The sequence below is a fragment of the Acidobacterium sp. FHG110202_01 genome (assembly GCF_059115305.1).
The window spans coordinates 112,224-169,346 of the sequence record NZ_JBZYWJ010000010.1; the positions used below are offsets into that span (position 1 = coordinate 112,224).

Here is a 57,123-nt window from a genome sequence, read left to right on the forward strand (position 1 = left end):
ATTGAGGCGGCCTTCGCTATCCTGCTTGCCGACAAGAATGTGAAGGCCATCTTCATCAATATTTTTGGCGGCATCCTGCGCGTGGATGTGCTGGCAACGGCTGTGGTCGCAGCGGCGAAGAAGCTGAATGTGACGCTGCCTATTGTTCTTCGCCTGGAAGGAACGAATGTGGACGAGGGCAGGAAAATTCTCCAGGAATCAGGTCTGAAGTTTTCTGTTGGCGCAACGATGAAAGATGCAGCCGAGCTGGTGGTTGCTGCTGCAAGCGGTAAGTAGTGAGTTGTTAGTTGTCAGTCCCCAGTAGAGCTCGGAGACCTAAGTACATATGGGGAAGTCATTTCGAGACCTTGTGGTATGGCAAAGAGCAATGGATTTAACGACGTGTGTTTATCAGGCAAGCGCTGCGTTTCCCAAGTCAGAAATGTACGGTTTGACATTACAGATACGGCGGGCAGCTGTTTCCGTAGCGAGCAATATTGCGGAAGGTGCTGGAAGAAGCAGCAAGAAAGAATTTAGGCAATTTCTTAGCATGGCAAGAGGATCAAATTGTGAACTGCAAACGCAATTAGCGATCGCTTCCAGGCTCCAATTGGCGAGTCCTGAAAAGATTGCAAGAGCAGAATTGCTTTCGAGTGAAGTAGGCAGATTGTTGAATGGACTGATGAGGTCACTCTTGCAATCCGCTGGAAACTAACAACTAAGGACTAAGGACTAAAAGCTAATGGCTGTTTTAGTAGACAAGAACACTCGCCTCATTGTGCAGGGCATCACCGGCAAGGAAGGCACTTTCCATGCCAAGGGCTGCGCTGAATACGGAACGAAGGTTGTTGGCGGCGTGACTCCCGGCAAGGGTGGAACCATTCACGAAGGCTGGCCGGTGTTTGACACGGTCGAGAAGGCTGTTGCCGAGACGGGCGCGAATGCGACGGTGATTTTTGTGCCGCCACCGTTTGCAGCCGATGCGATTCTCGAAGCCAACGACGCGGGCATTCCTCTGATCATCTGCATCACGGAAGGCATTCCGGTGAACGACATGGTCAAGGTCTGGAGCGTGCTCAAGAATTCGAAGTCGAGGCTCATCGGGCCGAATTGCCCTGGAGTGATCTCGCCCGGCAAGGCCAAGATCGGCATTATGCCCGGGCGTATCCACAAGGAGGGCAATGTCGGCATCGTCTCGCGCTCGGGCACGCTGACTTACGAAGCTGTTTATCAGCTGACGCAGCGCGGCATTGGCCAGTCGACGGCGATCGGCATTGGCGGCGACCCGATTATCGGCACAACGCACGTCGATGCGCTGAAGCTGCTCAACGAAGACCCTGAGACGGAAGCGATTATCCTGATCGGCGAAATCGGCGGAACGGCGGAAGAGACGGCGGCTGAGTATGTGAAGCAGCACATCAAGAAGCCGGTCGTGGGTTTTATTGCCGGTCAGACGGCTCCTCCGGGACGCCGCATGGGCCATGCAGGCGCGATCATCTCCGGCGGGCAGGGAACTGCGGCTGAGAAGATGAAGGCGCTCAAGGCTGCTGGGATTCATGTAGTGGAGAGTCCGGCTGCTATTGGGGAGACTGTAGCCAAGGTGATTGGGAAGGCTTAGGTTTGACTAAAAAGAGCGGCGCAAATTTTGCGCCGCTCTTTAATCTCCAAATTCGGAAGCTACTGTCTTGGCAGCCGCGCCTCCAGCACAGCCAGCCGTTCACGAATGTCGATTGCAAAATCCAGCTTCTGGCCAAAGGAGCGGATGATCTCATGGGTTCGCTCATCTCTAAGCTGTATCTCGCTATGGAGTCCATCTACCGATTCCTGGAGCTTCTCATCCCGCAATTGTGTTTCCTTATTGCCGGAATGAATCTCTGCCCTTAAATTTTCATCCCGCAACTGCATCTCTTTCTGCAAGCTTTCATTCCTGACCTGCATTTCCGTGCGTAGCGAATCCACCGACACACGCACCGCTTTCAGCTCAGGAACGAGCAGGTCCTGAACGACTTCCCGGAATGAATCCACAATGGTTTTGGCTTGAATGCTCATCTTCTGGCGTTGATCATACTTTACCTGCATAACAGACGAGTAGTGACGAAAATAACAAAGGCAGGCTTGTAGCCTGCCCTTTATTGTTTAGAAAGAGATTGCTTACTCGGTGGTCGGTCCGGGGGTGGCCTTGGCCGTTACGGTCTTCTGTGTGTCGACCTTTTCAGCTGCCTGTTCGAGCGTTGTTGCCTGCGGCATGTAGCCCAGCGCCTGGGTGATCATTGGATCCCATGAGGCTTTTACCTTCAGGCCTTCTGCCTGGCCGAACTGGGTGGTGAAGATGTTGTATTTGATCATCATCTTCGTCCAGTCGAGCACGGCATTGAATTCCTGATCGGTGAAGGTGATGTCCTGTGTGCCGAGGTATTGCTTGAAGTCAGCCAGAACGTTGTCATCCACCTGGAAATCGCGGCCGACGGAGCGGTTCGCCAGGTAGTGCTTGGCGAAGTTGAAGAAGGAATAGTGCTCGGGCGACATCAGCACTTCCTGGAAGTGTGTGGACTTCGGCGTCTCGATTTTGTAATCAGGCGTAATGCCACCGCCGCCGTAGACGGTGCGTCCGGAGTCAGTCAGCTTGACTTCGCGGTCTTTGTTGTCCTGCGGCTGGTCGTGGTTGAAGTAGTAATCGTAGAGCGAAACGCCGCTGTAGTTGCGCTGGATGAGGCGTCCGCTGGGCGTGTAGTAGTGATAAGTGGTGAGTGCGAGGCCGGTGTTGTCTGAGAGCTGATAAACAGTCTGGACAAGGCCCTTGCCGAAGGTGGTCTCACCTACGATGATGGCGCGGTCGTGGTCCTGCAGTGCGCCGCTGACAATCTCGGCGGCTGATGCCGTTCCCTTGTTGACCAGGACGATGACGGGATAGGTCCTGCCGCCGTTGCCGTGCATGGCGTGATACGTCTGCTCGGGGAAGGCGCGTCCGCGCTGCGAAACGATGACCTGGCCCTTCTTGAGGAACTTGTCGCAGGTAGAGACGGCTTCCGTCAGCAGACCGCCTGGGTTGCCGCGCAGGTCAAGCAGCAGGCCCTTCATGTTGGGGCCGAAACTGTCGAGCGCATCGGCGACCTCGCGTCCTGTAGTTTCCTGGAACTGCGTGATATGGATGTAGCCGATGCCGGGGCGAATCTCTTCCTTGAGGTCGATGCTGGGGTGCGGGATCTCGTCGCGGACCAGATCGAAGGTTAACGGAGCGGCTGCGCCCTCACGCGAGACGGTGAGCTTGACATGCGTGCCTTTGGGGCCTTTCAGCATGTTGGCCACGTCTTCAGAACTCATCGTGTCGGTCTTCTTGTCGTCGACGGAGATGATGACGTCGCCGGGCCGCACGCCTGCCTTGTAGGAGGGCGTGCCTTCATAGGGGTAGAGGACGACGACCTTCTGTACTCCGCTGACAAGCTGCGGCTGGATGGTCATGCCCACGCCGTAATACTTGCCGTGCTGGTCCTCTTTCATCTTGGCGTAGGCTTTGGGGTCGTAGAAATTCGAGTGCGGGTCGAGCGTTCGCAGCATCTCGGGGATGGCCCCGTCATAGATGGCCCGGTCCTGCTTATCGCCATCGAGCGGCTCGGCGTAATTCTGCGCGACCACGTCGTAGACGCTGGCAAAGGTCTTCAGGCTGTCGCGGAACTGCGACTCATCGTTGCTGGACTGTGCGCCGACTTTCTGGCTGACGACGATTCCGGCAAGTCCGCAGGCGGAAAAGAAAACTGTGAGCGCGAAAATGGTACGGCGAGTGCGGGAAGGCATGTGACGAGGACCCTCAAGGCATCCTTGTGGAAAGTATAACAGCGCGGGTAAAAACGCGCGGCCCACGCGATGAAGCGGTTTTATTTCCTCATGAGGCGAGGATTGGCGATGGCATAGGCCCCTTTATGGCTGATGAAGAGCCGGTCGAAGATATTGGTGGGCAGCGTGCCGTCGATATCCACTTTATCGCGGAGCCCTTCGCAGGAAGCGAGCCCAAGACGGGGAAGCGTGTCGCTGCCTATTTTGATTGTCACGAAGTCAATACGGCAGCGACTATTGCCATGAAGGGTTTGGAGGTTGCCAGCAGGCGTTGCGCGGCCCTGATACGGCAGCGGCTTTGATGCATAGAGCATCGCGTAGTTACTTCCGCTGTCGATCAGGAAATGCATGAATTTGCTTTCGTTGGGCAGCTTCAAGCTGAGCACCAGCCTGTCAACTGTCGGTTGATCATAGCGCATGCCGATAAAAGAAAGCGGCAGAAGATCGCCGCTCAGAGACCGGGCCAGAGCGGATGAGGCGTCCAGGGTCAGAGTCTTTGCATGATTGTCGATGAGGAGGTCGAAATGTTTAAGGAAGTCTTCGCCCAGAACTCCCTGGATGGAATCTCCCATCCTGCTCATCTGGTCAGCGTCGATACCCTCGATTTCAAGGTTATTGACATGCAGACCGGCGACGGCTACGCTTTCGGCCACCACCTGGTGCAGGTAAGTTACTCCAGTTGTCATATTGGCGGGAACCAGTGTGTTGGATGAGATCTTCAGGGTCTCCAGAATGTCGTTCTGGACCAGAGTGCGGTTGGATCCTGTATCAAGAATGAGGGAGTACGGGCCGGATCCGTTGATGAATACTGGAACGACCGGGAAACCCCAGCTGTTGAATTTGAGGGTGGCGACAGATTGAGCGCCGGCGAGCGCAGGAAGCAACAGGCAGATTGTCCATAGAAGGTATGACCGCATCACGACCCCCCGAATGCGGTCGAGAGTGCTCCGGTTCAGGCCTGTAAGTCATTGTTTTCAAAGCAGGTTTTTGTGAGGTTTTTCTGAGGGCTGTGACAGCTATGTCAAGCTACCGGTTCCTCGAATTCGAGCTGAATGAGGCGGATTTCTGCCTCAGCCGCAGGGGCCAGCGCGTCGCACTGGAGCCCAAGGCCCTGCGCGTGCTCACGCTGCTGGTGAACCGCGCCGGGCACCTGGTGGACAAGCAGGAGCTGCTGGAATCCGTCTGGCCCGACACTTTTGTTGAAGAGAACACACTCACGCGGACGATCGGCATCCTGAGACGGGAACTGGGCGACAGCAGCCGGGATTCCCGGGTGATTGAAACTGTACCGACGCGAGGCTACCGGTTCATTGCGCCGGTTGAGATTGTGGGAGAAGTCGTACCTGCCCCGACAACGTCACCGCAATCAGCACGAAAAGAGGTACAGACGGCAGGTACTCGCCGCCGCTCAAAACTAATCCCATTTCTTTTTGCTGGATTCGTATTGGTGATCGGCATTTCTATCGCAGTGTTTCTATCGGGAAGCAGGACCAGGCACGAAGCATCGAGACATCCGGCGGTCGAGCAGCGAGTCACATCCAACTCGCCCGAGGCTCCGGTGGAATATGCGGTTGTTTCACCGGATGGCAAATATGTTGCCTACTCTGACCCAGGCGGGCTATATCTGCGCGTGATTGCCAGCGGGGAAACGCGCCGCTGGGACCTGCCGAAGGATTTCATTGCTCATCCCAACAGCTGGTTTCCGGACGGCACGCATCTCCTGGTGACACGGCTGGAAGGAATGCCGCAAAAAGCCAGCCTGTGGAAGCTTTCGCTGCTGGGCGGCGCTCCGCGAAAGCTCGTCGATGATGCAGCAGCAGGGAAAGTTTCTCCGGATGGGATGAAAATTGCTTTCCTGGATTTCCATTTTCCCGCCTGGGGACGTGAACTCTGGGTTGTGAATGCAGATGGTTCCAATCCCCACAAGATAGCCGAGGCCGGCCAACGTGCAGACCCCAGCTACTCGAGCCGGATGCTGCCGCCGGCCTGGTCGCCGAACAGCAGACGGATTGCCTGTATTGAGCGCTATGGATTTGCTGACCTTTCTCCAGCCACAGGACTTTCCTCCCTATGGACGCGCGATGCGGAGGGAAGAGATCTTCAGGTGATTCTTAAAGACAGCTGGCTGGGGCCGGGACTCTCCTGGGCACCAGACGGGCGCATTCTATTTGCTACCCGGGCAAACCCGGCGAGTGAACGCGACAATGAGGATATGCGCTCGATTCGCATGGACGAACGCACCGGGAAAGCAGCTGGACCGCCGGAAGTCGTAACTACTGGCGCGGGGACAATCGGAGGCATAAGCGCGACCTCGGACGGGAAGAGGCTTGTGCTGTGGAGAACGAGCTCCCATGAGCAGGCATTTATCTCTGAATTTGACGCCAATACGCGGAAGTGGAAAACTCCCACTCGCTTCACATTAGACGCGAACGGCAATCAAGCTACGGCCTGGCTGCCTGACAGCAAGACGGTCCTGTTCGTTTCCAACCGGAATGGAACATGGACTCTCTTTAAGCAGGCGATCGATGAAACTACAGCGGATGTTCTGGTCGAAGGGCACAGCATATTTCTTCCACGATTAAGTGCCGATGGCCGGCAGGTGCTTTACCGATCGCAAGCTGATCCGGCAGACCCCTCTGTTCCTGAATCCCTGATGCGATTGCCGGTCGCCGGAGGCCCGCCTCAGCTAGTGGTACGAGATGTGGGGCTTGGGAATGACCAGTGCGCACGTCAGCCCTCGACATTGTGCATTTTTGACAAAGCGCAGGGAGATGACCTCATTATTTTTGTTTCCTTCGACCCCGAGCGCGGAATCGGGCGAGAACTTCTGAGAAGCAGTGGCGGGCGTCGTAATTGGAGCCTTTCTCCAGATGGCAGAACGCTTGCAGATTTTCCTGATAGCCGTCATAGCATCCGGTTTTTTGCCGTTGAGAACGGAGTCGCCAGGGAAGAAAAGACCATCACGCTGAATGACTGGCTGATTCCTTCCGGCGACTGGACCGCAGACGGTAAGGGCCTCCTGGTTCCGAGCGTTACTCCGACAGGAACGCCTGTCATTCTGGAGGTGAATCGAGCTGGGAAGGCGGCGGTTGTTCTGGAAGGGACCGCGAATACCTTATTTGAGTATTTGGTTCAGTCGCCCGATGGACGCCACGGGATTGTTGGAGCAGTGGTGCCCGGCGACAATAACGCCTGGATGATCGACAATTTCTAAAACCTATTCGTACACCCTGTAGGGATTTACTACAGCCGCCTGTCAGCGGGCATAGCTGTATATGCCGCACAGGCTCGTGGAGTTCGAAATGGAGTCCACGGTGAAGGTCGGGGGCTTCTGTCCGGAAAAGAAAGCCAGATTCAAGGTGCGGCCATCCACGTAGGTCGCCATCCACTCGGTATCTTCTGAGCCGCACAAGGTGTTCTTGTGCTGGAGCTTCTTTGCAGCAGGAATGCTCAGTTTGTAGAGGTGGCCCTTGGCACCGGAGTTGCTGTCAGCATCGAAGACTGCGCTTACCTCGGCCGGCGCGAGATCGCGCGCGCGGACGATGGGGAAACTGTAGAAGTTATTGATGAGCAGCTTTGTGTCCGACATGGCCACATCGCCTGTAACCGACTGCGCTGTGGAACTCTGCGCGCGCCAGTATCCCATTTCCTGCGCTTTGACCGCCGCGGAACAGACGAGCAGCACTCCCGCGATCACGCATATGAGTTGTTGTTTCTTCATTCTTTATAGGATGACATTCGCGGGACGTCTGGGCAAATGGCGTGCCAACCAAAAGGCCATGCGGGCGGTCCAATCAGGTATCTGCTCCGCGCGTATTCCGAATTGGCTTTCATCCGCGTAGAGTGTTTAGAATGTTGGGAAGCGCAATCCGACAGTTTAAGAAGCAATACCCTGAAATCGCGGCATGCGCTGAATCGAGACGTACAACCATGACTTACCGACCCTTACCGCTCTCAGCCGCGCTCGTAGCGGGCATCGCATTCCTGGCAGTTCCATCGTTCGCCCAGACCTCGGCTAAACCGGCCGGCGCGCAGCAGACACCGGCGCAGGAGTCGCCCTACCAGGGCACCGTGGTCGAGGAAATCGTTGCGCGCATCAATGACCAGGTCATCAGCAAATCGGACTATGAGCGCGCCGAGCAGGAACTGGAAGCGCAGGGGCGTCAGCAGGGGTGGTCGCAGCAACAGCTGTATGAGCAGAAGCATACTCTGCTGCGCGACCTGATTGACCAGCAGCTGCTGCTTTCGAAGGGCAAGGAACTGGGCATCACGGGCGAGGCCGAAACTGTCAAGCGCCTGGACGAAATCCGCAAGCAGAACCATCTGGACAGCATGGAAGACCTGCAGAAGGCGGCCGAGTCGCAGGGTGTCTCTTATGAGGACTTCAAGCAGCACATCCGTGAAGGCATTGTTTCTTCGCTGGTGATTCGCGACCAGGTGAGCCGGCACCTTTCGCTCAGCCAGGCTGATGTGCAGAAGTATTATGACGATCACAAGTCGGATTTCGACAGCCCCGAATCGGTGCACCTGAGCGAGATCCTGATTCCTACGGCAAACCCGGACGATGCGGCGCAGGTAGAAGCTGCGCAGAAGAAGGCTGATGATGCTGCCGCCAAGCTGAAGTCAGGTTCTGATTTTGCTGAAGTGGCAAAGGCCGATTCCGGTGGGCCGACTGCGGCGCAAGGCGGTGAACTGGGCGAATTCAAGCGCGGGCAGCTGGCCAAGGTTTTGGAAGACTCGACCTTTGATCTGAAGCCAGGCGAATATACGCAGCCCATCCGCACCAAGCAGGGTTTCGTCATCCTCAAGGTTACTGGACATACTGCCGGCGGAGTGCAGGCCCTGAAGGACGTAGAGCCGCAGGTAGAAGACGCGCTCTACGGCGCAAAGATGGGTCCCGAACTGCGCAAATATCTCACGAAATTGCGCGAAGACGGCTACATCGAGATCAAAAACGGCTATGAGGATTCCGGTGCCAGCCCCAATGAAGTCCGGCCGGTCTATAGCGCTTATGTTCCGCCCTCAGGAAAGAAAAAGCATGTGGAGCGGACGCGCTTCCGCCAGAAGAGCGTGAAGGCGAAGCCTGCGACTGAGACTGCGGGAGCACCCGCTGCTCCTGCTGCGCCGGCGGGCACTCCGTCGCTTGCGGATGCTCCGGGAGCGAGGACGGCGAAGACTGAGACGGGAACCGCTGCGCCGGCGAATGCCGAGACGGCTGCGGCTGGCCAGACTGCTCAGCCAGCGCCCGCTCCGACTAATGCCAATACGAATCAGACTGCCAGCACTGCGGGTGTAGAGAAGCCGGGCAAGAAGGAAAAGATCCGCTTTGGCCAGGCTCCTCGCGAAACGCTGCCGTATTCGCCGACGAAGAATGAAGACGCCGGCGCCAATACACAGGTGGCCTCGAACAATAACAATAATGCTCCGCAGAACATGCAGGTGGTAGGACCAGACGGAACGGTGACCGGCCAGCAGGAAGAAGAGAAAAAGGAGAAGACTCGCTTTGCCGCTCGCGCTAAGCTGCCGAAGGACAAGAAGGCGAAGGATAAGAGCGATCCTTTTGCTCCTTCTCCTGAGACTCAGGATGAGGTGGCGACGCGGCAGGCGCAGCAGGCTCCTCTGGGCCTGAATGGCGATACGTCGAAGCCGAAGAAGGAAAAGCCCACGGAGAAGACGCGGCTTTCTGACAAGGCCAAAGAGAAGACGGCTGACCAGCAGCAACAGCCGAATGCTCCTGCACAGCCAACCAACCCGCCGTCACAGCAGTAACGGGCGGCGCTATGAAGGAACTGTTCGTTCAGGACCTGGCCAGATTTGAGAACCAGGTCATCACCGGCTATTTTGCAGTTGCGGCGAAGCAGGTGCGCTCGAGAAAAGACGGCGCGCTCTACTTCGCCGTCTCACTTTGCGACCAGACCGGCCAGATCGAATGCCGCATGTGGGAAACGGATGAGGCGGGCGATTTTGCATCCGGCGATGTGGTGAAGGTGCAGGGCCAGGTCAGCCGCTACCAGGACAAGCTCCAGATCAACATCGATAAAATCCGCAAGGCCGATGAGCAGAGGGACCCTGGGAAATATGATCTCGGAGATTTTGTTCCCAAGACCTCGCGCAACATTGACGAGCTCTGGGCGGAGCTGAACAGCTACATTGCCGGCTTTACCAATCCGCACCTGTATGCGCTGGCGCACGCGTTTCTTGATGATCGGGAGATTGCCGCAGCGTTGAAGGCTGCTCCGGCGGCCAAGAGCATGCATCATGCATGGATCGGCGGCCTGCTGGAGCACATCGTCTCGCTGATGGGCATTGCCGATCTTGCGGCGCGGCATTACACAGAGATCAACCGCGACCTGCTCCTGGTTGGAGTCCTGCTGCATGACATTGGCAAACTGCATGAGCTGCGCTGGGGCACGAGCTTCGATTACACGCTCGAAGGCCAGCTTGTCGGCCACATCACCATCGGCATCCGCATGATCGAGCAGAAGCTTGCTGCTTTGCCTGATTTTCCTGAGCCTCTGCGCCTGCTGGTGGAGCACATCGTGCTGAGTCATCACGGCAGGTACGAGTTCGGCTCGCCCAAGCTGCCCATGATTCCCGAAGCTGTGATGCTGCATTATCTCGACGATCTCGACGCCAAGATGCAGACCATGCGCAGCGAATTTGCGCGCGCCGAAGCACTTGGCCGCGAGCCCGGACAGATGACAGAATGGGTGCGCGCCATGGAGCGCCCGCTGCTGAACACCGGACCGTATCTGAACCAGAATCAGACAGAGAAGCAGCCGGAGCCAGAACCCGCGCCAGTGGAGGAGACCGATGCACTACCTGCTCAAGACGGAACCGGAAAGCTATTCCTTTAGCGATCTCGAACGCGATGGAGAGACGGTGTGGGATGGTGTGAGCAATCCTGTGGCGCTCAAGTACCTGCGCGGCATGAAGCCTGGCGAGAATCTGGTGATCTACCACACGGGCGATGAGCGCACCGCTGTTGGTACGGCGAAGGTAGTTTCGGTCGATCCTGACAATCCTAAAGCGCCGGTTGTCCGCATCAAGGTGGAAAAAGCAGTGAAAACGCCGCGGACACTCGCTGACATCAAAGCTCACGACCTCTTTGCGGATTCGCCGCTGGTGCGGCAGGGACGGCTTTCGGTTGTTCCGCTGAATGACGCGCAGTATGCGTGGCTGACTAGGGAGTGAGCCTCTGAATAAGTACTAAGAAAGGATTGCACCACAGAGAGCATGGAGAACACAGAGACTTACGGGGCTCTGCGGCCTCTGTGATCTCTGTGGTGAAAGATTTGTTCTGCATACCTCAGCAGAACTTCGCGTACCCTGCATCCGTTCACTTGCTGCGCTACAATCATAATTGGCATCGTACGCAAATGTTACGTTTTTCTACTGCAGGTGAGTCGCACGGCGAGAGTCTTATTGCCCTGGTTTCCGGGCTTCCAGCCGGCATTGAAGTCGACCAGAATTTTATCAACCGCGAGCTATGGCGCCGCCAGCAGGGCTATGGCCGCGGCGGACGCATGCGCATTGAGCAGGACACAGCGCATATTCTCTCTGGAGTACGCCACGGCAAGACGATCGGTTCGCCTGTTGCAATGGAGATTGAAAATCGCGACTGGAAGAATTGGATCGATGTGCTGCCGGTAGAGACCGGTGATCCGTCGAAGCACAAGGCTGTTGCTTCGCCGCGGCCTGGACATGCTGATCTTGCAGGCGCGCTGAAATACGATTTTCCTGATGCACGGTACATCCTTGAACGCGCTTCGGCGCGCGAGTCTACGGCGCGTGTAGCTGCCGGAGCGCTGGCGAAGCTGCTGCTTCGTTCGTTGGGGATGGATGTTGCCAGCCACGTTATCCGTGTAGGGCACGCGGAGCTTGAGCGCGATGGCGTGTGGGAAGAGATCGCAGCCCTGCGCGAGAAAGATGAAGTGCTGCTTGCATGCGTTGATGCGGAAGCTGAAGCGCGCATGAAGGAAGAGGTCGATAAGGTTTTGCGCACGGGCGATACTGTCGGCGGCGTCTTTGAAGTTGTGATTCATGGCGCACCTGCCGGCATTGGCACGCACACCAACTGGGATGAGCGTCTGGACGGCATTCTGGCGCAGGCCGTGATGTCCTTGCAGGCGGTCAAGGCTGTCGAAATCGGCCGCGGTGTTACTGCGGCTGAATCGTTCGGCACAGAGGTGCACGATGCTATCGGCTACGCAAGCGAACCGCAAAATGGCGCGAAGACCCGCTTCACCCGCGATCACAACAACGCCGGCGGACTTGAAGGCGGCATCTCGAACGGCGAAGACATTATCGTGCGCGGATATCTGAAGCCGATTTCCACCCTTCGTCGTCCATTGCAATCCGTGCGCTTCGACACGCGCGAAGTTACGAAGGCGGCTTATGAACGCAGCGATGTTTGCGTTGTTCCGGCTGCCGGCGTTGCTGCTGAGGCGATGGTAGCGCTGGCGTTTGGACGGCTGGTGCTCGAAAAATTCGGGGGCGATTCACTGCGCGAGCTGAAACGTAACTATGATAGTTACATAGAGCAGATTCGCGCTTACTAACAGAAGAATGATTCGAGAAATCGTCAAATATCCAGACCCGATCCTGCAGCGTCCCACTGAGCCCGTTGCCGAGTTCAACGATGAGCTCCGCGCGCTGGTCGACGATATGTTCGAGTCGATGTATGCTGCGCAGGGAATAGGGCTGGCCGCGCCGCAGATCGGCGACCCCAGGCGGGTTACTATTATCGACCTGAGCTTCCAGAAAGACCCCAAGGAAAAAATCGTCCTCATCAATCCGGAGATCATCCTCAAGGAAGGCAAGCAGTACGAAGAAGAGGGCTGCCTGAGCCTGCCGGAAATACGCGAGAAGGTCTCGCGTGCAGCGAAGGTGACGGTGCGCGCGCAGGATGTCGAAGGCAAGTGGTTCGAGATCGACGGCGAAGAGCTTCTGGCCCGCGCCATGCAGCACGAGATCGACCACCTTGACGGTATTCTCTTCATTTTCCGCGTCAGTGCGCTCAAGCGCGACCTGCTTCTGCGCAAGATCCGCAAGATGCAGCGCGCCGGCGAATGGTAGGCTGCCATGCGCCTTGTATTCTGCGGCACGCCACAATTCGCTGTTCCAACTCTCAAGACTCTGTTGCGCGCTGGGCATGATATTCGCCTTGTGGTTACTCAGCCGGATCGCCCTCAGGGGCGGGGCATGCAGCTGGTGGCGCCTCCGGTAAAGCAGGCGGCCATCGAGGCCGGTCTCCAAGTCACGCAGCCGGAGAAGATCAAGAACAATGTGGAGTTCCGCGCGCAGCTGGAAGCAATTGCGCCGGAGGCCATCATCGTCGTTGCCTATGGCCGCATCATTCCGAAGTGGATGCTCGATCTGCCGTATCATGGCAACCTGAATCTGCATGCTTCGCTGCTCCCGAAGTATCGCGGTGCGGCGCCGATCCAGTGGGCCATTGCGAACGGAGAACCGGTCACGGGCGCGACCACGATGCGCATTGACGAAGGCCTGGACACTGGCGACATGCTGATGCAGCGCGAGATGCCTCTCGCTCCAGATCAAACGGCAGAGGATGTTTTTCCGTTGCTGGCCGAGATGGGAGCAGCTCTGATGGCGGAGACGCTCGAAGGGCTTGCTGCAGGTAACATCACTCCGAAGAAACAGGATGATGCCAAGGCTACGCTCGCTCCGATTCTGAAACGCGAAGACGGTCTGATCGATTTCCATCGCACCGCGATGGAGACCTACAACCGCTGGCGCGGCTTCCAGCCATGGCCTGGCATTTACACGCAGTTTCGCGGGAAGAAACTTGTATTTCACCGAATGATGCCAATGGAACTGCGCGGCGAAGAGAGTATTCCCGGCCAGGTGCACATCGATCGCGCGCGACTGTTTGTTGATTGCGGCGGCGACACGCGCCTTGAGCTTCTGGAAGTCCAGCCTGAAGGCAAGAAGCGCATGGCTGCGGCAGATTTTCTGCACGGGTATCAGCTGAAGGACGGCAACAAGCTGGGATGAAGAATGTTGCTCCAGCCCGCGCTCGCGCCTTTGAGATTCTGCTTGCTATTGAGCGCGACGCGGGGAGGAGCGATGAGCTTCTGCATCAGCCGTCAGTGGATCGGCTCTCTGCGCCAGATCGCAATCTTGCAACGAATCTTGTCATGGGCACGTTGCGTTGGCAGATTGCGCTTGATGTGCGCATTGCTTCGTTCCTAACAAGACCTAAGGCGCAGATCGATCCGGCAGTACGCGTGGCGCTGCGCCTGGGAGCGTTTCAGCTGCTCTATCTTGATCGCGTTCCTGCCTACGCCGCGATTGGTGAGAGCGTTGAGCTGGCGAAAAGCGCTGGCAATCGCTTCGCGGCAGGCATGGTGAATGCGGTATTGCGGAAAATCGCTGCGCAGGCAAAAGATACGAATACAGTTACAAATTCTTCAAAAGCAGCGCATCCGCAGTGGCTGGTCGAGCGCTGGGTAAGAAACTTCGGTGCGGAGTATGCAGAAGCGATCTGCGAGTATGACCAGCAGCCCGCGCCTGTCCATGTTCGATTGCTGGCATCTGATGCCGAACAGGAACTGCTGCGAGAGGGGATCGAACTGGCTCCGGGGAGTTTTCTCGCGAATGTCCGCCGCATTGTGAACGGCAATGTTTCGTCGACAAAGGCATTCGGGAATGGTCATGTCAGGATTCAGGATGAGGGTTCGCAGCTTGTCGCCGAGCTTGCTGGGGTAGGGAGAAAAATCCTTGATGCCTGCGCTGCTCCCGGAGGAAAGACGGCGATCCTTGCGGAACGCAATCCGGAGGCTGACATTACGGCGTGTGATATCGGCAAACGGCGCCTGGACGAGATGCAAGATCTGTTCCGAGGCCAGACATACATGGCTCGCGTGAAATATGTAACTGCAGATGTGGCAAATATGAAACTGCAGCCGGAGTTTGACCTGATTCTGTGTGATGCGCCTTGCAGCGGTACCGGAACGCTGGCGCGCAATCCGGAGATTTGCCATCGGCTGACAGAAGAGGAAATAAAGAGGCAGCAAGAGCGTCAGGTCAGAATTCTGTCAGCCTTGATGCGTGGCGTGAAAAGCGGCGGGCGTCTGCTTTATTCGACCTGCTCACTCGAACCTGAGGAAAACGAAGCGGTCGTGCGCCAGTGCCTGGATGACAACCGTGAATTCAGGAAGACTTCGATCGAGGAAGAAATCAACAGGCTCGATCGGGACGGCATTCCACAGCCGGGTGCTTCAGAACGACTATCCAAGACTGCAGTTGTGAATGGCTGCCTGCGTACTATTCCCGGCGTCCATGCCTGCGATGGCTTCTTTGCGGCGTTGCTGGTGAAGTACGCTTAGCGAACCACGGTGAGCTGGATAGGGATGTTCGCGTCCACGTAATGTCCGGCGGCTGGGTTCTGTGCAATGACGCTGCCTGCTGGTACTGGTGCTGCAGGAGCTTGCGCTGATCCTGCAGGAGGTATAGCCGGTATGCTGGCCGGCACTTCAATGGTCGGGGCGAGCTTCAGTCCGGCGCGCGTGATTGCTGACGATGCGACGGAGATCAGCTGGCCGGTCAGATCCGGCATCACGATCCCTTTGGCGTCTGCGGACTGACCATCCGCAACCAGCAAGCTGAGACTGGGGCGCTCCACACCTTCGGCATCCGGTGCAGGATTCTGCGCGATCACGCTGTCAACCTGAGCACCGGGATAAGACATGTGCGCAACATTGCCGAGGTCGAGCCCCGCACGACGCATCTCGATGGTCGCTGCGCGCTCCTGCTGGCCAATTACATTTGGAATGGGGATGCGCTGCGGGCCAAGGCTCTCGGTCACGCGCACATGCCACTCGCGGCGGACTGTTGTGCCCGGCGCAGGCGACTGCGTGAGCACGCGTCCTTCAGGCATCTCTGCGCTGTAGAAACGGTTGTCCACGGTGAGGTTGAGGTCGAGAGACGCAGCCTTGCGCGTAGCGTCGGCGGCGCCGAGGCCACGGAAGTCGGGGACTGAAACTTCTGCGCCGTGAATGGCAAAATGCATGGTCGTGATCGCTGAGAGCAGCGCGACGACACATAGCAGCAGGACCACCAGCGCGAGCCGGAAGAAACTGATCATGCGGCAGGCTCTCCGTCGGCATACTCGATCAGGAATTCAATGGTGGCGCTTTTTTCCAGCATCTTGGAAACAGAGCAGTACTTATTTTTTGAAAGCGCGACGGCATCTTCCATCGCTTTCTTTGAGACCTTGCCGCCGACGCGATACACCAGTTTGATGTGCGTGAAGACGCGCGGGGCCTCCGCCGCCTGCTGCGCTTCCGCAGAGACAACCAGGCTGGTAAAGGGCTCGCGCTTCTTCTGCAGGATGCTGACGACATCGACAGACGTGCAGCCGCAGAGCGCGGTCAACACGGCTTCCATTGGGCTGGGACCTGTGGTGTGCGCCGCGTCGGCGTCGAAGCGGATGGTGTGGCCGCTCTCCGAGTGGCCGTCAAACTGCATTTCCTGTTTCCATTCTGCGCGTGCAATCATTTTCTCTTTTCCTCAATAGTGTTGATTATCAGAAGCTGGCTCGGGATGGATCAAAACGCGGTGCACTTCAGGGCACTCGATTTTGAAGCGATCTTCGAGCGCGGTGATGACCTCGTGCACCTGCTGCATGTCCATTTCGTCGGGCAGTGTGCAATGGCATGAGACCTGAATCTTATCGCCAATGCGCCCGACGAGGACTTCGTGGATGTCGATGATTTCGGGAATCTGCGAGGCAGCGTGGCGCAGGCACTCTTCGAGGATGCGGTCGCTGGCAACGATTTCTGTTTGTTCAATGGTGGCGGGCTCGCTCTCAATGTGTGTCAGAACGTGTTCCACCTGCGGCAGCTCCCGGCGGATCTCGTCTTCAATGCGGCGGACAAATTGATGCGCTTCGCGCAGCATCATCTTCTCGGCAACTTCAATGTGCTGTTCGACGCGGAGCTTTCCGTCGACGGATTGAATGCTGACGTCATGCAGGACGACGTTGTTGCGGGCCGCGACTGCACGAACCTTGTCGAAGATACTTTCCGCTATCCCCGGACGCGGCACAGTATGGATGACGACGTCGGCGTCAGGCAGCACGCGCCGTACTGCTGCTGTCGCATCTTTCACCAGCTGCTCGGTTCGCTGGAAAGTCAGCTGGCGTGAGAGCGAGAGCGTGAAATCAGCAAAATAGGAATTACCGGAGCGCCGCATGCGCGCGCTGTCTACGGATAGAACTCCGTCGGTGTGGCGCAGTTCGTAGAGCACATGCCGGCGCGTTTCGGGAGGGATCGAGTCTACCAGCTCGGCCACGGTGCGGCGGGCGAGCTTCACGCAGAAGTAAAGGATCATCAGCGAGACGCAGATGGCGGCAATTGCATCGGCCAGGCGCAGCCAGGGAATCCCGAGGTGCGCACCGAGCCATGAGGCTGCGAGTCCTATAAAGACGGCGACGCTTGACCAGATATCGGAAGAGAAGTGCAGCGCATCCGCCTCAAGCGCCTGGCTGCCATGCTTGTTTGCCACAGCCATCAGCTGCCGCGAGCGCCAGAAATCGACGGCGATGGAAATTGCCAGCACCAGCAAGGGCCAGAAGGAGTAGCGAATTGCAACGGAGTGGAAGAAGATGCGGCTGACGGCTTCATAGGTGATCCACAGGCTCGAGGACAGCATCAGAAACGTTTCGACAAATGCCGATACGTTTTCGATCTTGCCGTGGCCGTAGGGATGGTTTTCATCTGCGGGCCTGTCGGACACGCGGACGGAGAGAAATGTCAGGCCAGCTCCGATGAGGTCGATGCCCGAATGCGCTGCGTCGGAGAGCATGCCGAGGCTGCCGGTGAGGACTCCTGCAACCAGCTTAAGCAGCGTCATGGCGGTGGCCGCGAGCATGGACACAACAGCCACGGAGCGCTTTTCTGCGCCGGCTTGTTGGCTGGACTGGATGGTCGCTGCCTGCATCGTCAGTCTAGGTTTTCACACCGTGGTAGAGGCCTGCAATGCCCATGCTGTAGGGCTTCCAATCGGCCTTACTGAAGCCGATTTCACGCATGAGCGCCAGCATCTCCTGCGGCGGAGGGAAGCGGTGCACTGAGGCGGGCAGATACGCGTATGCTCCGGAGACGCCGGAGATGCGCGATCCGATGGCGGGAAGCACGCGGCGGAAATAGAAGGCATAGAACTTTCCCAGCAGGCCTCCCGGCTCGCTGAAATCGAGAATGCCGAGCTGCCCGCCGGGCTTGAGCACGCGGTGGAATTCTTCGAGGCCGGTGCGGTAGTTTGCCAGGTTGCGAAATCCGAATGCTGTGGTGATGAGATCGATGGAAGCTGAAGGCAATGGCAGGTGGAGGGCATCGGCTTCCAGTACGACTGCATTGTTGCCGGCGAGTTTTGCTTTGCCGCGGACCAGCATCTGGTGCGAGAAATCCGCGGCAAGCACAGGCCGCGCGCTTGTTGGTCGGTGCCGCAGCAGAGCCATGGTCATGTCCCCTGTTCCGCAGCAGATATCGAGGACGGTTGCTTCCGGGCGCGCGAGAACGGATTGAAATACTTTTGCAGTGCGGCGCCACCACAAGCGGTCAATGTTCAGCGAAAGCACATGGTTCAGCAGATCATAGCGCGGCGCGACGCTGTCGAACATCTCGCGCACAGCGCGCGCGGCGCTCGATGCGTCGGTTGTTCCGGCGGGCTGGGCGCCTAGCGTCTGCATCTATAACTCGCGGACCTGCTGGAGCATCCATCCAGATGCGGATAAAAGCTCAGTGTCGGTTACATTTTCGACGACCTGCGCATCACCAATGCCTGCGGGAAGAACGAAACGGCGAATGCCGGCACGGTTTTTCTTGTCGCGTCCGGCGGCTTCGAGCAATTTTTCTGCTGTGGTTTTGAAAGCGGGCAGCGGACCGTAGGCGAGAATCGTTTGCTGCATGCGGTCAGCCTGTTGCGCAGTTATGGTTTTGCGCACGAGGGCCAGGTGCAATGCGGCTAACATTCCCCAGGCAATGGCTTCGCCGTGCAGAAGCTTGCGATAGTGGGTTGCTGCTTCGATGGCGTGTCCGATGGTGTGGCCGAAATTCAGGATCATGCGCAGTCCTGACTCACGCTCGTCGATGCCGACGACGTCAGCCTTCATGCGAATCGAAGCAGAGATGACGTATTCGAGCGCCCTGGTATCACGTTTCAGAACGGATGCCGCGCTGCGTTCCATGAAGCGGAAGAGGCGGGCGTCACGGATGATGCCGGCCTTGATGCTCTCGAATAACCCGGCGCGCAGCTCGCGGTCTGGCAGGGTCTGCAGCAGGTCAATGTCAGCGAAGACGGCGAGCGGATGATGGAAGCTGCCGATGAGGTTCTTGCCTGAGGCGAGATTTACCCCTGTCTTTCCGCCGATGGATGAATCCACCTGCGCGAGCAGCGTCGAAGGAATTTGAATGAAGTCGATGCCGCGCATGTAGATGGCGGCGAGGAAGCCGCCGAGGTCGCCGACAATGCCTCCGCCAAAGGCAATGAGGAGCGCACTGCGGTCGGCGCCTGCGGAGGCAAGCTCAACCGCGAGCCTCTCTACCTGTGCTAGCCGCTTGTTTGGCTCACCGGGCGGCAGGAAGAGCACGATGGGCTGATTTTCTTTCGGAAATGATGCAAGAAAACGCTTTGCCCAAAGACCCCATATTTCAGGCGAGGTCAGGACGAAGATACGTTTTTGTTCCGGCAGTCTTCGATAGAGATTGGCGAACAGACCGCTGCCGACATAGACGGGATATTGAGCCGATGCTGTTTTGACTTGAATCGTGCGCACGCTTCTTTCATCGTATCGCAGGCGTCTGCATCTTTTCGGCCAGCCGCGAGTCTAAAAATAGTTGCGTGATAGCCTCAAACGTTATGGCAGATTTTGTAGTAGTAGGCGCGGGCATCGCGGGCCTGCGCGCCGCTATCGGGCTCTCTGAATCGGGCCGCGTTCTTGTTATTACCAAAGAGCAGCTTGGCGAATCGAATACGCAGTATGCGCAGGGTGGCATTGCTGTGGCCATGAGCGGAGATGAAGATGTTGCGCTGCATCTGGAAGACACGGTAAATGCCGGCGATGGCCTGGTGAATCGCGAAGCAGCAAGAGTGCTGGTGGAAGAAGGTCCACAGCGTGTTGAGGAACTGTTGCAGTGGGGCACCGGCTTCGACCGCGAAAACGGCAAACTGATGCTGACGCGCGAAGGCGCGCACAGCCGCAATCGTATCCTGCATGCGCATGGTGACGCGACTGGCGCGGAGATTGGGCGCTCGCTGCTGGCGCATGCACGCGCTCTCGAGAACATCACGCTGCTTGAATGGACAACATGTGTTGACCTGCTGGTCGAGGGTGACGAGGTAGTTGGCCTTACGGTTCTGGATCGCGAGGGGCGTTTGCACCCGATCCAGGCGCGGGCTGTGCTGCTGGCCAGCGGCGGCGCGGGCCAGGTTTACAGCGATACGACGAATCCTGCCGTGGCTACTGGAGATGGCATTGCTATGGCTTATCGCGCCGGCGCTGAAATCTCTGATATGGAGTTTTACCAGTTTCATCCCACGGCGATGAGCCTGCCGGGAGTGCCGCGGTTTTTGCTCTCTGAAGCTCTGCGTGGTGAAGGCGCGTATCTGCGCAATGCGCAGAGTGAGCGCTTTATGGATCGCTATCATCCGCTGCTGGAGCTGGCTCCACGCGATGTTGTGGCGCGGGCGATTACACGCGAAGGACTTGGTCCGCAGGGCGAGGTTCTGCCGGTGTATCTCGATATGAAACATGTGCAGGGAGTCGATTTTCATCAGCGCTTTCCCGGAATCTCGGCGTTTCTGGCACAGCATGGACTTGAATTAAATCGCGATCTGATCCCGGTACGCCCTGCGGCGCACTATCTGATGGGCGGGGTCGGGACAGATATGGATGGCAGGGCATCGTTGAAGCGCCTCTATGCTGCGGGTGAAGCAGCTTGCACGGGCGTTCATGGGGCGAACCGCCTGGCGAGCAATTCTCTTCTTGAAGGGCTGGTTTTTGGTGCGCGCGCTGCGAAAGCGATGCGCGATGAGCCGGAGATCAAGGCTTCGGCTGTTTCGGATGCGGGCGCAGTGGTTCGCTCAAATCCTGATAGCGGTGACCTTCTGCCGCAGCTGCAGCAGGTCATGTGGCAGAAGGCCGGGTTGCTGCGCGATGCGGAAGGACTCAGTGAAGCGGGTGATGCTTTGCAGCAGATTTGCGCCCGGCTGCCTGAAGCGACGGACCGCTGTTCACTCGAGTTGCGCAACCTGTATGCAGTTGCGGAGCTTATCGTGCGTTCGGCGCGTGCGCGCGAAGAGAGCAGGGGAGCGCACTACCGCAACGATTTTCCGAAGAGAGACGATGTTCATTTCCGGAAGCATTCTGCGGTCAATAAGAACAGCAGCACAGTGAAGTTTGTCGCCGACTAGATTGTTTCTGTAAGGGTGTAGACGGAAGATTCCGGGGCTAAAAGCCCTTGTTAGACAGGACGAGTTTTCACCGGACTAAAGTCCGGTGCTTCTACCTATCCTTCCAAACCTGATCTATACCTGAATGAAGCTGATCAACCTGCCTTCTTTTCCGGAATCAACTTGCTGGCAACGGCAAAGACCAGGAGCGTCGTCAGAATAACGGCCAGCGATACGGTTACCGGCACGTCGACCCAGTGCACAAGAAGCATTTTGAGCGCGACGAAGGCGAGGATAACAGCTAGCCCATAATGCAGCAGGCGCAGCTTATCGAGCATTCCGGCGAGCACGAAGTACAGTGAGCGCAGGCCCAGGATCGCGAAGATGTTCGACGTGTACACGACGAATGGATTACGCGAAATGGCCAGTACGGCGGGGATGGAATCAAGCGCGAAGATAAGGTCTGTTGCCTCGACGGCAAGAATGACAAAGAGCAGCGCCGGCATTTCAAGGTGCACGCCGTGCGGGCCGTTGTCTTTGATTCCGCTCAGGCAGCGGCGCTGCAGCCATGCCAGCATGCCGGATTTCGACTCCTCTCCCCCTGGTTTTTCGCGCATCAGGCGAAAGGCGGCGATCAGCAGGAATGCGCCGAAGATGTACTCCACCCATGCGAAGCGGTTCAGCAGCGATACGCCGACGGCGATAAAGAAAGCGCGCATCACAATTGCGCCCAGTACTCCCCACAGCAGCACGCGCCGCTGCTCCTCGGCATTGAGGCGCAGCGAGCGGAACATCATGAGAAAGACGAAAAGATTGTCGACGCTGAGCGAGCCCTCGATGAGATAGCCGGAGAAGAATTCGAGCCCCAGCTCATGTCCCTGCATTCTGGTTAGAAAGAGGGCGAACCCGCAGGCGAGGGATGCGAGGAAGATGGTCCATGCCCATGCTGTGCGCAGTCTGACCGAGTGATGGCCCCGCTGCAGAATAACCAGGTCAACAAACAGCAATACCACTACCAGCACATGGAACGAGATCCAGTACGTGATGGTGGCTCCGGCTATCATCAGCGCTCGTTTAACAACCGGATGGTTTCAAGCATGGTGTTACCGACGATGGACAGGCTTTTGGCGCTGATCTTGTCCATCGTGTCCTGTGCGGTGTGCCAGTAGGCTCTTTGATAGCCGTAGTTGAGATCGATGATGTCTGCGGAAGGAACGCCGCGCTTCACGAACGGGATGTGGTCGTCGAAGTCTGTCGTCTCCTGTTGAAAGAAATACGACTGGTCGCCATGCTTCACCGCCGCGCGCTGGATAAGGTCGAGCAGCCATCCGGTCGAATTCGTGTCGCGCTGGATGTCGAGGTCCTTGTCGCCGATCATGTCGAGCACAATGAATGCTTTGATGCGCTTCAGTGTGCCATCGTTCTGCCATTTTGCGGCGAGATGGCGCGTGCCGTAGGTGCTGTCGGAATCCGACCAATCTTTGAAGGCTTCTTCGCCGTCAGTGAAGACGAGCCATACGCTGTAGCCGTCAAGCGTGCGCCCGCGCAGATGGTTGGCAAGCTCGATGAGCAGACCGGTGGTCGATCCGCCATCATTTGCGCCAACGTAATTGATGTTGCGCAGCGGGTAGTTGGTCTCATAGTGCGAGGCGAAGACGATCGCACCGTCTTTTTTGCCGGGGAAGCGCACGATGATGTTGTGCATCTCCTGCGGGCCGGCGGGCGTGTTCGAAGTGAAGGTATCGACTTCGAGATTGTCTTTGGCGAACTGCTTTTTGAGGAAGGCTTCGGCTTTGGCGTGGCCGGGGCTACCGACCCAGCGCGGTCCGATGGCGACGTACTGGCGTGTGTACTCCAGGGCGCGTACGCCGTTGAAGGACTCCTCTGTAGAGGCGTGGGAGATGCTGGACAGGGCAAATATCAGTGCCAAGAAGAAAATGAAAAAGCGGTCGTTGCTACCCCACCCCAGAACACGCGGTGTTCGTGTTCTGGGGTGGGGTAGCAACGAATCGCACGAACTTTGTTCGTGCGAATCCTTCGATTCCGCTACGCTCCACTCAGGATGACATCTCATTTTTATCAAGCGGCCTCGGCCTTTTTCTTGCGGCGCGACGGATGCACCATGTAGGCCACTCCAATGCTAATGAGGTAAAGCACAAGCATCGGCGTAGCGAAGACGCACATGGTGAGGACATCGGGCGTCGGCGTGATGATGGCCGCGATGATGAAGATAATCAGAATGGCGTAGCGGATGTTCTTGGCCAGGAACTTCGCATTCACAATGCCGAAGAGGGCGAGGAACATCACCAGGATCGGCAGCTCGAAGGTCACGCCGAGGCCGAGAATCACGGTCATGAAGAGATCGGTGTATTCGTTGATCTCGATCAACGGGTTGAAGTCCTTGTTGAACGTGAAGAGAAAATCAAGCGAGCCGGGGAAGACCCAGCGGTATCCAAAATAGGCTCCGGCAAGAAAGAGGCCGACCGTTGAGAACATGAAGGGCGTGACATAGCGCTTCTCGTTCTTGTAGAGCCCGGGAGAGATGAACTTCCAGACTTCATAGAGCACGAACGGCGCGGCGATGATGCAGCCCACCATGAAGCTGATCTTGAGGTAGAGGTTAAAGCCGTCGATGGGGTTGTGGTAGTTGAGCTGCGCGGGCAGATGGTGCCGATTGAGCGCAAAGACGATCGGCTTTTCCATGTAGCCGTAGATCTTCTCGTGGAAGCCGTAGGCGACGAAGAAGCCGAGAACGAGGTAAATTGCAGCGCGGATGATGCGCTTGCGCAGTTCTTCGAGGTGCTCGAGCAGCGACATGCCCGGCAACTCGGCACGTTCGGATACTGCGGCGCGTGCGCGATCGACTAATTTTTCTGTCTTGTCATCATCAGCCATGATGAATGGAGGCCTGCTCGCTTTCGTTCGTAGGTTCGCCGGCCTTGCCGTTCAGGGCTGCAGCCTGTTCCGTCTGTTCTTCCTTGGCCAGAGCCTCCATGTATTCCGAGGCGATCTCGCTCTTGGGCATATTTACGTAGGGGGATTCGGCGGTGACGGTCACGCCGGTTGACGGAGGCATGATGGTTGGCTGCGCCGGAGTCTCGGCGGGAAGCTCGTTCGCAGCGGATTGAGCAGCGGTGTCGGCTGCGGCCTTTTCCAGCTGCTTCTGCCGCTCCTGATGCTCCATGGCGCGCAGCTCTTCGTCGATCTGCATCTTGAATTCATTGCTGGCGCGGCGGAACTCAGCCAGAAGCTTGCCGATCTGGCGGCCGATTTCCGGCAGCTTCTTGGGGCCGAACAGAACCAGAGCCAGAACAAAGATAAAGATGGAATCGCCAAAATGCATTTGTTCCCTTCATGATACCTATGGCAAGGGACAGGCCACAAATAGACTTGCCTTTTCTCTTTTCCATCGGATTACTTTTTCATCCGTCCGGCTTATCATAACGTACTGCATTATTATCATTACGCGTTATTATTTATATTATTCTGTGATCGCCGACTGTAAAGACCGGGAAACTGAGCTGCTCTGGAAAACGGGGAAAAGCCGGCAGTTCTCGTCGATTCGCGATGTCGCCAACAGAAAACTCGCCATGCTTGATGCTGCTTGTATGCTTTCTGAGCTTTTAGTACCGCGCGCAAATCGATTGGAAAAACTGAAGGGAGACAGGGAGGGACAATATTCCATTCGCATTAACGATCAATACCGCATCTGTTTCGTCTGGAAAGACAACAATGCGCATGAAGTTGAGATCGTTGATTATCACTAGGGGGCAAACAAAATGGATAAGACATTTGCAGTACATCCAGGAGAGATTCTTCTGCATGAATTTATGGAACCTATGGGGCTGACGGCCTATCGTTTAGCCAAAGAGATTGGTGTACCTGTACCACGAGTGAACGATATTGTACGGGCAAAGCGCGCGATTTCTGCAAATACAGCACTGCGGTTGGGCAAGTATTTCGGGATTTCAGCGCAATTCTGGCTCAATTTACAGAACCGCTTCGATTTGGCAGAGGCAGCGAAAGACAAAACGATTGGGAAGATCAAACAGCGTCCAACAGAAGCGGCTTGAAGCGGTTGTGCGTTCATGTGTAACTCCGTAAAGAGTGGCTCAGATATTTCAACTATATTAAAATCAGTCTATTGAATTTGCCCAAGCAGCCGTTACAAGTTTTGTGACGTTTCTGTGAAAGGCACATCAAAAAGACAGGGTTGCAACATCCCCGTGGGCTGGGCGGCATGCCGCAGTGAGTCCACTGCAACCATGATTGCTTTCAACATCCCCGTCCGAAAACTGGGGTCTCCAGCTTGCGCAATGTTTGCATGCTGGGTGAAAGATTCGGACTGAAGGCGGAAAAGGAATTGAGCATACTCGCGGAAGAAATTTTGACGGCCCCTGCAGACATGCAGGATGTTTGTTCCCTCGATAACTATCTTGCGCAGCCCGACCATACCATGGACGAGCGCATTGCGGCGGCGCGGCTGAAACTTGGCAAAAGCACTGTTCTGCTCGGACACCACTACCAGCGTGATGAAGTGATCCGCTTCGCCGATTACACTGGCGACTCCTACAAGCTCTCGAAAATTGCTGCCGAGACAGAAGCGAAATACATCATCTTCTGCGGCGTGCATTTTATGGCGGAGAGCGCAGATGTTCTCGGACATGAAGGCCAGCAGGTAATTCTGCCCGACCTGAACGCCGGCTGTTCGATGGCCGATATGGCCGAGATCGGCCAAGTCGAAGACTGCTGGGATTCGCTGATGTCGGCGGGCCTCGAGCCGGGTGAGATTGTGCCGCTGACCTATATGAACTCGACTGCGGCGATCAAAGCCTTCTGCGGAGAGCGCGGCGGGCTGGTCTGTACTTCATCGAATGCAGGGAAGGCCTTCGACTGGGCATTTGCGCGCGCGGAGAAAATCCTCTTCCTGCCTGACCAGCACCTGGGGCGCAATACGGCTTTTACCATGGGCATTCCGCTGAGCGAGATGGTGGTCTGGGATCCTTACCAGATCAACGGCGGGGTTACGCCGGAGCGCCTGCGCAAGGCGAAGATCATTCTCTGGAAGGGTCATTGCTCGGTGCATCAACGCTTTCTGCCGGAGCACGTTGATAAAGTCCGCGCCAAGTATCCGGGGATTCAGGTCATCGTTCATCCTGAGTGCCGGTGGGAGGTCTGCCAGAAGGCCGACGCACTGGGCTCGACTGAGCGGCTCATCAAGATCGTGAGCGATGCTCCGGAAGGCTCGATGTTTGCGATCGGCACGGAGATTCACCTGGTCAACCGACTGGCGAAGGAGTTTGCGTCGAAGGGCAAGAAGATCATCACGCTCGACGATACGGGCTGTCTCTGCACCACGATGTACCGCATCAGCCCGCAGCATCTGGCATGGGCACTCGAAAACCTGGTCGAAGGCCGCGTCGTGAACCAGATCAAGGTGCGCAGTGACGTAAAACACTGGGCGCGCGTGGCGCTTGATCGTATGCTGGAAGTATGAAGACGTTCACGCTGGACGAAGCGCAGTCGCTGCTGCCGATTCTCGAATCTCTGCTGAAGCGTGCCATAGAAGGCAAGGCGGCGGCGGAAGCAATCGAGGCGCGCCTGCATGAACTGCGCCAGCGTATCTTTCTTTCCGGTGGAATGCAGGTGAACATCCTGACGCTTGCCCGCCAGCGCGCGGAGATGGAGAAGTCCGTGCAGCAGGCGAAAGATGCCGTTGCCGAGATTGACTCCATCGGTGTGCAGGTCAAGGACCTCGATACAGGACTGCTGGATTTTCCCTGCATTGTGGACAGCGAGATTGTGCTGCTGTGCTGGAAGATGGGCGAATCACGAATCGACTTCTGGCATACCGTAGATGCAGGATTCCGTGGGCGGCAGCCCCTCGATGAGAGATTCGGAAGATCACAGCGGCCTAACTAGCAGGGCACAGCGCTCAGGGCTCAGGGCTCAGGGCTCAGATAAGAAACAGGGAAGCAGGGAATAAAGGAACTAGTTTAGGGGAACTGGTTTTGTTACTGCCTGTCCCAACTATTTCCCTATTCCCCTTTCTCCCTCGCTTCTTTGACAAACGATAATCATTCTCGTTTAATAAAATTGATGAATGCGGTTGAAAACAGGGAGTTTCGGGATATCTGCGATCGCGCCGGCCTGGCTGTGACCCACCAACGGCAGATTCTCTTCGAAGTTCTCAAGAACATGCATGGGCATCCCAGCCCGGAAGAAGTCTATGCGCGAGTCAAGCGCAGGATTCCCTCGATATCCCTGGCAACGGTTTATAAAAACATTCGTCTTTTTCTCGAGAGCGGCATTTTTCGCGAGGTGAGTCTGCATCACGGCTCGCTGCGGATGGAAACGAACAACAAGCCGCATCATCACCTGGTGTGCACTTCCTGCAAGGCGATCATCGACATCGATGTGGATGCGCTGGGGTTATCAGAAAAAACCGGCCCGCTTCCAGGTGGGTTTCTCGCTCAGAGATATTCAGTCGACGTGCTCGGCCTCTGCCCGGAGTGCCAGCAGAAAGCTTCATAATCCTGGCTCTCACGCAGTTCGTCAGAGAGTAGCGGAAAAGCCCGCAAAATGCGGGTTTTTTCTTTTTGTAAATACAGCAAATTTCACGGCTGCGGCATATCCACCAAGTTAGACAGGGGTGTATGATTCGTGGTGCCTTACAGCGGTCACTATACAGGCGATAAAGGAGATTCCCATGGGCTTGTTATCAGGACTTGGCGATATTTTGAAGCAGTTTTCCGGGGGCAGCGCTCCCGCCAATGTGGAGCAGCATTTCGATCAGGTAGCGCAGAATGTGCCGTCATCGTCGCTTGCCAGCGGTCTGGCGGAGGCATTCCGGTCGGGCGATACTCCGCCGTTTGCGCAGATGGCATCCCAGCTCTTTGCCAATGGAAACGGCCAGCAGCAGGCCAGCATGCTGACCACGCTGCTTTCCTCAGTTGGCCCGGGTGTTCTTTCGCAATTTACGGGAGCCAATTCGGGTTCGCCCCTGGCTGCGCTGCTGCAGTCCGGTCAGACGCAGGTTACGCCCGAACAGGCCGCGCAAGTCGATCCATCGGAAGTCCAGGCGCTGGCGCAGCATGCCGAACAGCACAATCCGTCCATCATTGACCGCGTGAGCGAGGTCTATTCCGAGCACCCGACGCTGATCAAGACACTGGGCGCAGCGGCCATGGCCATTGCGGTGAAGAAGATCGCCGAGCAGCATCAGGCTTAAACACAAATCGAGGAGGATACGTTATGGCAGATTTGGAGCAATTGAAGCAGAAGTATGCCCCTGTGATCGATACCATCAGCGGCTTCGGTGATCTGGGTGCAGCGGTTCAGGGCGTCAGTCTGGACGGCGAGAAACTCTACCTGAAGGCTACGGTTCCTTCTCAGGTAGTGGCCAACCGGGTGTGGGATGCGATCAAGAAAGTTGACCCGCAATACGCTGACCTTCATCACGAAATTGTCACGTCGGGCGGCACGGACCAGCCGTATCAGATCAAGTCCGGCGACAATCTCTCCAAGATCAGCCAGCGGTTTTACGGCGCCGCCAACCACTATCCGAAGATTGCCGAAGCCAACGGCATTGCCGACGCCAATAAAATCAGCGCCGGGCAGCAGATTTCCATTCCTGTACTAAGCTAGAGCACGAAGCGAAAAGGCCCGCCCGGATGAGGCGGGCCTTTTTGTTTTTATACCGGCGACATGCCTTCAACGATGTGCGTACCTTTCGGGGCGCGAAAGAGGAAATCGTCGTCCGAGGCTGCGGCGTTTACCTGCTCGTCGCTGAAGGCGAATGTATTGATTGCACCGTCAGTCTCTTCAATGCGCATGGACTGGATGACCCCATCAGGACTGGCGGTGATGGTGAGCGATGAGACGCGCTTCTCCATGCCTTTGGGAATACCGGAGAGAGTGAAGGCGCCGTTTTCTGCGGGAGCTATCTGCAGGTTGGTCAGCTCTTTTTCAAGCTGGGTATGGCCAAGCAGGAAGCGCAACGGAGAGCGCAGGTCATCAAGTTTTTTAGCTGGTACGCGCGGGATTTCCGTGTCACCGGGCGAGTAGAAGTAGGCGTTTTGCCCATCGAGGACGAAGAGTTTGCCTTGCGGGTTTGAATAGGTCCAGCGCATCTTGCCGGGTTTTTTGAGCAGAAGGACGCCGCTTTCCTGGCGGTGCAGGCCCATTCCGTCGTATTTCTGCGAGAAGTGAACGGAGAGGGAGTGGAGCGCGTTGTAGTGCTTGTTGATGCGGGCGGCGAAGGCTTCCGGGGACGGGGATTGGGCGTGGAGCTTGAGAGGAAGAGTAATCAGAAGAAACGCAATGAGGTGAAGGGATGCCCGAACTTTACTTAGATTACTATTCACCCATTGCTCCACTTGCCTGGGAAGGGATTTGTGCTCTCCCACCCTATCGCAAAGAACGCGACAGGATGGGGCACCCATTTTTTGTGCAACTCGAATAGAAAAGCGGATCCTTCGCTACGCTCAGGACGACAGCAATTCGGTTACTGAATCGGCACAGTGCAGTTTGTTCCGCCTGCCGGGTCAGACTTGATCTCGCCAGTCATGTCAATGCAGAAGCCGCGATGTCCGGTCTTGCCAACGGATTGCGGAACCGCCGTGACTTCATAGCTGGTGTACATGTCCTGGTTGTTTACTGTCGTCTTCTGGCAGTTGACGATATTGAAGGTATAGCCCGATTTTACGCCGGAGGACAGGTCGCGCTGAAGAACCTGTGCGCTTTGCGCGCTCGGCGGGCCGGAACTGGAGTCTCCGCCCAATGCCTGCAGCGAGCAGGCAAATCCGTTGGCGGGGTAGTTGGTCTGGTACTGAATCTGCGCCTGATAGACCGTGCGCAGGGACTGGATGGCGGAGGTCTCGTTCGCCTGGCTCTTGAGGTTCAGCATGTTCGGGATGGCGATGAGCATGAGGATCAGCATGATGGAGATGACGATAAGCAGCTCCATCAAGGTAAAACCGGATTCGGGCAGTGTATGTCCCTCTTGCCGCTTGCGGCGCGAAGTCTTTCGAGTCAGCAGATCAATGATGTACATGTGTCGTTTGCTTCTTCCGTCTATCGAGAGAAATGCTAAATGAATAAGACGCAGGAAGCCAGCAAAGTGCTCATTTGCAGGTCGCAGCGTACAGGGGTGCAGTTTTTTGCGGCCTGACTGTTACCAGCTTTCCCATTCATCGCGGAAAAATCCAGGAAACTACCCCAGGTTAGCTGCGCGAACCTGGGGCACCCTTTTCGGGGCTGCCGACGCAGGAAGCAGATCCTTCGCTCCGCTCAGGATGACAACCTAATTTTTCTGCACCCTGTACTCTGCTCAACATTCCAGCTGGCTGCGTGTCAGCTTTACGCCATCCAGGCGGCCCAGCAGGGTAACGGCGACCGTTTCCGGCTGGAAGAGCTGGTTTGCCATTGCCATCACCTGGTCTTCCGAGATGGCTTCGACGCGGTCGAGAATCTCCTGCATGCCGAAGAAATGGTCAAAGTGCATCTGCTGGCGCGCCAGGTTTGACATGCGCGACATCGAGCTTTCCAACGAGAGCAGCAGGTTGCCCTTGAGCTGGTCCTTGGCGCGGCGGAGCTCGTCGGCGGGCAGCGGCTCGGTTTTGAGGCGGCGGAACTGTTCCATGACCAGGTGGATGACCTGGAGGGCGCGATCGGACGATGTTCCGGCATAGACGCAGAGCGAGCCAGTGTCACTGTATGGGTTCAGGTCGCTGTAGATCGAGTAAGCCAGACCGCGCTCTTCGCGCACGGTCTGGAAGAGACGTGAGCTCATGCCACCGCCGAGGATCGTGTTCAGAACCAGGGTGGTGTAGCGGGACTCGTCGGCAATGGGAGGAGCGGGCACGCCGAGGCAAAGCTGCACCTGTTCGAGCGCCTTCTTGTTCTTGAGAATGATGCGGGCCGCAGTCTTGGGCGGACCCTCCACTGTCAGCGATTCTCCGGAAGGCAGCGATTCGAAGCGGCGCGTGACTTGCTCGACAAAAGCATCGTGGTCGATGTTTCCTGCCGCCGAGAAGATCATGTTGCTGCCGTGAAAGCGCTGGCCGTAAAAGTTGAAGAGGGTATCGCGCTCGAAACGGCGTACTGTCTCGCGCGTGCCGAGGATGGGGCGTCCCAGCGCGTGGTCTTTCCAGAAGTTCTGCGTGAAGATTTCGTGTACGAGGAAGTCGGGGTTGTCCTCGTCCATCTTGATCTCTTCGAGAATCACGCCGCGCTCCCGCGTGATTTCATCTGTTGCGAAGACGGGGTTCAGCACCAGATCGGAAAGGATGTCGAGAGCCACAGGGACATGCTCGTCGAGCACCTTGATGTTGAAGCAGACTGTTTCTTTGCCGGTAAAAGCGTCGAGATTGCCGCCAATGGCGTCTACCTCGCGGGCGATCAGCTGCGCGGAGCGCGACTTGGTGCCTTTGAAGACCATGTGCTCGACGAAATGGGAGATCCCATTGACTTCCTGCATTTCATGGCGCGACCCGGCGCGTACCCAGACGCCCATGGCCACGGAGCGGATGTGGTCCATTTTTTCAGTGAGAATAGTCAGCCCGTTGGGCAGGGTGGTGCGGCGAATATTGCGTTCGTTGTCCATCATGTATCTGAAGTTGATGCTGCCGGGCGGTTACCAGATAGCGCTCAGGAATCGTTCTCGAGACCAGGGGGAAGTTGCGCTATGCTGTCTTGAGACGGAGCTTGTAATGATGCCGCGGGGCAGGAAAAACTCTCTCTCTATTTTAGACTCTCCGGTCCCCGCTGCGGTTCACAGTCTTTTTGGCCTTAATAATCAACAGCTTAGAGATTTAATCGGAGAATTTTCCGCTCCAGCCTACCGGGTAAAGCAGCTTTCGGATGCCCTCTACCGGCAGTGGGAGGAGGACCTTGGTGGGGTTTCGACCCTCCCAAAATCGCTGCGTGAATCGCTGATTGCGGGCGGGTATCGCGTCGGATTGCCGCAGGTTGTCGAAGCCTTCAAGTCAATCGATGGCACGGAGCGGTATCTGATTGCCACGAACGATGGCCAGACCGTCGAAACTGTCTGGATGCCGGATGGCGATGGCGGGGAAGCCGGAGACGGCTCGGAAGCAGAAGCCGATCTGCGGCGAGCCACCATTTGTGTTTCGAGCCAGATCGGCTGCGCCGTGAATTGCCAGTTCTGCCTTACGGCGAAGCTGGGCATCATCCGTAACCTGACTGTGGGCGAGATTGCCGGGCAGGTGGTCGCGGTGCTCAAGCGGCAGAAGGTCAGGATCGGGCAGGACCGCATCAACCTTGTTTTTATGGGCATGGGCGAACCCTTCCTGAATTACGACGAGTTCATGGCTGCGGTGCGCCTGCTGGTGGAAGAGGTCGGCATTCCTGAGTCGCGGATGACGGTCTCAACTTCGGGTATTGTGCCTGGGATTCTGCGCTTTGCCGAAGAAAAGATCAGGCCGAAGCTCGCGATCTCGCTCAATGCTCCGAATGATCAGGTGCGCACGGGCATCATGCCTATCACCCGCAAATGGGACATTGCGCATGTGATGCAGGCTGTGCGACAGGTGCCTTTGCGCGCGCGAGAAAAGGTCACGTTCGAGTACGTGCTGCTCGGCGGGCTGAATGACCGCCTCTCCGATGCGGATGAAGTGGGGCGGCTGCTGCGCCGGGCGAACCTGCCGCTCAAGGTAAACCTGATTGTATGGAATCCCGGTCCCGGACTGCCCTACAGCATGTCCGACCCTCAGACTGTCGAGAAGTTTCAGGGGCAGCTCAAGTTCAACGGTATCCCGGCGTATGTTCGGCGTCCGCGGGGACGGGATATTTTTGCGGCTTGCGGACAGTTGAAGCGGACTACGGAGCTGGTCAAGCTTGCTTAGTTTATTGAGAGGGCTGTCATCCTGAGCGAAGCGAAGGATCTGTTTTTTGCTGGCTATGTCGCAGATCGAGGCTGAAAAGCAGATCCTTCCCCTTCACTTCGTTCAGGGTCAGGATGACAAAGCGTTTTAACCGCGCGACTGCGCCTCAAGCGCAAGCTCCAGAACCTGAGCAGCTACGCGGTCTGCATCGTGACGGAGCACATTGCCTTCCGCAGCAAAATCGCCGGTGATGCAGCGGATGCCCATGGCTTCAATTCGCTCAATGTCAGGCTGGATAGGTTCGGCGCCTTCGGCGGCGTAGCGCTGGCGTATTTCCTCAGAAATGGCGCCGGTGTGTACCAGCGCATAGTCGAAGACTGCCTTGCCGGCATGCTCATAGATGCGCTCGATATGCTGCGATGCGGTGAGATGCAGGCTCTCATTCGCCTGCGTCATCAGGTTGCAGATATAGACGCGCACGCCGCTCGCTTTAGCCAGCGCTTCGGGAATGCCCTCGACAAGAAGATTCGTGATCACGCTGGTAAAGAGCGAGCCCGGGCCGATGGTGATGAGATCGGCGTTGGCGATGGCGTCGAGTGTTTCCGGCATCGGCTTCGCGTCCGGCGGCTCCATGGTGAGTTCGACGATGCGCTTCTTGCTGGCGGTGATATTGGTTTCTCCGCGCACGATCTCGCCATCGTCCATACGGGCGGTGAGGCTTACATTCGCCGTAGTGGCCGGATAAATATGCCCGCGCGTAGCGAGGATTTCTGCCGAGAGACGCACTGCCTCGGCGAAGTCGCCTGTCATCTCAGAAAGCGCAACGACAAAAAGATTACCGAAGCTGTGACCTTCAAGCTCCGCTCCGGAACGGAAGCGATGGCTGAAGAGGCGTGATAGCAGGTGCTCGTCCTCGGAGAGCGCGACCATGCAGTTGCGCAGGTCGCCGGGAGGAAGCACATTGAAATCCTTGCGCAGGCGACCGCTCGATCCGCCATCATCGGTGACCGTCACCACGGCGGCAAGCTTGCTGATGAGGCTGGGTAAACCGCCGGAATCCGCTCCGCTGGGCGAAGGGGCATAATGCTTCAATCCACGAAGGATCGTAGAAAGCCCGGTGCCGCCGCCCATGGCCACCACCCGCAAATCGGTCTGGCCGGTTCGCCGGATAGCAGTCTCGAGCGAAGATGCAAGTGTTGCAGACTTCATAAATGCAGCTTCAGTGGTGTGTTGAAGCCCCGCCTCATCTTACTCTGTGCAGGAACCCGGCCTGGTTAGGAAAGTTACGGTGTTTCGGGGTAGAGCAGTTCAGTGAAGCGCGGATCGTCAGCCATGTCCTGAAAATCAGAATCCGTGCGTGCCTGAATGCGGTTCTGCGCATTGAGTTCAATGGCTGTCGCCAAATGTTCCAGACATTCTTCTGCCTGGCCGGTGATGCTGTTCAAGATCGCGAGGCCGTAATGCGCATAGTCGGCGGAGAGGTCTCTCTTGAGAATGTTTTCGAGGTGATCGCGCGCGTCCTCGTAATCGCCTGTGTTTAACAGCGAGATGGCATAGTCGTACTCCTCGCCCAGCGAGGCGAAACTGCGCGTCTCCTGCTGGGTCTGGCGCTCGCAGGCGGCAAGATACACCTTAGTCCGCTCGACCAACTCAGGCGGAGCCACGGACAGGAGCTTTTCGAAGGCGGCGCGCGCCTTATCGAACTTGCCCTCCTGCATCAGTTGCACCGCGCCCTGGTACAGCTTCAGCGCCTGCTCATGTTCCTTATCAATAACCGGACGGCCCTGGCTGGCGACAGCGCGAGCGGTGCGGCGGGAGCCAGCCTGACGTGTTTCTTGCATACCGATGATCTTCCTGGTTTCCTTGAGACATGCTGCGCGCGGCATACATGCAAAAATTCCCGTTGAACTCGTTTTTATACGCAGAAGTGGGCCGCGAGTCAAATGCCTGGCGTCGTGCAATGAAGGATGAAGCCAGGTAATCCATCCATCGCGCCGCTTTCGGTTGACAGATGGGGAACAGAATCTACTATAACCGGGATTTATAAATCGCCGGGTTTAATGCAGGATCGTTGTACATCTTGAGCTGGCGATAGAGCTTGAAACGGCGCTCGCCATTGAGCGCCTGCTGCCAGAGACGATCGAGGCACGCAGCGAGATCGTTGCGCTGCTCTTCGAGGATCAGGTAGCGCTCGCGATTGCGCTCCTCGTGGCCTTGAGGCGCATCTTTGCGGCGAATCTCTTCCTCCGTGTGAAAGAGCTTGAGTGCAAGGATGGAAAGCCGGTCGATGATGAGCCCCGGGCTTTCCGAGTTCAATTCAGACTCAGGATTGGGGGGGGCTGCGGCACGCAAGTGCTCGAGCAGGAGGATGTCGCAACGTTCCGCCAGATCATTGCGCCTCTGGTTGACGCCGTCAATGGCACGCTTGACCTTGGCGATGTCACGGTCAGTCGCATCCGGAGTACGGGCCTTGTCTTCTGTGTGCCACAATTCGAAATTGGCGAGATGCTGCGCGATGACTGTATCGAGGAACTCTCCATGGCTTTCTGCCGGGAGTGCGGAAGGCTGTTGGTGCCACAATGCTGTCAGGCGGTCATGGTGCGCAACAATTTCGGTAGCGGAGAGAATCATTCTTTTGAAACAGCGTTATCAAACGAACTGGCCTGCGGTTCGCAGGTCTTTATGGTAGAACGAATTCCGGATTGAATCCATGAAGGAGGATGAGGTTGAAATGAAGTTTGCGCGGATTGTTTTCCTGATCGCAGGTATCTGGGGCTTTCTTGTTCTCACTCCACTGTACTTTCTCTTTGACACGATTGGGAAGCAAACACCTCCGCCACTTACGCACCCCGGCTTCTATTACGGATTTATTGGCGTCGGCCTTTCCTGGCAGCTGGTCTTCCTCATCATTGGTTCGAACCCGGCGCGTTATCGCCCTATCATGGTGCCTGCGATTTTTGAGAAGTTTCTCTATGGCATTGCGTTGATCGTGCTCTACGGGCAGGGACGCATCGTGCCAAAGGAGATGGCGGGCATTTTCGACCTCTTTTGGGGAGTGCTCTTCATCATCGCCTTTTGGAAAACCAGACATAGCCAGGCCTGAGCTTTTCATCTCCAGGTTGATGCACTCGACCCAATAAATCGGACGCCTGCCTTAGAGAAAGTTTGACCGCTTTTTTCCCGCCCGATATACTCATTAAGGAATCACGCGGGAGTAGCTCAGTGGTAGAGCATCGCCTTGCCAAGGCGAGGGTCGTGGGTTCAAATCCCATCTCCCGCTCCAGTCAGCCGCAGAAAATCTGAAGCTGGCTGGCTTCACGACCGCCTCCTGAAGTAAGATTTTCTGTCCAAGGCGCGGTACCCAAGTGGTAAGGGAGAGGTCTGCAAAACCTTTATGCGTCGGTTCGATCCCGACCCGCGCCTCCAAAGCTTTCATATCAAATTCAATTACTTCAGTGGGTTCATCCCGCTTGTGCCGTTTTTATATAGGCGTGTCTTTTTCTGCAAATTTAGCTGGGCGTGTCTTGACCGCATGGAACCAGCCGAGTCCGCACAGCCGAAGGCATGAAACGTTAGAGGCGCAGGGTAATGACTGTTACGCAGCTTAGCGGCGTTATCGTGTCTTCGATGTAATTGCAGTCAAATATTTCAGATATGAAGTCAGTTTTTCCGGCACAGCGCGGTAAAAGACATTCAGCCCTTCTTTGCGGGATGTGATCAGCCCCAAATCAGCCAGAACCTTGAGATGATGTGACAACGTTGCTGGCGTGATGGTGTGTTTCGCGTGAATTTCACCGCAGAACAGTTCGTCATGCCCGGAAATTTGAGTATAGATCGCTAGACGATTCGGATCGCCCAGCGCCTTTCCAATCCGTGCAACTTCATCGTCGTTCATTCTTCCCATATCAGACAGATGTACAACTCTGAATTCTGAATCCAACTATTTTGATGTGCATCGAAATAGTTGCGACCTGATGAATTGTTTTTCTGGGGGACCCACATGTGGATTGTACGGCTAGCACTGAACAGACCCTACACCTTTATTGTAGCGTCCATCCTTATTTTGATTTTAGGGGTCACTTCGATTGCCACTACGCCCACGGATATCTTCCCGAATATTGATATCCCGGTTGTCTCGGTGATCTGGTCGTATCAAGGGCTTTCCGCAAGAGAGATGGAGAAGCGCATTACGACATTCAGCGAATTCGTAATGGCGACTGTCAACGATATCAAGGCAATCGATTCGCAGACGGTAAATGGCGCTAGCGTTATCAAAATCTCCTTTCAGCCGCAAGTGCGCATTGACGCAGCCATGTCGCAAATCGGCGCTGCAGTGAATGCCATACGGTTCCGCATGCCTCCTGGAGTGAATCCACCCTGGATTCTCCGCTTTAGTGCATCTACAGTGCCTATTATTCAGCTCTCGCTGTCGAGCGACTCTCTGTCGGAGTCCGAGCTATATGACTATGGCCTCTTCCGTATTCGGCAACAGTTATCTACCGTCCCGGGGACACTTCTCCCCGCGCCGTATGGCGGCGTTGCACGGCAGATTATGGTGGACATGGACCAGAACGCCCTCCTTGCCAAAGGCGTTACACCCACGGACGTGGTCGCTGCGATCAATACGCAGAACCTTACTCTTCCTTCCGGCACAGCGAAGATCGGTACTCATGAGTACACCGTCAGCACAAATTCAAGTCCAGTAGACGCCCTTACGTTAAACGATGTGCCAGTCAAGACCGTCAATGGTTCGCTCGTCTATATGCGCGACATTGCCCATGTAAGAGATGGTTGGGCAGTACAGCAAAATGCTTCCCGCGCAGACGGCAAACCCAATGTCCTGCTTTCGGTCATGAAGACCGGATCCGTTTCGACTCTGGATATTGTGGATCAGATTAAGAACGATGTGCTGCCTGCATCCCGTGCTGCTGCGCCAAAAGGGTTGAAAATCGCAGAACTGTTCGACCAATCCCTATTCGTACGCGCATCCATTGAAGGCGTTCTGCGAGAAGGAATCATTGCTGCATGTTTGACCGCACTGATGATCCTGCTCTTTCTGGGAAGCTGGAGAAGCACGCTTATCATCGCAGTCTCTATTCCTCTCTCAATTCTGACCTCCATCATTGTGCTCAGCGCTATGGGACAGACCATGAATACCATGACGCTGGGCGGGCTCGCTCTCGCTATCGGCATTCTGGTGGATGACGCGACTGTCACGATCGAGAATATTCACCGTCACATGGGTTCGCAGCCGCTCAAAGAGGCAGTGCTCATCGGGGCTTCAGAGATTGCAACTCCAACCTTCGTTTCTACGCTCACCATCTGCATTGTGTTTGTGTCGGTTGTGTTTCTTACAGGACCGGCCAAATATCTCTTTACGCCAATGGCTCTGGCCGTTGTCTTTGCCATGCTGGCTTCTTATCTGCTGTCCAGGACTCTGGTCCCGGTGATGGTGAATTATCTGCTGGGAGCGGAACACTCCTTCGAAGGTCACTCCGACTCTTCCGCATTCGAGGAGCGCTCGTTCTTTGGGCGCATCAATCACCGATTCAACGAAGGATTCGCCTGGGTTCAGCATCGCTACACCGATGCGTTGCGAAGCGTTCTGCGCCATCGCAGAGCAGCGTTGATTGCTTCCATTGCATTCATGGCAACAGCCTTTGTGCTGCTGCCCTTTGTTGGCAGAGACTTCTTTCCCGCAGTTGATTCAGGTCAGATCCGGCTACATGTACGGGCTGAACCCGGAACCCGCATTGAAACGACCAAGGTGATCTTCAGCCAGGTAGAAGACCAGATAAGGCACATTATTCCGGCGAATGAAGTGGAACTGATCATCGACAACATCGGGCTCAGTCCTGAAACCTTCAACTACGCTTTCGGAGATGGAGCGACGATCAGCAGCGCAGACGGAGAAATCCTTATTGCGCTGAATGAAAAGCACCATGGCCCAGCTGATCGTTACGTCAAGCAAATGCGCTCGGAGCTGCAGAAACAGTTTCCGAATCTGACTTTCTTTTTCCAGCCGGCAGACATTGTCACGCAGATCCTCAACTTCGGTCTCCCTGCTCCGATTGATGTTCAAGTGCAGGGATATGATCCGGCGAACTACGACATTGCACGCCATCTGCGCGAGCGCCTGGCGAGCATTCCGGGCACTGTCGATGTTCACATGCATCAGGTCGTCAGCGCGCCTGATCTGCATCTGGACATCGACCGGGTGCGCGCGGCGCAGTTCGGTCTCACTCAGCAGGACGTAGCAAACAGCATCTACATCTCTCTCAGTTCCAGCAGCGCGGTGCAGCCGAATTTCTGGCTTGATCCGAAGATGGGGATGACGTACATGGTTGCAGCCCAGACGCCACAGTACCGCGTCGATTCGATCAACGCGCTGCAGAATACTCCGATCCCTCTTCGTACCGCGAACAACAGGAGCGAACTACTCGGAAACATGGCGACCCTTACACCTGCTGTTCTGCCGGTAGTCGTAAATCACCATAACGTTGCACCGGTATTCGACATCCTCGCAAATACCGAGGATAGTGACCTCGGTTCGGTAGCGGCCAAAATCAACCGTGTCCTCAAGGAAGAGGAGAAGCAGCTACCGGCAGGGACGAAGATTGTTTTGCGCGGGCAGGTGGAAAGCATGAACGAGGCATTCAATCGTCTCGGCCTGGGACTGGCCTTCGCGGCGATACTGGTCTACCTCCTGATGGTCGTCAACTATCAGAGCTGGCGCGATCCTTTCATCATTATCTGTGCGCTCCCCGGAGCCTTTACAGGCATCGTTTGGGCGCTTTACCTGACACAAACGACCTTCAATGTCCCCAGCCTGATGGGAGCCATTATGTCGACCGGTGTGGCGACAGCGAACTCGATTCTTCTGGTGACCTTCGCCAATGAGCGCCGCGCAGAAGGCGTCTCTGCCGTTGAAGCAGCGGTCACCGCGGGCTATACGCGCTTGCGGCCGATTATCATGACAGCCTTTGCCATGATCGTTGGCATGTTGCCGATGGCGCTTGGTCTGGGTGAAGGCGGCGAACAGAATGCCCCGCTCGCTCGCGCCGTAATTGGCGGTCTTGGCGTCGCTACCTTTGCCACGCTTTTCTTTGTTCCTTTGATGTTCACCTTGATTCACGGAAAGAAACAGGAGGCTCTATGAAGCAGGAGATCGAGACCATATCGGCCGAGCAGAAGGTGAAGGGCGCTATTGGGATCAGGACTAAATTGACCGCAGCAGCTGCACTGCTGATTGTTCTTGCTGCTGTGGGTGCGGTTCCAAGGCTGGCCCGCCAACGTGAGGCGCTTGCTGCGATGAACGAATCGCCTGTCACACATCCTGTCGTGTCGCTCATTCACCCGCAGACGGGCGCACCCACATCGACGTTGCTTCTTCCCGGAAACATCGAGCCGCTCTATAGCGCGTCTATTTTCGCGCGCACGGAGGGCTATATCGACCGCCGAAACGTCGACATTGGCTCAACTGTGAAGGCAGACCAGGTTCTCGCTATCATTTCATCGCCTGAAGTGGATCAACAGTTGCTTCAAGCGCGCGCTACGCTGGCACAATCCGAAGCTGCGTTGAAGCAGGCCAATGCATCCTTGCAGCAGGCAAAAGCGAATGCAGAACTTGCCCGGCTTACGAAGGAACGTGATTTGCCTCTGGGGCAGCAGCAGGCCATTTCACAGCAGATTGTCGACGAGGCAGTTCAGGCCTATGATGCGCGCGTAGCGGACACCGCAGCAGCCGAAGCAAACATCACGGCCGCGCAGGCGAATGTTACCGCGAACCGGGCCAATGTGGCGCGTCTCGAACAGTTGCAAGGCTTTGAACGGGTGGTTGCACCCTTTGATGGAATCATCACTGCCCGCAATGTGGAGCGCGGAGACCTTGTGACCACCGGCAACACCACCGCCAGCAAACCACTTTTCACCATTGCTCAAAGCGGAACACTTCGCATCCAGATTGATGTGCCTCAATCGGAAGCAGTCAAGGTCCAGAACGGCGAGAAGACCGTTGTTACTGTGAAGGAACACATGGATCGCGAATACGTTGGTACGGTAGTCCGTAGTGCCAACGCTCTCGATAACGCGGCCCGCACAATGTTGACTGAAGTCCAGGTTGACAACAGAGACGGATCGCTTCTCCCGGGTATGTATGCGCAAGTGAGATTCACTCTTGCCCAACAGCGCCTCTCACTCATCATTCCAACAAGCTCTCTCGTGATTGATTCCACAGGTATGCATGTTCTTACTGTGGAGGACAGTCACAAAATCCACTTTGTGCCTGTAGTGATCGGTCACGATATGGGGACGCAGGTTGAGGTTCTCAGTGGACTTCACGCCTCAGACGCGCTCGTGGCAAGCCCGAACGACCTTCTGCACGAAGGCCAGGACGTTCAGGTGCGGTAAGGGGAAAGGTTCGATCATGTTTCCAATTCCAGTTGTCAAGCGGGCTACGATGCGTGTCGCCGGCATACTATCTCTGGTTGCTATGCTGGGAATCGCCGGCTGCACTGTTGGTCCGAACTATAAGAGGCCCGCAGTAGATATCCCGGCGAACTATCATCAGGCACAGGCTCCTGACATTGCCGCTATGACATCCACCTCAATTGGGGATGAGCAGTGGTCTGCAATCTTCCAGGACTCCATTCTGCAGAAACTCATTCAGGAGGCGTTGGCCAACAATCTCGATCTGCACATTGCGGCCCAGCGGGTGCTTGAGGCGCAGGCTCAGGTGGGTGTAACGCGCTCGCAGCAATTCCCATCAGTAAGCGGAGGCGGGAGCTACAGCGCACTGCAGATTCCTCAATCTCTGGCAGGCAACAACAGCAACGGAACACCCGCTAACTCTTTCTTCAATGGCGGCGGGCCAAGCGCGTCAGCGGCGTGGAATCTTGACTTCTGGGGATTGTATCGGCGCCAGACGGAGGCGTCGCGGGCTGAGCTTCTGGCCAGCGAATGGGGACAGCGCACAACCCGAACTACCCTGATCCAGAGCGTTGCTGAGGCATACTTCCAACTGCGCAGCCTGGATGCACAGTTGGCAATTACGGAAAATACCATCAAAGCACGAACCGACTCACTGAAACTTACGCAGGCTCTCGCACAGCACGGCGCAGGCTCACTGGCTGACGTTCGTCAGGCAGAAGAGCTGCTCCATGCAGCGCAGGCAAATCTGCCAGAACTGCGGCGTCAAATCGTCGTGGAAGAGAACGCCATCAGCACACTTCTCGGTCATAGCCCGGGAAGCGTCGACCGTGGCCTGCCAATTGAACAACAGCCGCATCCGCAGGAGGTTCCTGTCGGAATACCATCGCAGCTGCTTGAAAGACGGCCCGACATTCAACAGGCTGAGGCGAAGCTTATTGCTGCCAATGCCCGCATTGGAGTAGCTCGTGCGCAATACTTTCCGCAGATTTCCCTTACCAGCATGGGAGGAGCTGCGAGCAACCAGCTCAGTGCGATCTTTAATGGAGCTAATTCGTATTGGTATGCGGCTGGTTCCGTTACCGAGCCGATCTTCGATGGTGGACGCATCCGCAGCAACTATCGATTGAGCAAAGCACAACAGCAGGAGATGGTGTTTACCTATCAGAAGGCAATACTGAGCGCTCTGCAGGATGTTTCAAACTCGCTTGTATCTTACAAACAGACCCGGGAGCGACGGCAGGAGCAGTTCGAACAAGTGCGGTCCGCTGCTGATGCTGTGCGGCTCGCGAGGCTTCGCTATGCCGGCGGCAATACCAGCTATCTTGAAGTTCTTACCACGGACACGGATCTTTACGCCGCACAACTGCTTCTGTCTCAGGCTCAACAGCAGGAAGCAAATTCACTCGTACAACTTTACGCTGCGCTGGGCGGAGGCTGGCAGCAATAATACATGCTGATTCCGGGTAATATCTGCAAACGCTAAATCGAGCTAAATAAGTGTAATTCCTTATCTCGTGAAGCCGGTTCTCTCAAGAATCACATGCGGAGTGGATGCGTTTGTGGCGACATTTCCGGCACCTACCAGCACTTCAAATGGCTGTAATGTGCCATTTGCGGCCTTCGCATCTTGAAGAATAGGGGCCATGAGCGTTCGATCCAGCAGAAACGAGGTCGCAGCCTGAGTGCCAGCCGTATTCAAGCCCGCGACGATCAGGACGTGACCGGTCGACGTGAGATTCGGCAGGAATGCGATGAGCCCATAGGTATCGTCATCCCCGCTGTTTACATAGATTTCCTTTTCTCCAGAACGAGGATGCGCGTTAAAGATAACCTGACGCCTTTCAGGGCCACAGTCAAAACAAAACCGAAAGGGCATCTGTTGCTGGAATAATTCGATCCATGGATTGGATTCGTCCGCGCCGATAAGGACAGCATTTCCGGTGCGCAGATCGTCCATGCGCAGGTCGCGGGCATAGCGCACCATCATTCTTTCCGGAATGACCTCTTTCATCTGCGCCACGTGTGCGACAAAATCCAGATCGACGACGCTGGTAAAGCGCCGCCCTCCAAGCAGGAAGAGTCTTGCGCCGCCGGGCATTGCGTTAAGGTCGGCGCTTACACGGTAGCGGCCGTTGACATAGTCCGCCAGTGGCAAGGGGCGAGGTGTAAGCCCCTGCATGACGACTAGCCCATCGTCGCTGGGAACAAGAAACGTATCACGGTCGCTGCTGAAGATCTGGCTCCACAGACGATGTGCAAGAGCATCGGAATGCGAGAAGGCGGGCTTCCGCATCACCAGGAGAAGTGATGCGCCGAGACCGATGAGAACACCGAGCCCAAGAGCAAGCCACATTCCCGAAGTCAGCTGAAAGCTTCGTGGCTGGACTGGTGGTGGTTCGGGTAACGGCTCGGGCAGAGGCTTCAGCCCATCGGGCGTATCTTCTATTGATTTATCTTGTGCTGATTTATCTTGCGGTTCTGATTCGGGCTCGAAGAAGACAGGGCGATACCCTCCGCGTGGAATCGTAAGGCGGAGCTTTTCCTGCTGGCCTTCTCCGGCGAAATATTCATCTACCCGCTTCCGAAGATTCCTGGCGTAGCTGCGGACAATGTTGTCTTCATTGGAGTCATAACCTTCGGGTCGTCCGAAGACCAGAACTCCGATCTGCTGCTCAGTGATGTCGTCTATGCGCTCACTAAGTTCGCGGTCAACGATGTACAGCAGAAAATCCTGCTGCAGCCGTGATCGGCTCAGACCTTCACTTGATGCAATTCTTTGCGCAAGCTGCCATCGTGGATCATTCGCATGCGCACGGCAGTCTATCAGCGCATCCCGTCGCAACCTCGGAGAAGCCCCGGCAGCAACCTTCTCTGATGACTCCAGGATTGGCATGTTACGTAATAAATCTCGCTCTGCTTTTCTAAAAGTTTAGTGAGGTTCTATGAATGCTCAATGAATGACCGTGTACGGACGTGTGTTTTGACCAACTCACCCGTGTATGCGGGCTCCCATGAGATACAAAACTACAGCCTGATTTGCCACCAGATACGACGATCACAAGGTAAGACGATCACTTCTCACGAAGAAACCCCTACCGCACGAGTCAGCATTCTCCAATACTCGGGGAAGTTGAAACCCCAGCGCTGAATCATGTTCGTCGTGCAATTCACGATTAAAAAACAGGAGAAGTGATGAAAGGTTTATTAGAGGAGATGCCGAATCGATTCCGGGAAAAGTACGGGAGCACCGGAATCCTGTTCATAAAGCGATGTGTTCTTGTTGCCAGCCTGCTACTTGCATTCATACTTGTTCCGTGCTCCTTTGGCCAGGGACTTACCGGATCGATTTCAGGAACCATTACCGATTCGAGCGGAGCGCCGATTTCCGGGGCAACGGTTACCGTACGCCAGGTGGATACGAACGCGATCCGAACGATCGCGACATCGGACGCCGGCACCTACAAGGTCACCCAGCTGGTTCCCGGAGTCTACAGCGTTCGCGTCGAAAAGGACGGCTTCAAGGTTTTCGAACAGGAAAATATTACGCTGGCAATCGATCAGGTAGCGCAGATCGACGCCAGGCTGGACGTTGGTTCCGCAACACAGACCGTCAACGTTACTGCTGAAGGGCCTGTACTCCAGACGGAAAACTCTTCTGTCGGCCTGGTTGTTGACAGCCCGACGATTCAGAATACGCCTCTCAATGGTCACCTCAGCATTCTGGGACTGCTGAATCTTGTTCCCGGAGTGCAGGATGTGGCGGCCCAGGACCAGGTTCCCGTTCGCGGTGTCACCCTGGCATTCGGGACGAATCAGCGAAACTCATACGGCGATGTGGGCTTTACCTTTGACGGTGTTTCTAATATGGAGGTCATGCTGCAGCGCGGCGAAGGCGAGGTGCCGCCATTGGATACGCTGTCTCAATTCAAAGTCATCACCAATGGAGCTCCCGCTGAGTTCAACCAGCCGAACCAGGTCATCATCGTCAGCCAGGGAGGAGCCAACCAGCTTCACGGTGAAGTGCTGGAGTTCAATCGCGGAAAAGGAACTTCCGCCAAACAATATTTTGGCGCCTCACAGCCTCGACCTCCTTACGAACGCAATGAATATGGTGGGAACATCTCGGGTCCGATCTATATTCCGAAACTTTATAACGGCAAAGACCGCTCGTTTTTTGCTTTCGGTTATGAAGGATTCCATCTGACACAGTCAGTCAGCCTCAATAGCCAGCAGCCTACAGCCCTGATGCGCCAGGGAAACTTTACGGAATTCAGCACTCCGATCATCAATCCCGCTACAGGCCAGCCTTTTCCGGGAAACATCATTCCGCAGAACATGTTCAACCAGGTCGACGTGCAGCTCCAGAACCTGCTTTATCCTTCGCCAACGGCGCCTGGAACTGGCGTGAATACTTTCGAACTGGTTCCTCATACTACAGATGTCAACCGCTACTTCTTCCGCATCGATCACAAGATCAACGACAACAATCAAATTCGCTTCTCGTTTCTGCGAGCGCTGTATGGACCTTTCTCGGATGTAGCGTCACCAGGCTCCGGTTCCAGCAAGGCAGGCGGCGTTGCCCGCGATGGCGAGCACAACACCATCTTCGTTCTTGGCTGGACGCACACGTTTTCTCCTACGATGCTGCTTGACGCCTACGTTTCCTATCTTCACCTGCCGCTCTATCGCGATGCACAGAACTATAAGACCGACTTTTCCGCAATCATTCCCGGCCTGGGGCCACAGCTGCTCGAAGGCGCTCCTCAGTTGACGATCACCAACATTACGCCGGTTGGAGAAGCTGGATCGAAAAACCTTGAACAGACCTATCAGGCAAACGTGGCGCTCACCAAGGTCCTGTCGAAACACACGATCAAGACAGGCTTCTCTTACCTTTATGACAATGGCTGGCAGGACAATGCGCAGACCCCGGCACGCGGCGCCTACAACTTTAACGGGCGTTACACCGGCAATCCATACGCTGACTTCCTGCTCGGGTATCCGAATTCGACGGGCAATGCTACGCCGGGCGACTTCGTCACGCGATATCTGTCCAGCCAATACGGGATGTATGTCCAGGATGACTATAAGCCGATTCCAAAGCTGACCCTGAACTATGGCATTCGCTATGATCTGCAATGGTTCGGTGAAAATCCCTACGATGCGGCCTCGCTTTTTGTTCCGAGCGTCGGCAAGGTGGTTGTTTTCGCGAAGTCTTATCCAGCGGCTACGATTCCCGCATACATTCCGGACACGGTGCTAGCGCCTCAGGTCGGGCTTCCGGCGAGCCTATATGGTTATCTGGGGCAGGCAACAACGAATGTCGCTCCACGGTTTGGTTTTGCCTACCAGGCATTTCCAAATACAGTGATCCGTGGCGCGGCCGGGCTCTTCTATAACCTGATGCCCTCCTCTTATATTGATGGCGCATTCGGAAATCTTCCTTTCGTGAGCTCCATCAGCTACTCGCAGCCGGCTGGTTCGATTCCGCAGATCACCATGAACGCTCCTTTTGCGGGCGCAGGAGCTTACGGAGCGAATCCGTCGGTTATTGCACAACACTCCACGACGACGCCATATACCGAACAGTACAACCTTGCTATTGAGCACCAGTTCGGAAAAGGCCTGGACATGCGTATCGGTTACGTCGGCCAGAGGACGATTCACCAGAACAATTTTGGCGGCCCCGGGAACACGCAAAGGGACATCAATCTTCCTTCACCTGCGCCGGGTGTGGTACAAACGCGCCGGCCCTTCCAGCCCTTTTCGACGATCTCGGAAAACTTCGGTCCGATCTTCCATACAACAGGGAATTCACTGCAGATCGGCGTTCACAAACAATACAGCCACGGTTTCATGATCAATGCTGAGTATCAGTGGATTCGTGTACTTGGGGTTGAGAATTTCCAGAACCCGGCAAACATTGGGGACTCTTACGGCAACATCTCCAACATCACTCCGCAGACGCTCGAAGTGAGTTATGCATATGCGCTGCCGTTCGGCAGGGGACAGATGCTCTTTCATGATTCAGGCACACTTGTGGACAAGATCATCGGTGGATGGCAGATAGCAGGAATCACCTCATTCCAGACCGGACAGCCGTTTTCTGTTACCTATACTGCTCCTGGAAGTCCTGTCGGACTGGTCAGCGGGCGCGCCAATCGAGTGCCTGGAGTCCCGCTCTATCCGAGCCATAAGACATTGAATGAATGGTTCAACCCGGCAGCATTCACAGCGCCACCAAACTTCACTTACGGAACTTCGGGGTACAACATGCTCTGGGGGCCGTATTACCAGAACTGGGATATGAACCTGATGAAGAACATCGGCTGGAAGGAAAGATATAACCTCCAGATTCGCGCCGATGCCTTCAATGTCTTCAACCATCCCGACTTCGGTGTGCCCAGCGCTGCTGTGAGCAACCCTTCGTCCATCGGCAAAATTACATCGCAGGTCAACGAAAACCGCACCATGGAGTTCGCTGCGAAGTTCAGCTTCTGAAGCTTTCTCGAAAAAATATCTCTCCAACCGTCAGAGCCAGGTGAGCGGCTCTGACGGGATTATTTCCAAAATCAGGCGAGACAAAACAAAAACTATTTTCTTTACAGTCTCGGAGTCATGAAGTGAGTGTTCAAAATATTTCTGCGCATTTTTCACGCCGCTGGCTTCTGAAAGGAGCCGCAGGTCTTGCCGCCGGCACTGCTGCCAAAGCATCTATGCTGGGGCAAGCAACCCATGTCAATCCGTGGGCCCCGGTTGAACCGGGTTTGCTGCCGCCAATCGCCAGCCTTACGAATGGTATGTGGCTTAAGGGCGATCTCCACATACACTCGCGGCACAGCAAAGATTCCAGCAATAATCCTGAAGCGAAAATTATTGGCTTCTCTGAATCCGTTGGAATGGATTACCTCTGCATTACAGACCATGACAACCATGTACAGGGCGATGTTGCGCACAATACATGGACAGATCCGGAATTCAGATCGGACTCGGTCGTGCTTCTCTATGGCGCGGAGTGGACTACTACTCGCGGTCACGGCAATGTCTTCTCCGCCAGGCCATACGATCACCAGCGACTCTATGATGTCCGCGACCAGCGCGATATCGTCATCGGAGCGATCAAGAAAGAGCTTGGGATTCATTTGTCGGCTAACCATCCCAGCGGAAAAGATCATTTCGGATTCTCGTACGATATGGTCGATTCGATCGAAGTCTGGAATTCCGCCCTCTGGTCCAAAAATGCGAATGCGATCATGATCTGGGACGACATGCTGTCGTCAGGGCGTAAGCTCACCGGCAGAGGAGGAAGCGACTCTCATCACGGCACTCCGGACACACCCGATCAGGCGACAAAGAACACGCCTCAGAGGCAAGCAAACTATGTTGGGACTCCTACAACCTGGGTCTTTGCCACAGCGCGGACTCGGCAGGCTGTCGTGGACGCGTTGACCAATGGAAGGGCCTGCGTCAGCGCAAATCCATATGCTCCGCGCGTCGAGTTCTATGCCGATCTTGACCAGGACGGCAAGATGGACATGATGATGGGCGATAACACCAGGTCCACAGGCAAGCCTGTAAAGTTTCGTGTCCAGCTAACGGGGAAGACGGTTCCGGATGCCTCCTACACCGTGAACGTGGTGAAAGACGGCAACAAATTCAACACCTACCAGGCCAGCGGAAAAATGCCCATCGCCGAGTTTACGGATACACCAGCAGACATAGGCCGAACCTACTATCGTGTCGAAGTTCATGGACCGGCCACTCCCTATCAGCAGGTTCCCGATTCAACGAAGTACAACGGGGACATGGTCGGATTGTCAAATCCAATCTATTTCAACTTCGACCCTAATTTCTGAGGCTATGGCACATGACTATGCGACCGACTATCGTCCGTGCAATCGCAATCCTGATGCTTGTTGAAGGCCTTATGTATTCAGCGGGCGGGCAGGTATCTACGACGCCAGAGCCGCGAACATCACCTCGACCGATTGGAGAAGCAACCCAGCAGGGTCCGAAACGTATAGAGGGTGGATTTGACCTGCCGAATGGATGGCGAATCACTCCGGCAGGCACAGCGATCGCAACGACGGGTGACCTGGTGTTGAATACTGTCGTATCTCCTGACGGTAAAGTCATGGTGGCGACGCATTCCGGTTATCAGCCGCACGGTATCGACGTCATCGATGTGAAAACGCGCAAGGTCACCCAGCAGATTCCGCTCAAGACAACGTGGCTGGGGCTGGCCTGGTCATCAGACGGGCACACATTGTATGTCTCAGGAGGCAATGCCACAGGCGCCAAGAACATTGCGTGGAGCATGGCGCCTGTATATGAATTTACCTACAAGGATGGTAGACTCAGCGATCAACCTACGGGAGAGTTGGTGGAAACAATCCCTCCAGAAAAAGTCTGGTGGTCCGGGGTGGCTTATCTGCCCGGAAAGCATTGGATCTATGCCGCCAATCGCGGGACAGGTCTGGGGCCCAGCAACGTTGTAGTGTTCGATGCCCAAACCCGGCAGATCCTGACGCGCATCCCTGTGGAGATCAACCCATACGCAACGGTTCTCAGCAGAGATGGACGAAGGCTGTTCGTTTCAAACTGGTCGAGCGAGAGTGTGAGCGTGATCGATACCGAGACGAACCAGGTGATTCGCACGCTGCACGTGGGCATGAATCCGAATGATATGAAGCTCTCAGCAGACGGTCGTCTGTTTGTGGCCTGCTCCAATGACAATTCCATCCACGTCATAGACACAAAAACGCTTGAAGTCGTGGAGCGGCTCTCCACGACTTTGACGCCGCTTGCACCTGAAGGGTCCACTCCGGATGCACTCGAGATCGACGAACGCCGCAAGCTTCTTTACGTGGCAAATGCCGACAACAACTCAATTGCTGTGATTCGGATCGCAGAACGCGGACGCAGTGCCGTGATCGGCTTCATTCCTACCGGCTGGTATCCATCGGCCCTTGCGCTGGCAGACAATGGCAATACGCTGTTCATTGGAAACAGCAAAGGAGAAGAGGGGCATCCGGATCTCAAAGGCGTCGGGAGTCCTCTGGCTTCGAAATGGTACGGTGACGAGACAGTCAAGACTCTTCAAAAGAGCAGCATTGAAGCATTGTCTGCCGTTAACCTGCGGCAGAATCTCCCGGGATGGACGCATGAGGTAATTGAAAACACTCCTTACAGCGACTCGCTGCTCTCAGAGGCAAGGCCGCCTAAAGAACCTACGATTCTTCCGCGCGAGGTCGGCGTCGACACTCCCATCAAGCATGTGATCTACATCATCAAGGAAAACCGCACCTACGATCAGGAATTCGGCGATTTCAAGGGCGCCAATGGAGATCCGCGACTGACCATCTTTGGCGAAGACGTAACGCCTAACCAGCATGCCCTTGCAAAACAATATGTGATCCTGGATAACCTGTACTGTGACGGTGAAGTAAGTGTCGATGGCCACTCATGGTCAGACTCGGCGTATGCTACGGACTTCAACGAACGCTACTGGCCGCCTACTTATGCGGGGCGGAGCAATGCGGCGCGAGCTCGTGCATACGTGCCATCCGCAGGACATCTGTGGGATCTGGCAGCTCGTAAAGGGTTGACCTACCGCTCCTATGGTGAATACGCATCTCGAGCCAGCACCGGAACCACTATGGATGCGGCTCCTGGCGTGGGCGGGCTGGTAGGCCATGTGTCCGCCGATTATCTTGGATCACGCCAGCGCGACACTGCCAACGTTGCTGTGTTCCTGAGAGAGTTCAGCGAATACGAGAAGAACTATGACAGCTCCGATCCAAACAAACGTCTTCCCAATTTCATCGTGATGAGCATGCCCGAGGATCACACGCATGGCACGGCTCGTGGATCGTTCACTCCTCAGGCGATGGTTGCAAACAATGATTTCGCCATCGGCCAACTGGTTGATGCCGTCAGTCACAGCCGCTATTGGCCAAACACGGCAATCTTCATCATCGAAGATGACGGACAGGATGGGCCGGACCACGTCGATGCGCGCCGGACTGTTGGTCTGGTGCTGAGTCCTTTCGTTAAGCGTGGAGTCGTCGACAGCACGCTATATTCCACAAGTTCAATGGTAAGGTCCATCGAGCTGTTGTTGGGTTTGCCGCCTATGAGTCAATACGACGCGGCAGCCATGCCCATGTATGCGTCCTTTGGAACTACGGCGCAGGTGACCCCATTCAACGTTATTCGGCCGAAAATCGACGTCAACGCGAAAAATAAGGATGGTGATTACGGATCTGACGAGAGCAGCAGGATGGATTTTTCTGATGTCGACAGGGCGCCGATGCATGCGCTCAATGAGATCATCTGGAAAAGCATCAAGGGTACTGATTCCACCATGCCGCCCCCAGTGCATCGGTTCCGCCCACTCATCGATGCCGGGGATATTGCAGCAAAAGACAATGACTAGCGGTCCGATCGGAGCTTGAATATTAACCGCCAGGTCGGCACAGCGGAAGTGGCTGTACCAGGGTATTACCGGAAAACCAGAATAGTTCTCAACTCAGAACTGGGCACTATTTAGCAATGGGAATTCCTTCTAATCAGGAGTGGATAATCTTCTCTTGGTTGGCAGATCTGCCGACCAAAAACAAGCGCGGAAAACCCGTTGCCCCAGTCATGCACTAATATGAAAACTTGAATCGTTCCGGTTCAATGAGCATGGTGAGATCGAACTCAGCGCCCAGATTATCTGACATTGCAAAGCGTGCGGGGGTCTCTGTCGCAGCTGTTTCCATTGCCTTAAACAAGTCGGGGTCTACGCGGGTCAGCGCTGAGCGGCGGAAAAAGATTCTTAACATTGCTGAAGAACTGGGTTATTCGCCCAATGAACTGGCAAAGGCGCTCGCCGAGCGGAAGACAAGGCTGCTGGGGCTGGTTGTACCCCTGCGCGACCCGATCTTTTTCAATCAGTTCATTGCGCAGGCACTCTCCGGTATCCAAAGCACGCTCATGCGACGTGGATACAATCTGCTGATATTTTCTCCTTCCGGCAAACCAGGGAGGGCCACGCGCGACCAGATCCTCGAAAGCCGATTCACCGACGGTCTTATTTTCATCAATACCCGCTCCTGCACAACGCAGGATGTGAATGAAACCATTGAGGAGCTGCAGCGCGCGGAAATTAAGTTCTCCATGATCAATTCCTACTATGGCCGCGCGCCTATCAACTATGTGGGAGTCGATGATGCTGCCATCGGCAAAGCTGCGGCGGAGTATCTGGTGAGCCGCGGCCATAGACGCATCGCATTTCTCAGCGGACTGGCCACGCTACCCGCGCACCAGCGCCTGGTCGCTGGCTTGCGGCGCGGCCTGGAAGAGCATGGCCTGTCTCTGCCGGCAGACCGCATTGGCTGTTCCGCCTACGAGGCGGGCAGAGCGTACGCCATTCTCGATACCTGGTTCTCCTCGAAACGGTATCGTCCAACGGCTGTCTTTACGGCCGATGACCAGCTCACTGTCTATCTTTATGACTACGCGGAACAGCGCGGTCTTTCGCTGCCGCAGGACGTCTCCGTGCTGAGCCGCAGTAACTCGAGCTCAGGCGACCACCTGCGCCCCAGGCCGACCATGCTGGCCATCCCTACTTTTCGTATGGGAGAGATTGCGACCGATCTTCTGATTGACTCCATTGAAAGTACGGGCATACAGCCGCAGCGCGTGCTTCTTCCCTATGAGCTTCTGCCCGGCACTACAGCCTGAATGATTGACATTCGTCAATTAAATGAATTAAACGGTTAACCTCTCCTAAATTTAATTTTGAGGGGTATCTTCTGTGCTAATTCGCCTGCTGATGATGTGCCTGCTGAGCTGCGCTGTGGCTCATGCCGCGACTTCCATTGACCTGAGCGGTTCAGGCTGGAGTTTCCGCACGACTTTGGAGCCGGCATCTCATCCGGTGACAGTGCCGCACTGCTGGCCTGTCGAATCAGGATATGAGAAGTACATAGGCCATGCATTGTATGAACGCGATTTCGATGCTCCGGAGATCAGCAAAGGCAGGATCGTTCGCCTTCACTTTGATGCGGTCTATGATGTTGCCCAGGTCTGGTTGAATGGCAAGCAACTCGGCACGCACGAAGGGGGCTACACGGCATTTGAGTTCGATGTGACCCACTTACTGAGGCCGGGCAAAAACCATTTGCTCATTGATGTCGATAACACTCCGACGCTCACATCCATCCCGTCTTTAGCAACGAGCCAGTCGTCTTCAGGAACTGACGGGCGTATCACCATTGTGGGCTGGATGCCCTATGGCGGCATCGTTCGTCCTGTGAGCCTGCTGGTCAGCGATGCCACGTACCTGCGTGGCGCAAAGATTGACGCCAGGCCAGATCTTAAGACAGGTACAGCTTTGATCACTGCCCGCGTATGGTTGCATAATGCGAGTGACACAGCTGCCTCTTCAACAATCACGGCAACAATTGCCGGAATGAAAGCCACGTTTCCCGTAACGCATGTTCCGGCGAATGGGAATGCTGAAGCAGTGTGGACAGGAAGCCTGAAAAATGCCCATCTGTGGAGTGTCCGCGATCCCTTTCTTTACGATGCTGACCTCTCTATTCCGGGGGATTCGCTACATGCCCACATCGGCGTTCGACAGATTGAAGTGCAGGGAACACAGCTTCTGTTGAATGGAAAGCCTGTGCATCTCTTCGGCGCGAACCGTGTCTCTGACGATCCCAAAGAAGGCCTGCGCGAGTCGGATGCAATTATTGAGCGAGATATGAGCGACATGCTCGCAGACAACATGCGCATGATGCGCATTGCTCACTATCCGCAGGCGCAGGCGCTGCTGGATTTTGCTGACAAACACGGAATGCTGATTATTGCTGAAGCCGGCAACTGGAACATGGGCTCAGGGCAGATGGCGGACCCAGGAATTCGCGCCAGGTTCAAGAAGCAGATGCAGGAGATGATGGAGGCCGATTGGAACCATCCATCAGTGATTGCATGGAGCGTCGGCAACGAATACGAGTCCTATACAAAAGATGGCATTGCATGGACACACGATATGCGCGTTTTCGCACTCGGGCTTGATCCAACACGTCTCATCACCTTTGCCTCGCGCTATACAGGTGATCCGTCTGTGAAAACCGGAGCTGACGAGGCCAGCCAGTATTCGGATTTCGTATCGATGAATGCCTACGGAAACTATGCAAAACGGTTTGACCGGGTGCACGAGCTCTATCCCGATAAGCCGGTCTTTCTTACAGAATTCGGCAAGATGGGTGAACCTGGATTGCATGACCCGGAGCGCATCGCCGAGATTACGACCGCGGTGAATACTATCAAAGAGCGCCCGTGGATGATTGGAGGATCGTTGTGGACGTGGAATGACTACCGCTCGCTCATCAAGGGAACTCCGGCAAATGGAATACGGCCGTGGGGCGTTGTGACTGTAGACCGTGAGCGTCGGGACAGCTGGAAGGCAGTGCAGAAACTTTTTGCTACTGAGTTGCCTTAGGCTAGCGGGGATTTTCAGCCAGAGCCAGGCGGGGCTTGTCTCGAAACGCGGTCCAGAGCAAAGCGAGCGCGAGCGGATGCATGAAGGCCATAAGAAAGAACACAGGCTGATAACCGCCATGTGTGACAAAGTAAGCGACAATCTCACTCGAGACCATGCCGCCAAATGCGCTGCCTGCAGCCACCAGCCCTGCTGCCTTGCCCACCTGATCGAGCGGAAACACTTCAAGCAGAGTTGAAGTCAGGTTGATCAACCATGCCATGTGCGCCATGGCAACGATAGATGCAAACAGCATGGTGGTCATAATGTTCGGCGCGAAATATGCCAGCGGGCTCACTAATACGGCCACGGCTGAACAACTCATGGCGCGGCGATATGCAAGGCCGGGCTTCACGCCGTGACGAATGAATGCGCCTGAAAGCAGGCCGCCGGCGATGGTGCCGACTCCGGCTGCAGCATAGACCATCCATCCAAAGTGTGACATCTGTGCACTGGACAAGTGCCGCTCGCTCAACAGAAATTTCGGGAACCAGAAAAGATAGAAGTACCAGACCGGATCCGTCATGCCGCGGGCAATCATCAATTGCCATGTTTCAGGCCGCGCAATCACTTCACGAAAGACGCTTTGCGATGCTTTGCTTTGTTTTGCAATGGGACTTTTGTCACGATAGAGCCACCACCATATAGGAACCCAGAGAAGTCCAACTACCCCGTCTATCAGAAAGATGGATCTCCATGGAAGGTGCGATGTAATGCCGATGATGGTAGGAATCGCAACAATTGCACCCACCGTTGCGCCTGCAGTGTAGATGCCAATGGCAAGGCTGCGCCGTTTTTCGTCTAGAACTTCTCCAACAGCCTTGGGAGCAGCAACCCAAAGACCTGGCTCGCCAAGTCCTAAGCAGAAGCGCGCCAGCCCTAATAGAAAAACCGACGAGGCAAATGCAGTGGCTGCTTCAGCCACCGACCAGAAGGCCACAAATAATGCCATGCTTCTGCGCGTGCCTATCGCATCGCATATGAATCCGGAAAGAGCATACGCAAACGCAGAGGCCAGCAGGAAGAGGCTGACGATGTGTCCGTAGCCGGCATCGGAGAGATGCAACGCTTCCTGCATGCGCGGCGCCACCACAGACAGGCTTTGGCGATCAAAATAATTCAGCAGTCCTACAAGGAACAGCAGGGCAACAATTGTCCACGGGTTCGTACGCAGAGATCGAAGCACAGGGCCTTTCAGCGACAGGTGATGTTGAAGATAGCAGGCGGTGCAGATCCGTGCTCCAGCACTTCGATCTCTATGCCTCGCGTCGTTACAGGAAAATCAAGTTGAAGCTGCCAGCGGGTCTGGTGGTGTTCCTTTACGTCCGCAAGTGTTTTGCCCTCTTTTGTCTTTATACGAAATGCTGTAACGCATCCCGGCATCACGCGTTCAGGATGCGTGAGCAACACGGACTCCATCGAATGATCAAAATCCGTATCAAACGTGAGGCTGATCTCGTGAATCACGGCAGGTGCATTCCATGCGAGATGCAATTGCGGAACTGAATCGTCTGTGTCAGGCGCCCATGCATTCACACCGCACCATGGCCGTGCGAACCCATTTATCGCCATCTCCGGTCGATAAAGATCAATAGGTGGATCAAAGGATGCGGCAAGATTTCGGGCAGCAGGCCGGCGCTCAGGGAGCCAGAAGGCAAATGTATCAATTCCGGATCCTTCCGGAGGCATCTGCACCAGGCTTTTTGCAACAGATGCGTTCATCTTCTGCGACAAGGTCAGTACACCCGGGGCCTGCGCTTTACTCAGCTGCAAAACACCATCCGCGAACGGAGGAACAATGACGAATACATGCGAGTCCTCTGGAAGGCTTGCATGAAATTGAACTGGCACGCCGATATTTTCGCCTGCGCATACAGGCAGATCAACCGAGTCCAGCTGCACGTCCGGCGTTGTGTTTCCTGCACGAGAAGCGATCCACAACTCTGCATGCAGAGTTGTAGTCTTTGTGGCCTTGGCGTACAGCGTGATGCGTGGCATGGGCCCCTTTGCCACAGGAAGAAGCAGCGCATAGGGGCGCTCCGAAGTGCCTGTTTCACCGCTCGATGGCAGCTCAGCTAACTTAAA

The 57,123-nt window shown here is 55.9% G+C and carries 52 protein-coding genes and 2 tRNA genes (2 of these 54 running past the window's edge); 31 read left to right on the plus strand and 23 right to left on the minus strand.

From position 1 onward, the window contains the following. The 3 genes in view from sucC to sucD are tightly spaced (at most 49 nt apart) and all read left to right on the plus strand, a layout consistent with a single transcriptional unit that may run on beyond the window. Nucleotides 1-276, plus strand: partial view of an ADP-forming succinate--CoA ligase subunit beta gene (sucC, locus tag AC5S16_RS20090; RefSeq protein WP_493931898.1) — the 3' end only. Its footprint begins 900 nt before the window's first position; only the last 276 of its 1,176 coding nucleotides appear in the window; the start codon falls outside the window, past its left edge; it ends in the stop codon at nucleotides 274-276. Nucleotides 277-325: 49 nt separating this feature from the next. Continuing rightward, nucleotides 326-694, plus strand: a complete 369-nt coding sequence (locus AC5S16_RS20095; protein ID WP_493931899.1) for a four helix bundle protein — start codon at nucleotides 326-328, stop codon at nucleotides 692-694. Between the two features lie 27 nt (nucleotides 695-721). Further along, nucleotides 722-1,597, plus strand: a complete 876-nt coding sequence (gene sucD, locus AC5S16_RS20100) for a succinate--CoA ligase subunit alpha (RefSeq protein ID WP_493931900.1) — start codon at nucleotides 722-724, stop codon at nucleotides 1,595-1,597. A 59-nt stretch (nucleotides 1,598-1,656) separates the two neighbouring features. Here the strand turns inward: sucD and AC5S16_RS20105 are convergent, their stop codons facing one another. The 3 genes from AC5S16_RS20105 to AC5S16_RS20115 all read right to left on the minus strand — a co-directional run bounded on the left by AC5S16_RS20105 (nucleotide 1,657) and on the right by AC5S16_RS20115 (nucleotide 4,727). Beyond that, nucleotides 1,657-2,028, minus strand: a complete 372-nt coding sequence (locus AC5S16_RS20105) for a hypothetical protein (RefSeq protein WP_493931901.1) — start codon at nucleotides 2,026-2,028, stop codon at nucleotides 1,657-1,659. 102 nt (nucleotides 2,029-2,130) lie between these two features. Next, nucleotides 2,131-3,771: a S41 family peptidase gene (locus tag AC5S16_RS20110; RefSeq protein WP_493931902.1), complete on the minus strand. Its 1,641-nt coding sequence runs from the start codon at nucleotides 3,769-3,771 to the stop codon at nucleotides 2,131-2,133. An 80-nt stretch (nucleotides 3,772-3,851) separates the two neighbouring features. Further along, on the minus strand, nucleotides 3,852-4,727 hold the full coding sequence (locus tag AC5S16_RS20115; protein WP_493931903.1) for a retropepsin-like aspartic protease: 876 nt from the start codon (nucleotides 4,725-4,727) through the stop codon (nucleotides 3,852-3,854). A 101-nt stretch (nucleotides 4,728-4,828) separates the two neighbouring features. Between AC5S16_RS20115 and AC5S16_RS20120 the strand changes: the two genes are divergently transcribed. Beyond that, complete coding sequence (locus AC5S16_RS20120; RefSeq protein WP_493931904.1) at nucleotides 4,829-7,024, plus strand: winged helix-turn-helix domain-containing protein; 2,196 nt, start codon at nucleotides 4,829-4,831, stop codon at nucleotides 7,022-7,024. A gap of 42 nt (nucleotides 7,025-7,066) precedes the next feature. Here the strand turns inward: AC5S16_RS20120 and AC5S16_RS20125 are convergent, their stop codons facing one another. Then, a complete protein-coding gene (locus tag AC5S16_RS20125) occupies nucleotides 7,067-7,531 on the minus strand; it encodes a hypothetical protein (RefSeq protein WP_493931905.1) in 465 nt (154 codons plus the stop codon). Between the two features lie 209 nt (nucleotides 7,532-7,740). Here AC5S16_RS20125 and AC5S16_RS20130 point away from each other — a divergent pair, with 209 nt between their 5' ends. From AC5S16_RS20130 to rsmB, 7 genes are all read left to right on the plus strand, one after another. After that, a complete protein-coding gene (locus AC5S16_RS20130) occupies nucleotides 7,741-9,579 on the plus strand; it encodes a peptidylprolyl isomerase (RefSeq protein WP_493931906.1) in 1,839 nt (612 codons plus the stop codon). 11 nt (nucleotides 9,580-9,590) lie between these two features. Further along, the gene (locus tag AC5S16_RS20135; RefSeq protein WP_493931907.1) at nucleotides 9,591-10,667 is read left to right on the plus strand and encodes a 3'-5' exoribonuclease YhaM family protein; all 1,077 of its coding nucleotides are present in this window, start codon (nucleotides 9,591-9,593) and stop codon (nucleotides 10,665-10,667) included. Beyond that, nucleotides 10,624-11,004, plus strand: coding sequence for an EVE domain-containing protein (locus tag AC5S16_RS20140; protein ID WP_493931908.1), 381 nt, complete (start codon nucleotides 10,624-10,626; stop codon nucleotides 11,002-11,004). Before AC5S16_RS20135 ends, AC5S16_RS20140 begins: the two co-directional genes overlap by 44 nt. Nucleotides 11,005-11,189: 185 nt before the next feature. Further along, nucleotides 11,190-12,371 (plus strand): chorismate synthase, encoded by a 1,182-nt coding sequence (gene aroC / locus AC5S16_RS20145; protein ID WP_493931909.1) that lies wholly within the window; start codon nucleotides 11,190-11,192, stop codon nucleotides 12,369-12,371. Between the two features lie 7 nt (nucleotides 12,372-12,378). Further along, nucleotides 12,379-12,888: a peptide deformylase gene (gene def, locus AC5S16_RS20150; protein ID WP_493931910.1), complete on the plus strand. Its 510-nt coding sequence runs from the start codon at nucleotides 12,379-12,381 to the stop codon at nucleotides 12,886-12,888. Nucleotides 12,889-12,894: 6 nt separating this feature from the next. Beyond that, on the plus strand, nucleotides 12,895-13,830 hold the full coding sequence (fmt, locus tag AC5S16_RS20155; RefSeq protein WP_493931911.1) for a methionyl-tRNA formyltransferase: 936 nt from the start codon (nucleotides 12,895-12,897) through the stop codon (nucleotides 13,828-13,830). Continuing rightward, on the plus strand, nucleotides 13,827-15,164 hold the full coding sequence (gene rsmB / locus AC5S16_RS20160; RefSeq protein ID WP_493931912.1) for a 16S rRNA (cytosine(967)-C(5))-methyltransferase RsmB: 1,338 nt from the start codon (nucleotides 13,827-13,829) through the stop codon (nucleotides 15,162-15,164). The genes fmt and rsmB overlap by 4 nt, the downstream gene beginning before the upstream one ends. Here rsmB and AC5S16_RS20165 read toward each other — a convergent pair. The 5 genes from AC5S16_RS20165 to aroB are packed head-to-tail and all read right to left on the minus strand — an operon-like array spanning nucleotide 15,161 to nucleotide 19,612. Beyond that, nucleotides 15,161-15,922, minus strand: coding sequence for a PASTA domain-containing protein (locus AC5S16_RS20165; protein ID WP_493931913.1), 762 nt, complete (start codon nucleotides 15,920-15,922; stop codon nucleotides 15,161-15,163). The two genes, rsmB and AC5S16_RS20165, sit on opposite strands and share 4 nt — an antisense overlap. Then, on the minus strand, nucleotides 15,919-16,335 hold the full coding sequence (locus AC5S16_RS20170) for an OsmC family protein (protein WP_493931914.1): 417 nt from the start codon (nucleotides 16,333-16,335) through the stop codon (nucleotides 15,919-15,921). Before AC5S16_RS20170 ends, AC5S16_RS20165 begins: the two co-directional genes overlap by 4 nt. Before the next feature lie 12 nt (nucleotides 16,336-16,347). Then, nucleotides 16,348-17,778, minus strand: a complete 1,431-nt coding sequence (locus AC5S16_RS20175; RefSeq protein ID WP_493931915.1) for a cation-efflux pump — start codon at nucleotides 17,776-17,778, stop codon at nucleotides 16,348-16,350. A gap of 7 nt (nucleotides 17,779-17,785) precedes the next feature. Beyond that, nucleotides 17,786-18,526, minus strand: a complete 741-nt coding sequence (ubiE, locus tag AC5S16_RS20180; RefSeq protein WP_493931916.1) for a bifunctional demethylmenaquinone methyltransferase/2-methoxy-6-polyprenyl-1,4-benzoquinol methylase UbiE — start codon at nucleotides 18,524-18,526, stop codon at nucleotides 17,786-17,788. Beyond that, on the minus strand, nucleotides 18,527-19,612 hold the full coding sequence (aroB, locus tag AC5S16_RS20185) for a 3-dehydroquinate synthase (protein WP_493931917.1): 1,086 nt from the start codon (nucleotides 19,610-19,612) through the stop codon (nucleotides 18,527-18,529). An 83-nt stretch (nucleotides 19,613-19,695) separates the two neighbouring features. Here aroB and nadB point away from each other — a divergent pair, with 83 nt between their 5' ends. Continuing rightward, on the plus strand, nucleotides 19,696-21,249 hold the full coding sequence (nadB, locus tag AC5S16_RS20190) for an L-aspartate oxidase (protein ID WP_493931918.1): 1,554 nt from the start codon (nucleotides 19,696-19,698) through the stop codon (nucleotides 21,247-21,249). A 134-nt stretch (nucleotides 21,250-21,383) separates the two neighbouring features. Here the strand turns inward: nadB and AC5S16_RS20195 are convergent, their stop codons facing one another. The 4 genes from AC5S16_RS20195 to AC5S16_RS20210 all read right to left on the minus strand — a co-directional run bounded on the left by AC5S16_RS20195 (nucleotide 21,384) and on the right by AC5S16_RS20210 (nucleotide 24,571). Further along, the gene (locus AC5S16_RS20195; protein ID WP_493931919.1) at nucleotides 21,384-22,292 is read right to left on the minus strand and encodes a TerC/Alx family metal homeostasis membrane protein; all 909 of its coding nucleotides are present in this window, start codon (nucleotides 22,290-22,292) and stop codon (nucleotides 21,384-21,386) included. After that, a complete protein-coding gene (locus AC5S16_RS20200; RefSeq protein WP_493931920.1) occupies nucleotides 22,292-23,158 on the minus strand; it encodes a M28 family peptidase in 867 nt (288 codons plus the stop codon). The genes AC5S16_RS20195 and AC5S16_RS20200 overlap by 1 nt, the downstream gene beginning before the upstream one ends. Before the next feature lie 149 nt (nucleotides 23,159-23,307). Further along, nucleotides 23,308-24,123 carry a twin-arginine translocase subunit TatC gene (gene tatC, locus AC5S16_RS20205; RefSeq protein WP_493931921.1) on the minus strand — a complete coding sequence of 272 codons (816 nt, stop codon included), beginning with the start codon at nucleotides 24,121-24,123 and terminating at the stop codon, nucleotides 23,308-23,310. Next, entirely contained in the window at nucleotides 24,116-24,571 is a 456-nt protein-coding gene (locus AC5S16_RS20210; RefSeq protein ID WP_493931922.1) for a Sec-independent protein translocase subunit TatA/TatB, read from the minus strand. The genes tatC and AC5S16_RS20210 overlap by 8 nt, the downstream gene beginning before the upstream one ends. Between AC5S16_RS20210 and AC5S16_RS20215 the strand changes: the two genes are divergently transcribed. The 7 genes from AC5S16_RS20215 to AC5S16_RS20245 all read left to right on the plus strand — a co-directional run bounded on the left by AC5S16_RS20215 (nucleotide 24,552) and on the right by AC5S16_RS20245 (nucleotide 28,875). After that, complete coding sequence (locus AC5S16_RS20215; protein ID WP_493931923.1) at nucleotides 24,552-24,995, plus strand: type II toxin-antitoxin system RelE/ParE family toxin; 444 nt, start codon at nucleotides 24,552-24,554, stop codon at nucleotides 24,993-24,995. The two genes, AC5S16_RS20210 and AC5S16_RS20215, sit on opposite strands and share 20 nt — an antisense overlap. Before the next feature lie 12 nt (nucleotides 24,996-25,007). After that, on the plus strand, nucleotides 25,008-25,301 hold the full coding sequence (locus tag AC5S16_RS20220) for a HigA family addiction module antitoxin (protein WP_493931924.1): 294 nt from the start codon (nucleotides 25,008-25,010) through the stop codon (nucleotides 25,299-25,301). Between the two features lie 290 nt (nucleotides 25,302-25,591). Next, a complete protein-coding gene (nadA, locus tag AC5S16_RS20225) occupies nucleotides 25,592-26,725 on the plus strand; it encodes a quinolinate synthase NadA (RefSeq protein WP_493931925.1) in 1,134 nt (377 codons plus the stop codon). After that, entirely contained in the window at nucleotides 26,722-27,150 is a 429-nt protein-coding gene (locus AC5S16_RS20230; protein ID WP_493931926.1) for a DUF2203 domain-containing protein, read from the plus strand. The genes nadA and AC5S16_RS20230 overlap by 4 nt, the downstream gene beginning before the upstream one ends. A gap of 177 nt (nucleotides 27,151-27,327) precedes the next feature. After that, a complete protein-coding gene (locus AC5S16_RS20235) occupies nucleotides 27,328-27,762 on the plus strand; it encodes a Fur family transcriptional regulator (protein WP_493931927.1) in 435 nt (144 codons plus the stop codon). 175 nt (nucleotides 27,763-27,937) lie between these two features. Continuing rightward, nucleotides 27,938-28,459 (plus strand): hypothetical protein, encoded by a 522-nt coding sequence (locus AC5S16_RS20240; RefSeq protein WP_493931928.1) that lies wholly within the window; start codon nucleotides 27,938-27,940, stop codon nucleotides 28,457-28,459. A gap of 23 nt (nucleotides 28,460-28,482) precedes the next feature. Next, a complete protein-coding gene (locus tag AC5S16_RS20245; RefSeq protein ID WP_493931929.1) occupies nucleotides 28,483-28,875 on the plus strand; it encodes a LysM peptidoglycan-binding domain-containing protein in 393 nt (130 codons plus the stop codon). A gap of 47 nt (nucleotides 28,876-28,922) precedes the next feature. Here the strand turns inward: AC5S16_RS20245 and AC5S16_RS20250 are convergent, their stop codons facing one another. From AC5S16_RS20250 to AC5S16_RS20260, 3 genes are all read right to left on the minus strand, one after another. Then, a complete protein-coding gene (locus AC5S16_RS20250) occupies nucleotides 28,923-29,594 on the minus strand; it encodes a LolA family protein (RefSeq protein ID WP_493931930.1) in 672 nt (223 codons plus the stop codon). Between the two features lie 140 nt (nucleotides 29,595-29,734). Further along, a complete protein-coding gene (locus AC5S16_RS20255; protein ID WP_493931931.1) occupies nucleotides 29,735-30,283 on the minus strand; it encodes a type IV pilin protein in 549 nt (182 codons plus the stop codon). Between the two features lie 276 nt (nucleotides 30,284-30,559). Further along, nucleotides 30,560-31,837, minus strand: a complete 1,278-nt coding sequence (locus AC5S16_RS20260) for a M16 family metallopeptidase (protein ID WP_493931932.1) — start codon at nucleotides 31,835-31,837, stop codon at nucleotides 30,560-30,562. 103 nt (nucleotides 31,838-31,940) lie between these two features. On the opposite strand from AC5S16_RS20260, the gene rlmN reads away from it, so the two are divergent. Continuing rightward, the gene (gene rlmN / locus AC5S16_RS20265) at nucleotides 31,941-33,095 is read left to right on the plus strand and encodes a dual-specificity RNA methyltransferase RlmN (RefSeq protein ID WP_493931933.1); all 1,155 of its coding nucleotides are present in this window, start codon (nucleotides 31,941-31,943) and stop codon (nucleotides 33,093-33,095) included. Between the two features lie 126 nt (nucleotides 33,096-33,221). Here rlmN and AC5S16_RS20270 read toward each other — a convergent pair whose 3' ends face one another. The 3 genes from AC5S16_RS20270 to AC5S16_RS20280 form a co-directional block, all read right to left on the minus strand. Then, nucleotides 33,222-34,283, minus strand: a complete 1,062-nt coding sequence (locus AC5S16_RS20270) for a gluconeogenesis factor YvcK family protein (protein ID WP_493931934.1) — start codon at nucleotides 34,281-34,283, stop codon at nucleotides 33,222-33,224. Nucleotides 34,284-34,357: 74 nt separating this feature from the next. Next, nucleotides 34,358-34,915 (minus strand): TPR end-of-group domain-containing protein, encoded by a 558-nt coding sequence (locus AC5S16_RS20275; RefSeq protein WP_493931935.1) that lies wholly within the window; start codon nucleotides 34,913-34,915, stop codon nucleotides 34,358-34,360. 187 nt (nucleotides 34,916-35,102) lie between these two features. Next, entirely contained in the window at nucleotides 35,103-35,705 is a 603-nt protein-coding gene (locus AC5S16_RS20280; RefSeq protein ID WP_493931936.1) for a DUF4254 domain-containing protein, read from the minus strand. Nucleotides 35,706-35,805: 100 nt separating this feature from the next. Between AC5S16_RS20280 and AC5S16_RS20285 the strand changes: the two genes are divergently transcribed. The 3 genes from AC5S16_RS20285 (at nucleotide 35,806) to AC5S16_RS20295 (ending at nucleotide 36,500) form a co-directional block, all read left to right on the plus strand. Continuing rightward, a complete protein-coding gene (locus tag AC5S16_RS20285; protein WP_493931937.1) occupies nucleotides 35,806-36,177 on the plus strand; it encodes a hypothetical protein in 372 nt (123 codons plus the stop codon). A 105-nt stretch (nucleotides 36,178-36,282) separates the two neighbouring features. Then, nucleotides 36,283-36,357: transfer RNA gene (locus tag AC5S16_RS20290), tRNA-Gly, on the plus strand. 68 nt (nucleotides 36,358-36,425) lie between these two features. Then, nucleotides 36,426-36,500: transfer RNA gene (locus tag AC5S16_RS20295), tRNA-Cys, on the plus strand. 187 nt (nucleotides 36,501-36,687) lie between these two features. Here AC5S16_RS20295 and AC5S16_RS20300 read toward each other — a convergent pair. Beyond that, complete coding sequence (locus tag AC5S16_RS20300) at nucleotides 36,688-36,969, minus strand: ArsR/SmtB family transcription factor (protein WP_493931938.1); 282 nt, start codon at nucleotides 36,967-36,969, stop codon at nucleotides 36,688-36,690. 105 nt (nucleotides 36,970-37,074) lie between these two features. On the opposite strand from AC5S16_RS20300, the gene AC5S16_RS20305 reads away from it, so the two are divergent. From AC5S16_RS20305 to AC5S16_RS20315, 3 genes are read left to right on the plus strand one after another with little or no spacing between them, the layout of a single operon-like run. Further along, nucleotides 37,075-40,233, plus strand: coding sequence for an efflux RND transporter permease subunit (locus tag AC5S16_RS20305; protein WP_493931939.1), 3,159 nt, complete (start codon nucleotides 37,075-37,077; stop codon nucleotides 40,231-40,233). Next, the gene (locus AC5S16_RS20310; protein ID WP_493931940.1) at nucleotides 40,230-41,483 is read left to right on the plus strand and encodes an efflux RND transporter periplasmic adaptor subunit; all 1,254 of its coding nucleotides are present in this window, start codon (nucleotides 40,230-40,232) and stop codon (nucleotides 41,481-41,483) included. Before AC5S16_RS20305 ends, AC5S16_RS20310 begins: the two co-directional genes overlap by 4 nt. A 16-nt stretch (nucleotides 41,484-41,499) precedes the next feature. Next, the gene (locus AC5S16_RS20315) at nucleotides 41,500-42,951 is read left to right on the plus strand and encodes an efflux transporter outer membrane subunit (RefSeq protein ID WP_493931941.1); all 1,452 of its coding nucleotides are present in this window, start codon (nucleotides 41,500-41,502) and stop codon (nucleotides 42,949-42,951) included. A 60-nt stretch (nucleotides 42,952-43,011) separates the two neighbouring features. Here the strand turns inward: AC5S16_RS20315 and AC5S16_RS20320 are convergent, their stop codons facing one another. Then, entirely contained in the window at nucleotides 43,012-44,397 is a 1,386-nt protein-coding gene (locus AC5S16_RS20320; protein ID WP_493932050.1) for a hypothetical protein, read from the minus strand. Nucleotides 44,398-44,696: 299 nt separating this feature from the next. On the opposite strand from AC5S16_RS20320, the gene AC5S16_RS20325 reads away from it, so the two are divergent. The 5 genes from AC5S16_RS20325 to AC5S16_RS20345 all read left to right on the plus strand — a co-directional run bounded on the left by AC5S16_RS20325 (nucleotide 44,697) and on the right by AC5S16_RS20345 (nucleotide 54,999). Then, entirely contained in the window at nucleotides 44,697-48,005 is a 3,309-nt protein-coding gene (locus AC5S16_RS20325) for a TonB-dependent receptor (RefSeq protein WP_493931942.1), read from the plus strand. A 122-nt stretch (nucleotides 48,006-48,127) separates the two neighbouring features. Next, the gene (locus AC5S16_RS20330; protein ID WP_493931943.1) at nucleotides 48,128-49,360 is read left to right on the plus strand and encodes a CehA/McbA family metallohydrolase; all 1,233 of its coding nucleotides are present in this window, start codon (nucleotides 48,128-48,130) and stop codon (nucleotides 49,358-49,360) included. An 11-nt stretch (nucleotides 49,361-49,371) separates the two neighbouring features. Further along, nucleotides 49,372-51,942, plus strand: a complete 2,571-nt coding sequence (locus AC5S16_RS20335) for a bifunctional YncE family protein/alkaline phosphatase family protein (protein ID WP_493931944.1) — start codon at nucleotides 49,372-49,374, stop codon at nucleotides 51,940-51,942. Nucleotides 51,943-52,193: 251 nt separating this feature from the next. Continuing rightward, a complete protein-coding gene (locus tag AC5S16_RS20340; RefSeq protein ID WP_493931945.1) occupies nucleotides 52,194-53,234 on the plus strand; it encodes a LacI family DNA-binding transcriptional regulator in 1,041 nt (346 codons plus the stop codon). A 73-nt stretch (nucleotides 53,235-53,307) separates the two neighbouring features. Beyond that, entirely contained in the window at nucleotides 53,308-54,999 is a 1,692-nt protein-coding gene (locus tag AC5S16_RS20345) for a glycoside hydrolase family 2 protein (protein ID WP_493931946.1), read from the plus strand. Between the two features lies 1 nt (nucleotide 55,000). Here AC5S16_RS20345 and AC5S16_RS20350 read toward each other — a convergent pair whose 3' ends face one another. After that, nucleotides 55,001-56,224, minus strand: a complete 1,224-nt coding sequence (locus AC5S16_RS20350; protein WP_493931947.1) for an MFS transporter — start codon at nucleotides 56,222-56,224, stop codon at nucleotides 55,001-55,003. Between the two features lie 8 nt (nucleotides 56,225-56,232). Beyond that, nucleotides 56,233-57,123, minus strand: the final stretch of a protein-coding gene (locus AC5S16_RS20355) for an FAD-dependent oxidoreductase (RefSeq protein WP_493931948.1). 1,362 nt of this gene lie beyond the right edge of the window; 891 of the gene's 2,253 nt are visible here — the last part of the coding sequence; its start codon lies off the right edge, out of view — the gene reads right to left on this strand; it ends in the stop codon at nucleotides 56,233-56,235.

Coding starts and splice junctions, on each gene's coding strand:
- AC5S16_RS20095 (WP_493931899.1), top strand. CDS start 326: ATGGGGAAGTCATTTCGAGACCTTGTGGTATGGCAAAGAGCAATGGAT.
- sucD (WP_493931900.1), top strand. CDS start 722: ATGGCTGTTTTAGTAGACAAGAACACTCGCCTCATTGTGCAGGGCATC.
- AC5S16_RS20105 (WP_493931901.1), bottom strand. CDS start 2,028: ATGAGCATTCAAGCCAAAACCATTGTGGATTCATTCCGGGAAGTCGTT.
- AC5S16_RS20110 (WP_493931902.1), bottom strand. CDS start 3,771: ATGCCTTCCCGCACTCGCCGTACCATTTTCGCGCTCACAGTTTTCTTT.
- AC5S16_RS20115 (WP_493931903.1), bottom strand. CDS start 4,727: ATGCGGTCATACCTTCTATGGACAATCTGCCTGTTGCTTCCTGCGCTC.
- AC5S16_RS20120 (WP_493931904.1), top strand. CDS start 4,829: ATGTCAAGCTACCGGTTCCTCGAATTCGAGCTGAATGAGGCGGATTTC.
- AC5S16_RS20125 (WP_493931905.1), bottom strand. CDS start 7,531: ATGAAGAAACAACAACTCATATGCGTGATCGCGGGAGTGCTGCTCGTC.
- AC5S16_RS20130 (WP_493931906.1), top strand. CDS start 7,741: ATGACTTACCGACCCTTACCGCTCTCAGCCGCGCTCGTAGCGGGCATC.
- AC5S16_RS20135 (WP_493931907.1), top strand. CDS start 9,591: ATGAAGGAACTGTTCGTTCAGGACCTGGCCAGATTTGAGAACCAGGTC.
- AC5S16_RS20140 (WP_493931908.1), top strand. CDS start 10,624: ATGCACTACCTGCTCAAGACGGAACCGGAAAGCTATTCCTTTAGCGAT.
- aroC (WP_493931909.1), top strand. CDS start 11,190: ATGTTACGTTTTTCTACTGCAGGTGAGTCGCACGGCGAGAGTCTTATT.
- def (WP_493931910.1), top strand. CDS start 12,379: ATGATTCGAGAAATCGTCAAATATCCAGACCCGATCCTGCAGCGTCCC.
- fmt (WP_493931911.1), top strand. CDS start 12,895: ATGCGCCTTGTATTCTGCGGCACGCCACAATTCGCTGTTCCAACTCTC.
- rsmB (WP_493931912.1), top strand. CDS start 13,827: ATGAAGAATGTTGCTCCAGCCCGCGCTCGCGCCTTTGAGATTCTGCTT.
- AC5S16_RS20165 (WP_493931913.1), bottom strand. CDS start 15,922: ATGATCAGTTTCTTCCGGCTCGCGCTGGTGGTCCTGCTGCTATGTGTC.
- AC5S16_RS20170 (WP_493931914.1), bottom strand. CDS start 16,335: ATGATTGCACGCGCAGAATGGAAACAGGAAATGCAGTTTGACGGCCAC.
- AC5S16_RS20175 (WP_493931915.1), bottom strand. CDS start 17,778: ATGCAGGCAGCGACCATCCAGTCCAGCCAACAAGCCGGCGCAGAAAAG.
- ubiE (WP_493931916.1), bottom strand. CDS start 18,526: ATGCAGACGCTAGGCGCCCAGCCCGCCGGAACAACCGACGCATCGAGC.
- nadB (WP_493931918.1), top strand. CDS start 19,696: ATGGCAGATTTTGTAGTAGTAGGCGCGGGCATCGCGGGCCTGCGCGCC.
- AC5S16_RS20195 (WP_493931919.1), bottom strand. CDS start 22,292: ATGATAGCCGGAGCCACCATCACGTACTGGATCTCGTTCCATGTGCTG.
- tatC (WP_493931921.1), bottom strand. CDS start 24,123: ATGGCTGATGATGACAAGACAGAAAAATTAGTCGATCGCGCACGCGCC.
- AC5S16_RS20215 (WP_493931923.1), top strand. CDS start 24,552: ATGGAATCGCCAAAATGCATTTGTTCCCTTCATGATACCTATGGCAAG.
- AC5S16_RS20210 (WP_493931922.1), bottom strand. CDS start 24,571: ATGCATTTTGGCGATTCCATCTTTATCTTTGTTCTGGCTCTGGTTCTG.
- AC5S16_RS20220 (WP_493931924.1), top strand. CDS start 25,008: ATGGATAAGACATTTGCAGTACATCCAGGAGAGATTCTTCTGCATGAA.
- AC5S16_RS20230 (WP_493931926.1), top strand. CDS start 26,722: ATGAAGACGTTCACGCTGGACGAAGCGCAGTCGCTGCTGCCGATTCTC.
- AC5S16_RS20235 (WP_493931927.1), top strand. CDS start 27,328: ATGAATGCGGTTGAAAACAGGGAGTTTCGGGATATCTGCGATCGCGCC.
- AC5S16_RS20240 (WP_493931928.1), top strand. CDS start 27,938: ATGGGCTTGTTATCAGGACTTGGCGATATTTTGAAGCAGTTTTCCGGG.
- AC5S16_RS20245 (WP_493931929.1), top strand. CDS start 28,483: ATGGCAGATTTGGAGCAATTGAAGCAGAAGTATGCCCCTGTGATCGAT.
- AC5S16_RS20255 (WP_493931931.1), bottom strand. CDS start 30,283: ATGTACATCATTGATCTGCTGACTCGAAAGACTTCGCGCCGCAAGCGG.
- AC5S16_RS20260 (WP_493931932.1), bottom strand. CDS start 31,837: ATGATGGACAACGAACGCAATATTCGCCGCACCACCCTGCCCAACGGG.
- rlmN (WP_493931933.1), top strand. CDS start 31,941: ATGATGCCGCGGGGCAGGAAAAACTCTCTCTCTATTTTAGACTCTCCG.
- AC5S16_RS20270 (WP_493931934.1), bottom strand. CDS start 34,283: ATGAAGTCTGCAACACTTGCATCTTCGCTCGAGACTGCTATCCGGCGA.
- AC5S16_RS20275 (WP_493931935.1), bottom strand. CDS start 34,915: ATGCAAGAAACACGTCAGGCTGGCTCCCGCCGCACCGCTCGCGCTGTC.
- AC5S16_RS20280 (WP_493931936.1), bottom strand. CDS start 35,705: ATGATTCTCTCCGCTACCGAAATTGTTGCGCACCATGACCGCCTGACA.
- AC5S16_RS20285 (WP_493931937.1), top strand. CDS start 35,806: ATGAAGTTTGCGCGGATTGTTTTCCTGATCGCAGGTATCTGGGGCTTT.
- AC5S16_RS20300 (WP_493931938.1), bottom strand. CDS start 36,969: ATGAACGACGATGAAGTTGCACGGATTGGAAAGGCGCTGGGCGATCCG.
- AC5S16_RS20305 (WP_493931939.1), top strand. CDS start 37,075: ATGTGGATTGTACGGCTAGCACTGAACAGACCCTACACCTTTATTGTA.
- AC5S16_RS20310 (WP_493931940.1), top strand. CDS start 40,230: ATGAAGCAGGAGATCGAGACCATATCGGCCGAGCAGAAGGTGAAGGGC.
- AC5S16_RS20315 (WP_493931941.1), top strand. CDS start 41,500: ATGTTTCCAATTCCAGTTGTCAAGCGGGCTACGATGCGTGTCGCCGGC.
- AC5S16_RS20320 (WP_493932050.1), bottom strand. CDS start 44,397: ATGCCAATCCTGGAGTCATCAGAGAAGGTTGCTGCCGGGGCTTCTCCG.
- AC5S16_RS20325 (WP_493931942.1), top strand. CDS start 44,697: ATGAAAGGTTTATTAGAGGAGATGCCGAATCGATTCCGGGAAAAGTAC.
- AC5S16_RS20335 (WP_493931944.1), top strand. CDS start 49,372: ATGACTATGCGACCGACTATCGTCCGTGCAATCGCAATCCTGATGCTT.
- AC5S16_RS20340 (WP_493931945.1), top strand. CDS start 52,194: ATGGTGAGATCGAACTCAGCGCCCAGATTATCTGACATTGCAAAGCGT.